General features: G+C 63.1%; 38 protein-coding genes. 30 read left to right on the top strand and 8 right to left on the bottom strand.

All coding sequences use genetic code 11. The features are described from left to right. The 15 genes from VNN55_10135 to VNN55_10205 form a co-directional block, all read left to right on the top strand. Positions 1 to 1,099, top strand: a 1,099-nt coding sequence (locus tag VNN55_10135) for a glutamate mutase L (protein ID HWO57910.1), incomplete at its 5' end; no start/stop codon positions are given. Positions 1,100 to 1,134: 35 nt separating this feature from the next. Further along, on the top strand, positions 1,135 to 2,259 hold the full coding sequence (locus VNN55_10140) for a hypothetical protein (protein HWO57911.1): 1,125 nt from the start codon (positions 1,135 to 1,137) through the stop codon (positions 2,257 to 2,259). Positions 2,260 to 2,450: 191 nt separating this feature from the next. After that, positions 2,451 to 3,689, top strand: a complete 1,239-nt coding sequence (locus VNN55_10145; protein HWO57912.1) for a DUF6754 domain-containing protein — start codon at positions 2,451 to 2,453, stop codon at positions 3,687 to 3,689. Between the two features lie 8 nt (positions 3,690 to 3,697). Next, positions 3,698 to 4,354, top strand: coding sequence for a hypothetical protein (locus VNN55_10150; GenBank protein HWO57913.1), 657 nt, complete (start codon positions 3,698 to 3,700; stop codon positions 4,352 to 4,354). Positions 4,355 to 4,366: 12 nt separating this feature from the next. Further along, the gene (locus VNN55_10155) at positions 4,367 to 5,239 is read left to right on the top strand and encodes a hypothetical protein (protein ID HWO57914.1); all 873 of its coding nucleotides are present in this window, start codon (positions 4,367 to 4,369) and stop codon (positions 5,237 to 5,239) included. Between the two features lie 5 nt (positions 5,240 to 5,244). Continuing rightward, the gene (locus VNN55_10160; protein HWO57915.1) at positions 5,245 to 5,898 is read left to right on the top strand and encodes a hypothetical protein; all 654 of its coding nucleotides are present in this window, start codon (positions 5,245 to 5,247) and stop codon (positions 5,896 to 5,898) included. A gap of 34 nt (positions 5,899 to 5,932) precedes the next feature. Further along, a complete protein-coding gene (locus VNN55_10165; GenBank protein ID HWO57916.1) occupies positions 5,933 to 7,171 on the top strand; it encodes a fibronectin type III domain-containing protein in 1,239 nt (412 codons plus the stop codon). 13 nt (positions 7,172 to 7,184) lie between these two features. Further along, positions 7,185 to 7,973: a hypothetical protein gene (locus tag VNN55_10170; protein HWO57917.1), complete on the top strand. Its 789-nt coding sequence runs from the start codon at positions 7,185 to 7,187 to the stop codon at positions 7,971 to 7,973. Between the two features lie 3 nt (positions 7,974 to 7,976). Next, a complete protein-coding gene (locus tag VNN55_10175; protein HWO57918.1) occupies positions 7,977 to 8,864 on the top strand; it encodes a hypothetical protein in 888 nt (295 codons plus the stop codon). Further along, positions 8,864 to 9,607, top strand: coding sequence for a hypothetical protein (locus VNN55_10180; protein ID HWO57919.1), 744 nt, complete (start codon positions 8,864 to 8,866; stop codon positions 9,605 to 9,607). The genes VNN55_10175 and VNN55_10180 overlap by 1 nt, the downstream gene beginning before the upstream one ends. Positions 9,608 to 9,720: 113 nt before the next feature. Further along, the gene (locus VNN55_10185) at positions 9,721 to 11,088 is read left to right on the top strand and encodes a DUF6754 domain-containing protein (GenBank protein HWO57920.1); all 1,368 of its coding nucleotides are present in this window, start codon (positions 9,721 to 9,723) and stop codon (positions 11,086 to 11,088) included. A 21-nt stretch (positions 11,089 to 11,109) separates the two neighbouring features. Next, positions 11,110 to 11,733, top strand: a complete 624-nt coding sequence (locus tag VNN55_10190) for a hypothetical protein (GenBank protein HWO57921.1) — start codon at positions 11,110 to 11,112, stop codon at positions 11,731 to 11,733. 13 nt (positions 11,734 to 11,746) lie between these two features. Then, the gene (locus VNN55_10195) at positions 11,747 to 12,595 is read left to right on the top strand and encodes a hypothetical protein (protein ID HWO57922.1); all 849 of its coding nucleotides are present in this window, start codon (positions 11,747 to 11,749) and stop codon (positions 12,593 to 12,595) included. 20 nt (positions 12,596 to 12,615) lie between these two features. Continuing rightward, on the top strand, positions 12,616 to 13,257 hold the full coding sequence (locus tag VNN55_10200; protein ID HWO57923.1) for a hypothetical protein: 642 nt from the start codon (positions 12,616 to 12,618) through the stop codon (positions 13,255 to 13,257). A gap of 17 nt (positions 13,258 to 13,274) precedes the next feature. After that, positions 13,275 to 13,994, top strand: a complete 720-nt coding sequence (locus VNN55_10205) for a DUF2238 domain-containing protein (GenBank protein HWO57924.1) — start codon at positions 13,275 to 13,277, stop codon at positions 13,992 to 13,994. 16 nt (positions 13,995 to 14,010) lie between these two features. Here the strand turns inward: VNN55_10205 and VNN55_10210 are convergent, their stop codons facing one another. The 4 genes from VNN55_10210 to VNN55_10225 all read right to left on the bottom strand — a co-directional run bounded on the left by VNN55_10210 (position 14,011) and on the right by VNN55_10225 (position 18,153). Further along, positions 14,011 to 14,979, bottom strand: a complete 969-nt coding sequence (locus tag VNN55_10210; protein ID HWO57925.1) for a DUF4350 domain-containing protein — start codon at positions 14,977 to 14,979, stop codon at positions 14,011 to 14,013. 177 nt (positions 14,980 to 15,156) lie between these two features. After that, positions 15,157 to 15,870, bottom strand: a complete 714-nt coding sequence (locus tag VNN55_10215; GenBank protein HWO57926.1) for an ERCC4 domain-containing protein — start codon at positions 15,868 to 15,870, stop codon at positions 15,157 to 15,159. Between the two features lie 339 nt (positions 15,871 to 16,209). After that, the gene (locus tag VNN55_10220; protein ID HWO57927.1) at positions 16,210 to 17,394 is read right to left on the bottom strand and encodes an asparagine synthetase B; all 1,185 of its coding nucleotides are present in this window, start codon (positions 17,392 to 17,394) and stop codon (positions 16,210 to 16,212) included. 210 nt (positions 17,395 to 17,604) lie between these two features. Further along, positions 17,605 to 18,153, bottom strand: a complete 549-nt coding sequence (locus VNN55_10225) for a hypothetical protein (GenBank protein ID HWO57928.1) — start codon at positions 18,151 to 18,153, stop codon at positions 17,605 to 17,607. 155 nt (positions 18,154 to 18,308) lie between these two features. Here VNN55_10225 and VNN55_10230 point away from each other — a divergent pair, with 155 nt between their 5' ends. The 9 genes from VNN55_10230 (at position 18,309) to VNN55_10270 (ending at position 29,566) form a co-directional block, all read left to right on the top strand. Further along, entirely contained in the window at positions 18,309 to 19,079 is a 771-nt protein-coding gene (locus tag VNN55_10230; protein HWO57929.1) for an NAD-dependent deacylase, read from the top strand. A gap of 8 nt (positions 19,080 to 19,087) precedes the next feature. Continuing rightward, on the top strand, positions 19,088 to 21,850 hold the full coding sequence (locus VNN55_10235) for a tetratricopeptide repeat protein (GenBank protein HWO57930.1): 2,763 nt from the start codon (positions 19,088 to 19,090) through the stop codon (positions 21,848 to 21,850). Continuing rightward, positions 21,847 to 22,659 (top strand): dihydroorotate dehydrogenase electron transfer subunit, encoded by an 813-nt coding sequence (locus VNN55_10240; GenBank protein HWO57931.1) that lies wholly within the window; start codon positions 21,847 to 21,849, stop codon positions 22,657 to 22,659. The genes VNN55_10235 and VNN55_10240 overlap by 4 nt, the downstream gene beginning before the upstream one ends. Next, complete coding sequence (locus VNN55_10245; protein ID HWO57932.1) at positions 22,659 to 23,594, top strand: dihydroorotate dehydrogenase; 936 nt, start codon at positions 22,659 to 22,661, stop codon at positions 23,592 to 23,594. Before VNN55_10240 ends, VNN55_10245 begins: the two co-directional genes overlap by 1 nt. 122 nt (positions 23,595 to 23,716) lie before the next feature. Next, positions 23,717 to 24,814, top strand: coding sequence for an efflux RND transporter periplasmic adaptor subunit (locus VNN55_10250; GenBank protein HWO57933.1), 1,098 nt, complete (start codon positions 23,717 to 23,719; stop codon positions 24,812 to 24,814). A 31-nt stretch (positions 24,815 to 24,845) separates the two neighbouring features. After that, positions 24,846 to 26,078 (top strand): ABC transporter permease, encoded by a 1,233-nt coding sequence (locus VNN55_10255; GenBank protein HWO57934.1) that lies wholly within the window; start codon positions 24,846 to 24,848, stop codon positions 26,076 to 26,078. A gap of 13 nt (positions 26,079 to 26,091) precedes the next feature. Next, positions 26,092 to 27,342 (top strand): ABC transporter permease, encoded by a 1,251-nt coding sequence (locus tag VNN55_10260; protein ID HWO57935.1) that lies wholly within the window; start codon positions 26,092 to 26,094, stop codon positions 27,340 to 27,342. A gap of 34 nt (positions 27,343 to 27,376) precedes the next feature. After that, the gene (locus VNN55_10265) at positions 27,377 to 28,054 is read left to right on the top strand and encodes an ABC transporter ATP-binding protein (protein HWO57936.1); all 678 of its coding nucleotides are present in this window, start codon (positions 27,377 to 27,379) and stop codon (positions 28,052 to 28,054) included. 120 nt (positions 28,055 to 28,174) lie between these two features. Beyond that, a complete protein-coding gene (locus VNN55_10270; GenBank protein HWO57937.1) occupies positions 28,175 to 29,566 on the top strand; it encodes an MmgE/PrpD family protein in 1,392 nt (463 codons plus the stop codon). 96 nt (positions 29,567 to 29,662) lie between these two features. Here VNN55_10270 and VNN55_10275 read toward each other — a convergent pair whose 3' ends face one another. From VNN55_10275 to VNN55_10285, 3 genes are all read right to left on the bottom strand, one after another. Further along, entirely contained in the window at positions 29,663 to 30,451 is a 789-nt protein-coding gene (locus tag VNN55_10275; GenBank protein HWO57938.1) for a choice-of-anchor V domain-containing protein, read from the bottom strand. A gap of 141 nt (positions 30,452 to 30,592) precedes the next feature. After that, positions 30,593 to 32,866 (bottom strand): M48 family metalloprotease, encoded by a 2,274-nt coding sequence (locus tag VNN55_10280; protein HWO57939.1) that lies wholly within the window; start codon positions 32,864 to 32,866, stop codon positions 30,593 to 30,595. Between the two features lie 106 nt (positions 32,867 to 32,972). After that, a complete protein-coding gene (locus tag VNN55_10285) occupies positions 32,973 to 33,161 on the bottom strand; it encodes a hypothetical protein (GenBank protein HWO57940.1) in 189 nt (62 codons plus the stop codon). Between the two features lie 278 nt (positions 33,162 to 33,439). Between VNN55_10285 and hisS the strand changes: the two genes are divergently transcribed. Beyond that, entirely contained in the window at positions 33,440 to 34,720 is a 1,281-nt protein-coding gene (gene hisS / locus VNN55_10290) for a histidine--tRNA ligase (GenBank protein HWO57941.1), read from the top strand. 16 nt (positions 34,721 to 34,736) lie between these two features. After that, complete coding sequence (aspS, locus tag VNN55_10295) at positions 34,737 to 36,554, top strand: aspartate--tRNA ligase (GenBank protein ID HWO57942.1); 1,818 nt, start codon at positions 34,737 to 34,739, stop codon at positions 36,552 to 36,554. Positions 36,555 to 36,653: 99 nt separating this feature from the next. On the opposite strand, the gene VNN55_10300 is transcribed toward aspS, so the two are convergent. Beyond that, on the bottom strand, positions 36,654 to 37,082 hold the full coding sequence (locus VNN55_10300) for a response regulator (GenBank protein ID HWO57943.1): 429 nt from the start codon (positions 37,080 to 37,082) through the stop codon (positions 36,654 to 36,656). A gap of 358 nt (positions 37,083 to 37,440) precedes the next feature. On the opposite strand from VNN55_10300, the gene VNN55_10305 reads away from it, so the two are divergent. The 4 genes from VNN55_10305 to VNN55_10320 all read left to right on the top strand — a co-directional run. Next, complete coding sequence (locus VNN55_10305) at positions 37,441 to 38,463, top strand: PhoH family protein (GenBank protein ID HWO57944.1); 1,023 nt, start codon at positions 37,441 to 37,443, stop codon at positions 38,461 to 38,463. Positions 38,464 to 38,472: 9 nt separating this feature from the next. Beyond that, positions 38,473 to 40,782 carry an HDIG domain-containing protein gene (locus tag VNN55_10310; protein HWO57945.1) on the top strand — a complete coding sequence of 770 codons (2,310 nt, stop codon included), beginning with the start codon at positions 38,473 to 38,475 and terminating at the stop codon, positions 40,780 to 40,782. A gap of 7 nt (positions 40,783 to 40,789) precedes the next feature. Beyond that, entirely contained in the window at positions 40,790 to 41,323 is a 534-nt protein-coding gene (ybeY, locus tag VNN55_10315) for an rRNA maturation RNase YbeY (GenBank protein HWO57946.1), read from the top strand. After that, a partial coding sequence (locus VNN55_10320) for a hypothetical protein (protein ID HWO57947.1) occupies positions 41,316 to 41,973 on the top strand: 658 nt, incomplete at its 3' end. The genes ybeY and VNN55_10320, both read left to right, overlap by 8 nt.

The following is a 41,973-nucleotide window of genomic DNA, read 5'->3' on the forward strand; positions in this document are numbered from 1 at the left end:
GCCGGGGTACCGCAAGCTGATGGAGTGGGCCGATGCCCCGATCATGCCGACCCCGGGCGCGGTGGGCTCGATCATCAAGCGCGTCGCGGAGATGGAAGGCATCGAGGTGGTCGGCGTCGACATCGGCGGGGCGACCACCGACGTGTTCTCGGTCTTCCAAGGCGTGTTCAACCGCACCGTGTCGGCCAACCTCGGCATGTCGTATTCGATCTCGAATGTGTTCGCCGAGGCTGGGTTGCCGAACGTGATGCGCTGGGTCCCCTTCCACATGGACGAGCGCGATTTGCGCAATCGCGTCAAAAACAAGATGATCCGTCCGACCACCATTCCGCAGACGATGGAGGAGTTGATCTTCGAGCAGGCAATCGCCAAGGAGGCGTTGCGCCTGGCCTTCATCCAGCACAAGTCGTTTGCGACGGTGCTCAAGGGCGTCCAGCAGCAGCGCACGATCGCCGACGCCTTCGAGCAGTCGGCTTCCGGGCAGACGTTGGTCAACATGATGACGCTGGACATGCTGATCGGGTCGGGCGGAGTGCTCTCGCACGCGCCGCGTCGTCAACAGTCGGCGTTGATGTTGATCGACGCCTTCCTGCCGGAGGGGATCACGCGGCTGGCGGTCGACTCGATCTTCATGATGCCGCAACTGGGGGTGCTGGCCGAAGTGCATCCCAGGGCGGCCACCGAAGTGTTCAACAAGGACTGCCTGATTCACCTGGGCACCTGCATCGCGCCGGTCGGCGAGGCCAAGGGCGGCAAGGGGCCGGTGATGGATTACCACATCGAGTTTCCCGATGGCCGTGTCGAGAAGGGCACATTGGAATTCGGCACGATGAAACTGTTCAAACTGGGCATGGACGAGAAGACCAGTCTGCCGGCGGTGGCCAAGGCGGTCTTCGAGCCGCAGCGCGCGTTCGATGTGGGCGCGGGCAAGGGCGTGAAAGTGGAGCGTAAGATTTCCGGCGGCGTGGTCGGGATCATCCTCGACGGCCGCGGACGGCCGTTTGCGGTGCCCACCGATGACGCCACCCGTGTGGCGAAACTGCGCGAGTGGATGCTGGAACTGGACATCTATCCGCGCGCGGCGTTGGAGCGGGCGTAGGGATTGGGCCGATCATCTCAGACGGTTAGGATCACATGGCACACGCATACACCCCGGGATTAAAGGTTACCGACGAGATTCGCGTCGTGAAGGAACGCATCCTCCCCCTCAAGGGCGAGGTGCTGGTCAAGAAAGGCGACAAGGTCGAGCCCGACACGGTCGTGGCGCAGACCCATCTGCCCGGGCCGGTCGAGCCGGTCAACGTCGCCAATTTGCTGGGCGTGCCGCCGGAGGATGTGCCGGAGTGCATGTTGCGCAAGGAAGGCGAGCCGGTCACAGCCGGCGAGGTGATCGCGCGCTCATCGTCGTTTTTCGGCCTGTTCAAGTCGGAAGTGAAATCGAAGATCGACGGCACGGTGGAAAGCGTTTCCAGCGTCACCGGACAAGTGCTTCTGCGCGGCAAGCCGGTCCCGGTCCAGGTAAAGGCCTATCTGAAGGGCGAAGTGATCGACGTCCACCCGGCCGAAGGCGTCACGGTGGCGTGTGTGGGATCGTTTGTGCAGGGCATCTTCGGAATCGGCGGGGAGACCCACGGCCCGATCAAGATTCTCTCGCCCGATCACACCGCCGTTCTCGATGAGAAGGACATCACGCCGGGGTGCAAGGGGCAGGTGCTGGTGGGCGGATCGCTGGTGACGGCCGCGGCGCTGAAGAAGGCGATCGCGGTGGGGGCGGTGGGGATCGTGGTCGGCGGCTTCGACGACCGCGATTTGCGCGACTTCCTCGGCAAGGACCTCGGCGTCGCGATCACCGGCAGCGAGGATCTGGGCATCACGCTGGTGGTGACCGAGGGCTTCGGCCGGATTGCGATGGCCGAGAAAACATTCCAACTGCTCAAGCGCCATGCCGGCCAGATGGCGTGCATTAATGGGGCCACGCAGATCCGCGCCGGCGTGATTCGTCCCGAAGTGGTCATCCCCAAGGCCACCTCTTCGGTCCAGGCAGCCAAGACCGCCGAAATCGCCGGACTGGCCATCGGTTCGCCGGTGCGCGTGATCCGTCAACCCTACTTTGGCCGTCTGGGCATAGTGACCGACCTGCCGGCGCCGCTTCAGGTGCTGGAGTCGGAGTCGCACGCGCGCGTGTTGGAAGTCGAGTTCGAAGACAAGACCCGCGCAGTGGTCCCGCGGGCCAATGTGGAGATGATCGAGGAAGTCTGATCGCGAGAATCGCTTGACACCGGATTGACCAGCCGGTTACATAGTCAGGGTCGTGCTCCGTCGTGGCGGAGCGGAATCCATTGACATCACAACCCCGCGGCCTCACCAGCATAAGCGGCGATTTGTCGGAACGGGTCAACATAGGAAGAAAGCCAACAGGCACCCTCCTCCGGCAGGGACTGTTTGTCCTGTTGATCGTCCTTTTCGTCCACGGCCCGGCCTTTACCCAGTCTCCTCCCAGCGACAGCATGGCGGCGATCGCGCCGACCGTCGCGGAGCCGCCGGCGCCGCACCCGCCCACCGGTGTGCGCGGGTCGGATGCCCCCAACGATAACGGCGAGGCGATCATTGTCAGCTGGAACCTCTCGCCGGATGACGGCGCCGGTCTGGACAATGTGGAGTCGTACCTGATTCTGCGCGGGACATCCCCGGACGGGCCCTTCGACACCGTGGGCGCGGCCGCGGCGGGGCAGACCTCCTTCACCGACGCCACGGTTCACTCCGGCACCATTTATCACTACATCGTCTCGGCGGTGGCGCTGGCGCCGGTGCCGGGCGGCGAGCCCAAACCGGTGTACATTCAGTCGGAGCCGTCGGCGGCGGTGCAGGGAGTGGCGCAGTGGTTCCATTCGCGCCGTCTCAATGCGCTGATCGCCGTGATCATCCTTTGCTCGGCCATCCTGTACTTCATCAACGCCGCCCGGTCGGGCAAGTCGGTCTACATTCGCAAGATTGGCGGCCTCGAAGCGGTTGACGAGGCGGTCGGGCGCGCCACCGAAATGGGCAAGAAGATCTTCTACATTCCCGGCACCCAGGACATGGACGAGGTCCAGACGCTGGCCGGGATCACCATTCTCGGCCGGGTCGCCAAGGTGGCCGCCGACTACGAGGCCAAGCTGGAAGTGCCGGTGTCGCGGTCGCTGGTCATGGTCACCTGCCGCGAAGTCGTCAAGGAAGCGTTTCTCAACGCCGGCCGTCCGGATGCCTACCGCGAGGAGAGTGTCTACTACCTCACCGACGACCAATTCGGGTATGCGGCCGGCATCGACGGCCTGGTGATGCGCGACAAGCCCGCGACGATGTTCTACATGGGCGCTTTCTACGCCGAATCGCTGATTCTGGCGGAAACCGGCAACTCGATCGGGGCGATCCAGATCGCCGGGACCGCGATGCCGGCGCAGCTGCCTTTCTTTGTCGCCGCCTGCGACTACACGCTCATCGGCGAGGAACTGTTCGCCGCGTCGGCGTACCTCTCGAAGGAACCGAAACTGTTGGGCAGTCTGAAGGGGCAGGATGTCGGCAAGGGGATCATCCTGGTGACGATCCTGGTCGGGATCATCCTGACGTCGATCGGGGCGATCACGCTGAAGACCAGCGACCCCGAGAAACTCGGTCCCTATAACATCGGACAGTATTTCGAGGTCGAGTAGGCCGGGCCATGCGTCGCGAAATCCCCACTTTCATCGCGCTGTTTGTCGGCGTGGTCTGCATCGTGCAGTTCTTCATTCCGCACCGGCCCTTCGGCACGTTGGTCGACACGTTTTCCGACTGGTTTGGCATCCTGCAGGCCTTTGCGATCTGGCTTGGGGCGCTGAATCTGCTGCGGGTGAGCACGCAACGGACGCTGGCCAAGAAGAGCCATGACCGCTGGTACGGCATCGTTGTGATTCTGTCGTTCCTGCTGATTGCGATCATCGGGCTTTTCTTCTCGGGCGGACGCGGGTTCCAGTTGGCGGGGACGCGTTTCGACTATCTGTACGTCAACGTCTACACGCCGCTGTCCTCGACGATGTTCGCGATCCTGGCATTCTTCGTTGCCTCTGCCTCCTACCGCGCCTTCCGCGCGCGCAGTTGGGAGGCGACGTTGCTCTTGCTGGCGGCGTTTTTGGTGATGTTGGGTCGGGTGCCGGTTGGCGACACGCTGACCGGTTTCCTGCCGGAGGGGTATCGTTTGTCGGACGTGGCCAGTTGGATTATGACCTATCCGCAGGTGGCGGGCCAGCGCGCGATCATGATCGGCATCGCGCTCGGCGTGGCCTCGGCCTCGCTACGGCTCATTCTGGGACTGGAGCGCTCGTACCTGGGCGGCGAATAGCCGGACTTCGACATGTCAGCCACCGAGCCCACCATGACGCGCGCGCCCTTCCTGGAGCGGATGATGCGGATCGACCGCCGCGTCATCTTCATCCTCATCGGCGTGGCGCTGATCTTCCCATTGTTTTTCGATATTACGCAGAAATTGCCGGTGTCGCGCGAGGTGCAGATGGCCGCCGATGCGTTGGAGGCGGTCCCCGACGGCGCGTTGGTGCTCTATTCCATGGACTACGATCCGCCGTCGGCGCCGGAGTTGCAGCCGATGGCGGTCACGGCGTTGAAGGTCGGGCTGCGCAAGAAGTGGCGGATGGTGATCATCGGCCTGTGGCCGCAGGGCCCGCAGCAGGCCAATCTGGCGCTGCGTTCCGCGCTGGCCGACGAGGAGTTCAAAGACGTCCGACTGACCGAGGGCGTTGACTATGTCAACCTCGGGTTCCAGTCCGGCAACGAAGCGGTGATCCAGAAGATGGGATCGGATATTCCGTCGACTTTCCCGCGCGATTACCGCGGCATCCCGGTCGGGGAGATCCCGATCATGCGCGGCATCAAGAATCTCGGCAACTTCGATTTTGTCGTGAATGTGTCGTCGGGCTATCCCGGCACGCGTGAATGGGTGCAATTCGGGGTGGACCGCTTCGGGGTGCGGATGATTTCGGCCAGCACCGCGGTGCAGACCACCGAGATGTTTCCGTATGTCGGGCGTCAGTTGGCCGGGCTGGTTGGCGGGATGCGCGGCGCGGCCGAATTCGAGCAGATCACCAGCACCCCGGGCCGCGCGCTGAAGTTCATGGTGGGGCAGTCGGTGGCGCATGTGGTGGTCATCCTCTTCATTGTGATTGGCAACGTCGCCTACTTCGCCACGCGGAAGAGCCGGAGGGACAAGTAGCGCCTATGTGGATGGATCATCCCGGCTGGGTCCTGTTTGGCACGTGGGTCGGCGCGCTGCTCACGCTCGGCATCATGTCGTTCCTGTACAAGGACAACCCGGTCTACAAGTTCTGCGAGGCGCTCTTTGTCGGGATCTCCGCCGGGTACTGGTTTGTCAGCTATTTCTGGTCGAACCTCCTGCCGAAGTTGGGCGACCCGCTTATGCAGGGCGACCTTCTGGTCCTGATCCCCGGGGTGCTGGGCATCATGATGCTCCTGCGCCTGGTGCCCAGCATCGGCTGGATTTCGCGCTGGCCGCTGGCGTTTGTGGTGGGCTTCACCGCCGGGTTGCGCCTGATCACCTACCTGCAATCGAACGCGATGACGCAGCTGCAGAACTCAGTGCAGCCGGTGATCAGTTACAGCGCGACCGGCGCCTTCCAATTCTGGCCCTCGTTCAACATGCTGTTGGTCACCTTGGGGACCTTTGCCGGACTGCTTTACTTCTTCTTCTCCAAGGAGCACAAGGGCGCCTTTGGCACCATCTCCCGGATCGGGACCTGGTTTCTGATGGTGACTTTCGGGGCGGCGTTCGGATATACTGTGATGGGACGCATGTCGCTGCTGATCGGACGGATTGACTTTCTGCTGGCCGACTGGCTGCATCTGATCAATTGAGCCGGCGCGCCGGCCGCCGGGCCAGACCAACGTCATGAATCGCGCTGACCGTCTCTCATCCCTGCTCGTTGCACTGTCTCCGGCGATTCTGATCCTGGCGCTCTTCCCTGCCTTTGCGATCCCCCAGACAACCGCAGATACGGCGGCGGCCTTGGTCGGTCCGCCGCAGAATGTCCGTGTGAGCGACACCAAAGGGGACGAAGGCGGATCGATCACGGTCACTTGGGATTTGTCCCCCGACGATCATGGCGGGGCCGACACCGCGACCGCGATCATCGGCTACGAGATTCTGCGTTCGGAGTCAGCGGCGGGACCGTTCCAATCGGTCGGGTTTGCGCCGAAGGGCGCGACCCGGTTCGCCGACGCCTCGACCCATGACGGCGTGGGCTACTACTATCAGGTCGTTGCCAGCACGGCGCAGGGCGGCGCGGCCGCCGCGCCGGTGGGCCCGGTGATGTCCAGCGCGCAGTGGTTTAACACCAACCGGACCAATGTGCTGGTCATTGGACTTCTGCTGTCCGGCTCCATCATCTACTACATCGCTTCGGCCCGCCGGGGCAAGAAGCTGTTCATCCGCCGGATTGCGGGACTGGAAGCGGTGCAGGAGGCAATCGGCCGTGCCACCGAAATGGGACGTCCGATTCTGTACATCCCCGGCATTCAGGACATGGACGATGTGCAGACGGTGGCCGGGGTGACGATTCTCGGCTATGTCGCGCGCACGATCGCCGAATACGACACCAAGATCGAAGTGCCGACCTCGCGGTCGATTGTGATGTCCACGGCGCGCGAGACGATCAAGTCGGCCTATATCGCGGCGGGACGTCCCGATGCCTACTCCGACGACGCGGTCCATTATGTGACCGACGAGCAGTTCGGGTATGTGGCGGCGGTCGACGGCATCATGGTGCGCGACAAACCCGCCACCTGCTTCTATATGGGCGCGTTCTTCGCCGAGTCGCTGATCATGGCCGAGACGGGCAACTCGATCGGCGCGATCCAGATCGCCGGGACCGCCATGCCGGCGCAATTGCCGTTTTTTGTCGCCGCTTGCGACTACACCCTCATTGGGGAGGAGCTCTTCGCCGCCTCCGCCTATCTCTCCAACGAGCCGAAGCAGTTGGGCTCGCTGAAGGGGCAGGATGTGGGCAAAAGCATCGCCATGCTGGCGATCGCCTCCGGCGTGATCCTGTTGACCCTGCATCAGGTGACACGGGTCGAGTGGTTCCTGAGGGCGGGCAACTGGGTGAAAGACCTGTTTTTGTTGAACTGAGGACCGGGATTCGATGCGTCGTCAAGTTCCGCTGATCATCACTCTCATCGTGGGCGCGGTGCTCATCATTGCCGCGTTCATTCCGCATCATCCCTTCGGCCGGCTAGGCGAGAACTTCTCGCTGTATTTCGACATCATCGCGGTGTTCGCGTTTCTGTTGGGCGGCGGCAACCTGGTCCGCATTCACGGCGCGCGGTTTCTGCGCGGGGTGCGCACCTCGGTGCAGGAAGCGAAGAAGGGCGGCGGGTTCTGGCCGCTTAAGTTCCTGGTCGAGTTTCCCTTCTTCGCCTTCGGCGGCCTGGAAGACAAGCGCGGGCGCGACTGGTTCTTCTCCCTGATCACGCTGGCGGGGTTCTTCGCGATGCTCTACGCCGGCCTGTTCAAGATCGGCAATCCGGACGGGTGGCAGGGGAACGTGACCCAGCCCGGCGGGTTGTTCCAGGAATTCTACCAGTCGATGTTCAATCCGTTGCAGGCGACAATGTACGCGCTGTTGGCGTTCTTTGTCGCCTCGGCCTCATACCGGGCGTTTCGCGCCAAGACGCTGGAAGCGACGATCCTGCTGGCGACGGCGTTTATCATACTGCTGGGACGGACGCCGGCGGGGACCTACGCCACCGACTGGCTGCCCTCGTGGCTGGACTTCTTCCACATTCCCAATCTCGCCAACTGGATCATGGCGGTGCCGAACCTGGCCGGCCAGCGGGCGATCATGATCGGCATTTCGCTGGGGGTCATCGCGATGTCGCTGCGCGTCATCCTCGGCGTCGAACGGACCTATCTCGGAGCGGACGAGAAGTAAGCCATGGCCAACGGCGAGCGTCCCACGTTCCTGGAACGGGTGCAGGCGATTGACCGCCGCATCATCTTTCTGTTCGTCGCGCTGGCGGTCTCGCTGCCGCTTGTGTTCCATGTCATCTTCCCGGAGAAGATCTCGCCGATTGTGTCCTCGATGTTCGACCGCATCGAGAGCCTGCCCGAGGGATCGCGGGTTTTGATCTCGTTTGACTATTCGCCGTCGACGGTGCCGGAAGTCCAGCCGATGGTCGACGCGGTGGTCCGTCATTGCGCCGCGCGCAAGCAGAAGTTGTACCTGATGGCGTTGTGGGCGACCGGGCAGAACATCACCGATGAGACCATCCACCGCGTGATCGAGAAGGAATTTCCCGAATACCGCTACGGCGAGGACTACCTCAATCTCGGCTACAAGTCGGGCAACCAGGGACTGATCAACGTCATCCTCACCGACATGAAGAAGATGTACACCACCGACGTGCACGGGACGGCGATCGACTCGATTCCGATGATGGCGCAGATCCGCAACCTGCGCAATTTCGACATCATCTTCACCTTCGGCGGCGGATTCCCCGGCACCAAGGAGTGGGTGCTCTTTGCCGGCGACCCGGGGAAGATCCCGGTGGCCAGCGGCGTGACCGCGGTCCAGGCGCCGCTTCTGTACCCGTACTATCCAAGCCAGTTGCTGGGTTTGATGGGGGGCATCAAGGGGGCGGCGGAATACGAATACGAACTGATCCGCCGGTATCCGCGGTTTGCGAATGTCGCGCATCCGGGGATCGACATGATGGGGCCGCAGGCGGTCGCCCATCTGGTGATCATGCTGTTTATCGTGATCGGCAACATCGCCTACTTCGCCGGCCGTCGCCGTGAGGCCAAACGACAGGGGACGCCGTAGTGGAACGCCGCCCGATCTGGTATCTGGTCGGCCTGATTGCCGTGATCCTGGCCTTTGCAGTCTCCACCACCCTGCGCGGCTTCTATATCACGCTGGGCTCGTTCCTGACGCTGTCGATCCTCAGTTTCCTCTATAAGGACAACATTTTCTACAAGGCCGCCGAGCATCTGTTCGTCGGCGTGTCGGCCGGGTACTGGATGGTGATGGGATTCTGGTCGGTGTTGATTCCCAACCTGATCGGCAAGCTCCACCCCCCGCTGGTGCGTCCGTTTGTCCCGGCCATCGCCGACCAGCCGCCGTCGTACTGGTATTTCATCCCGGCGGTGCTGGGGCTGATGCTCCTGTGGCGACTGTCGCCGAAGTGGCCGTGGATTTCGCGCTGGGCGCTGGCGTTCATCGTCGGGACCACCGCCGGCCTGAATTTCATCCGCTACATGGCCTCCGACCTGCTTGGCCAGATCAACTCCACGATGGTGCCCCTGGTGGTCATCGAGGGGGGCGCGCTTGACACGCTGACCTCGATGTCGAACATCGTGATCTTCCTCGGGGTCTTCTGCGGGCTGATCTACTTCTTCTTCTCCAAGGAGCACAAGGGCGCCTTCGGGGTCGGTTCACGGATCGGCATCTGGATCCTGATGGTGACCTTCGGCGCCGGGTTCGGCTACACCGTCATGGCGCGCATTTCGCTCCTGGTGGGCCGCTTCCAATTCCTGCTGGGCGACTGGCTGGGGATTCTCAGCTAATAAGCGGATCGATCGCCCCGTCTCCGAGCCGCGAATTTAGAGGCGGCAACGCGGTTAGTCGTTGCATCGGCCGACGGCACGGTTTAAGTTGGCTTTTGTTGGACCCTGCGACCATGCCGCACACGCCCACCCCTCCATACACTTCGCCGGCGCGACTCCTTGCCTTGGGCATGGTGGTTCTGGCCATGCTGTGGGCCACTCTGACGTTGGCGCAGACGCCGGGCGACACAGCCGCGACGGTAGCGGTCGAGACGGCGCCGGCGCCTCAGCCGCCGCTTCCGGCCACCGGCATCCGCGCCTATGACGCGCCCAACGACGGCGGCCACGCCATCACGGTTGAGTGGACGGCCTCGGGCGATGACGGTCAGGGCCGCAACAATGTGGTCATGTATCGGGTCCTGCGAACGCCGGCCCTGCGCGGCCCGATCAGCCCCGATTCGGTGCCGCCGGGCGATCCCTCCTATCGATTGTTTGACAGCCGGGCGTATGGAACCGCGGCCTGGCGCTTCATCGAGAACCAATGGGACACGCTGGCGGATGTCCCGATGGGCAGCACCCGCTACGAAAACCGCGGCGGGAAACAGCGCGCCTCGAACGACTTCCTCCCCGATCACATCGAATTTCGCTACAAGGTCCTGACGATCAACGACGCCGGCGGAATCGCCGAATCCGAAGTGTCGGCGCCGGCATCGGCGTCCGGGCAGTATCTGCACACCGGCAAGCTGCTCCACATCGGCATTCCGGTGGTCATCTTTTTGGCGCTGGTCCTGTATTTCATCAACGCGGCCAAAAGCGGCAGGGAATTGTATATCCGACCGCTGGCGGGCATCAACGCGGTCGATGAGGCCATCGGACGCGCCACCGAGATGAATCGGCCGATCCTGTATGTCCTGGGGCTGGGCGCGGCCGATGAGATCGCCACGATCGCCTCGCTGACGATCCTCTCGCGCGTGACCAAAAAGGTCGCCGAGCACCGGACCGAACTGCTGGTCCCCTGCTATGACGCGGTGGTGATGTCGATCGCGCAGGAGACGGTCAAGCAGGCCTACCTCGACGCGGGCCGTCCCGACGAGTACAAGGACGACATCGTTTATTTCGTGACGCAGGAGCAATTCGCTTACGTGGCGGCGGTCAACGGCACGATGTTGCGGCGGCAGACGGCGACCAACTTCTACCTTGGCGTCTTCTTTGCCGAGTCGCTGATTCTGGCCGAGACCGGTTCGATCGCCGGGTCGATCCAGATTTCCGGGACCGACCGGACCACGCAGATTCCGTTTTTTGTGGTGGCCTGCGACTACACGCTCATCGGCGAGGAACTCTTCGCCGCCTCGGCGTACCTGAGCCGCGAGCCGAAATTGCTGGGCACGTTGAAGGCCCAGGACTACGCCAAGGCGATCTTCCTCGGCGTGTTGATCGCCGGATGCGTCGGCGCCGCCCTGCAATGGCAGTGGATTGCGCGGACGTTTCACCTGAGTTTTTAGACCCGACGAGCGAACCAGACCATGAAGCGCCAACTGCCACTTGCCATCATCTTTCTGTGCGGCGCCTTCACGCTGTTCCAATACTTCATTCCGCACGAGCAATCGGAGTATCTCTACGAGTTTGTCGCGCTCGACTGGCCGCCGATCATCGGCGTGTTCGCGCTGATGCTGGGCATCTTCTCGCTGATTCGGGTGTCGTGGGGGAAGATCCGGCGCAAATCCGAGAACTGGCCGTATGCGATTGTGACGCTGATCGGGCTGGCGGGGATGATCGCGACCGGGCTTCCCGGCATCGGCGACCACAACGCCCCGGCGGTGCGCTGGCAGTTCAATTATATCGTCTATCCGGTGTCGGCGACGATGTTCTCGATTCTGTCGTTTTTCATCGCCTCGGCCGCTTACCGCGCTTTCCGCGCGCGGTCGTTCTTGGCCACCGTGCTCCTGGTCTCGGCGGTGATCGTGATGATCCGATTCTTCCCGCTGGGGCCGCTGACCGACCCGGTGGGCACCACCGCCGACTGGGTGTTGAATGTGCCGAATCTGGCGGCCAAACGCGCGATCGTGATCGGCGTCGGGCTGGGCATTGTCGCCACGGCGCTCAAGATTGTGCTGGGCATCGAACGGTCCTACATGGGCCGGGATTGACGGGGACCGGGCAATGAACTTCTTCGAGAAAATGTTCGCCATCGACCGGCGTTGGGTCTACCTCACGCTGTTTGTGGCGGTCGTTGTCTCGCTGCTTTTGGATTTCTCCATCCCCGTGCCGATTTCGAAGGAAGCGCGTAACATCTACAACTACATCGAGGGTCTCAACGCGGGCGACGCCATCCATCTGGCGCTGGACTATGACCCGTCGGTCTCGGCGGAGCTGGATCCGATGACGCTGTCAGTCCTGAAGCAGTGCTTCACCAAGGACATCAAGGTCATCATCACCGCGCTGCACCAATTCGGGCCGGCGCTGGCCGCCGAGCGCATCGACACGGCGGTGGCGCGTCACGCGGCGCTCACCGGCGAGAAGAAGATCAACGGCGTCGACTTTGTCTACCTCGGCTACAAGCCCTACCCGGTGCTGATCATCCTCGGCATGGGGCAGAATTACCGGATTCCCTTCCCGCGCGACTACTACGGCGTGTCGTTGGATTCGCTGCCGATGATGGCCAACATCCGCAACTACAGCGACGTGAAGGCCGTGATCAACATCTCCGGAACCTCGGCCACCGACTGGTGGATCTCCTACGGCAACGGGCGTTACGGGGTGCCGCTGGCCATCGGCGTGACCGGCGTCATGGCCACCGAGTACTATCCCTACCTGCAGACCGACCAGATCTTCGGGCTGCTGGGCGGGCTGAAGGGCGCGGCGGAGTACGAGATGCTGGTCAACACTCCGGGCCCGGCGGTCGAGGGGATGAAGGTGCAGATCGTGGCGCACGCCATCATCATTCTGTTCATCGTGATTGGGAATGTCGGATTCTTCGCGATGCGTCGCTCGGAGAAGCGGAAGGCATAGGAGCGGAAACCGGGCACCTTATGGATTGGTCAACGACGATTGGAATCTGGGTTGCGGCGTTTCTGACGCTGGCGATCTTCTCATTCTTGTACAAGGACAACCCCTTCTACAAGTTCGCCGAGCACCTGATGGTCGGCGTATCGGCGGGGTACTGGGTTCTGATCCTGTTCTACACCGCGTTCATGCCCAAGGTGGTGCAGAACCTGCAGGCGGGGAACTGGTGGTACCTGATTCCGACGTTGCTGGGCCTGCTGATGTGGACCCGCCTGTTTAAGGGCTGGTCGTGGGTGTCGCGCTACCCGCTGGCGATCTATATCGGCGTGACCTCGGGAGTGGCGATCACGCTGGAGATGAAGGCCAAGGTGATCGAGCAGTTGTATGGCTCGATCGACCTGGTGACGCAGATGAACAGCGCCAACGCCAGCACCGCCCTGACCGTCAACAACCTGATCATCCTGATCGGCGTCATCACCGCGCTCATCTACTTCTTCTTCTCCAAGGAACACAAGGGCGCGACCGGCTTTCTGGCGCAGATCGGCATCGCCACGCTGATGATCGGGTTCGGCGCCTCCTTCGGCTTTACCGTGATGGCGCGCATTTCGCTTCTCATCCAACGCCTGCAATTCCTGATGTTCGATTGGATCAATCTGCCGCGCGGATAGCGGCGGCTACGCACTGTATGGACATGACGTCTCCCCCGCGCCGGGTGGTCCCGGCGGCGTGCCTCGCTGTCTATGCGGCGGTGTGGGTCTGGATGGCGATTGACCCGGTCTATCCCGCCGACTGGCTTTTGGAGAACGTGCTCGCGCTCCTGGCGGTGGGGTTCTTTGTCTTCACTTACAAGCGCTTTCCGCTGTCGAACCTGTCATATATCCCGCTCACGCTGTTTATGATCCTGCATGCGGTCGGGGCGCATTACACGTACGCCGAAACGCCGATCGGCGACTGGCTGGCCCCGATCTTCGGCTGGCAGCGCAACAACTTCGACCGGGTGGTGCACTTCCTGTTCGGCTTGCTCCTGGCCTATCCGATGCGCGAGTTGTATTACCGAATCATCGGCGCGCGGGGAATCTGGGGCATTGTGCTTCCTGTCGACGTCATGATCTCGCTGTCGGGGATCTATGAGCTGGTCGAGTGGGGCGCGACGGTGGTGGTGGCCCCGGAGGCGGGGGTGGCGTTTCTGGGCGCGCAAGGCGATCCCTGGGACGCGCAGAAGGACATGGCGCTGGCGTCGCTGGGCGCCTGTATCACCATGGCGACCACCTTTGCCGTCATCCTGAAGAGCGATCCCAACTTCTGGAGCGAATGTAAGGAGTCGCTGCGGATCAAGCGACGCCAGCCCCTCGGCGAGCGCAAGTTGGCCGAGTACCGGGCGCAGCGCGCCGACAACGACGATTAGCCGAGCAAACTCTTCCTTACAGATTCCGCGTCAGCCAGCGCATGATGTTGCGCGCAAACTGGCGATTGTCGTAGCCGGGCAGATTCATCCCGAAGGGCACACGATTGTGCACCTGCGCGGTGAGCATCGCCGCCTCACCCAGAACGACCATCCGCCCCATGCCGACAGTCATGGCAAGCCCCTGCGCCACTCCCGCCGACGTCGAGTCGAATTGGCCATCGCGGTCCGATGGGATGTATTCGATTGCCGATTCCGGCAGCCGCAGCAGAACGGCGGCATCATCCGGACCCTCCAACGACTGACCGGTGAAAGTCGCGACACGTGAAATCACGGAGTGCGGGCTGTCGCCGGACAGAATCGGATGCGCGCCGAGTCGGCCGTTGGCGCTTGAAAACTCCAGCGGGTCGGACAATTCACCAGGCACTTCCACGAACCCTTTGTACATCGTGACGCCGAACACCTCCGCCAGGTCCGCGGCGGCGGCGCCAAACGGCGCGTGATCAGCGATCAGCAGAATCGAGCCGCCGCCCGCGACCCATTCGTAGATATGGCAGATTTCATCGCGTGTAAATGCGGAGCGTGCGCGGTCTTCTGATGAACCCTCTCCAAAAGGCAGGTTGATTCCGAACAGTTGGGGTTTGGCGGCCCCGGAGGCGTTGACGATCACCAGCACATCGACGCCGTCCAGATTCTCCGGGGTGAACGCGTCGTTCCCCGAGCGCACATCGTAGCCATCGGCGCGCAACAACCGCGCGAATGGGAAGTAGCGTCCCGTCCAGTCCGCGGCGGAGGCGTTGTGATGCGCCGCATCGACGACCACCACCGGATGCGAGTCCTTGTATGTGGGCTCATCGATTGCGGGCGACCAGCCGTAGTCGGCCCGCTGCGACCATAAGAAGGCTGCGATCGCAAAAGACGCAATCGGGGTCAGTATCAGCAGCGCGCCAATCGTCAACGCAAGTCGCTTCAGGGCCCGTCTTGACATGTCCGCCTCCTGAACGCCGATGTGCGGCGTTTCAGTGTATAGAACGCGCCACTACGAAACGGGTGAACAGCGACCGGGTTGAAGCCAGTCTGGTATGGAGCAGTTTCCGGAGAGTCATCAGCAGCGGCTGACATGGCACAGCTGATGTATCGGAGTGGATCGACGTGTCGGCGTGGCTCAGCGGACTTCGCGACGAGAGAAGAAAGCGGCGATCTTTTTTGCGCGCTTCGGGCCGATGCCGTCAACTTTGGTCAGGTCCTGGGCGTTGGCGGCAAACACGCCGCGCAGGGAGCCAAAGCGCTTCAACATGGCGCGGGCAGTGACCGGCCCGATCTCGGGAATCATACGGACAATTTGCTCAGCGGCGCTGCTGACGTCGGAGGCCCCTGCGCCGCTGCCGTTGCCATTGCCATTGCCGTTATCACTCTCATCGTGCTCGGCCGAATCCTGCGCGGGGACAGTAAGAACCGACGGCGCCGCAGGCACCGTATCGAGCGTCACACCCATGCCGTTTTGCAGTTGATTGACCATGGCATAGATGAGATCGGCCGAGTCCTTGGGGTCGCTGGCGAAGAGGACAGGCACACGGTTGTGAACCGCGACAAAGGCGAGCGCGCCGCGGAGAGCGGCGGTGGAGACGGTGCGTTCGCCGTTTTCGACACCCTCCACGATCAGGACGGGTTCGCTGACGGCGCGCTTCAATTCAGTGATGCGGCGAAAGATGGTCTTGTCGGCGATCCACCGGGTGAATTCGGCGCGAGAGAGATGCTGGATGACGCAGGCGCCGCTGACGGCGTAGGTCCCCGCCGGCAGATTGGCGGGCGTGACCTGAACGCCGCGCTCGCTGAGTTGCTGCGCCACCGGCGATGCGGCCGAGAGGGTCTCGGCCATTATGGAGAGCTGTCTCACGACATACCTCGAACTCTGGCGGATGTGCCCGGAAGACCGTTGAGGAACGGCCTACCTTTACAACGCACGGGACCGCCCAGGGGTTTCCGCTCGTCTTGGCTTTTTTGCTCTCTGCCCGAGCGGCGCCGACCATCGACGCGCCGCGCGGGAGAAAAATCGGGTCACTCAAGCGGTTTGCGCAGGCACCCCCCGGAGCCGGCGCGGCATGTACCTACACCAAAGACAGCGTTCAATGCGCGTACCGTCGATCCTCTTCCTCGTGTTGCATGCGCAATATAATGAATGCGGCGCGAAAATCAAGGGGCATTCTGCCGATCCGCGTCACGTCTTGCGTTCCTTTTTCCGGGCGGCCGGGAAGAGCACATTGTTGAGAATCAGCCGGTAGCCGCCCGAGTTCTTGTGCAGCGCCAGCTCGGTCGGCGGGTCATAAATCAGGTGTTGATAGTCTTCCGGATCATGTCCACCCAGAAAGGTAAAGGTTCCCTTGTCGAGGTTGCCGTGCAGGTAGCGGATCTCGTTTTGTCCTTCCGCTTCGCCCAACAGAGTGACATACTTTTTCACCAGACTCTTTCGGAAGGCGGTCGTTTGTCCCATGAATCCACTGACGGCATCCTGGTGGCATTGCACCAGCATCGTCGGCACGGGGTCGAGCTTGGCGGAGAACTCAAACAGGGTGAAGATGTCCCCCTCCGGGCCCAGACGCGAGGCGATCCGGTCGGGGGAGGTGTCGATGTCGGAGTGCGAGTACTCGAAGGCATCAAGCGACACGGTGAAGTCGGTGAACGCCATGCAGCGTGAATAGTCCAGCCGCTGCTGACAGTCGGGATCCGGCGGGTCGCCGTCGAATTGCTCCGGCACGATGTCGGTTTCGGCGGCCGCCAGGGCGATGTCGAGGGTCTCCGGCGCCGAGCACATGGCAAAGAGAAATCCGCCGCGGGAGACATAGTCCTTGATGGCCAGCGCCACCGCCTTCTTGCAGTCGGAGACCCGGCGGAACCCCAGCCGCTGGGCGGTCTCTTCGCATAGCTGGACGTCCTGACGGTACCACAGTTCGTTGCGATAGGAGCCAAAGAACTTGCCATACTGGCCCGTGAAGTCCTCGTGGTGCAGATGCAGCCAGTCGTAGTGGTCCAGATCGCCGCGCAAGACCTCTTCATCCCAGAGCTTGTCGTAGTCGATCTGGGCGTAGTTGAGCACGAGCGTCACCGCATCATCCCAGGGATCGTTGGTAGGCGGGACATAGATGGCGATCCGCGGCGCCTTCTCGAGGATGACCGATTCCATGTTCTCCTGCTCGATGGTGGCGCGGATGTCGGCTTCCTGGCCGGCATCGATCAGTTGGTAGGTCACGCCGCGCACGTCGCAGGTGTCGAGGATTTCACGGTAGACATTGGCCAGAAACGAGCCGCCGCGGTAGTTGAGCAGCCACTCGACCTTGATCCCGCGGGTCAGGCAATGGAAGGCCACACCGTAGGCCTTGAGGTGGTTGGCCTGGCTGTTGTCCATCGGGATCAACAGCATCTGCGCCGACGCCGACGAGGCGGCGCCCAGCCCGGCAAGGAGCAGGAATAAGACTGGCAGGATCCACCGCACGGGGTGGACTGATCGGCGATGGGCCCGTCGCATCCGGTCTACAGCGCGATTGTCACGCGTCAGTGGTCTTATACGCATAGGTTCGGCAAAAGATGGGCTCGGCTGAGAGGAAACTTTCAGTCATTAAAAAGTGACCGTCAACGCCAGCCGCCAGCCATCGTTGGACTGTCGGTCGCCCCAGAAGTCATCCCCGGCGTCCCGTGTCTCTTCCAGGGTGAGCAGGTACCGGTCGGCATAAGCATCAAACATCGAAACGAAGACGGTGATCCCGGTCAGCCAGTAAAAATAGTTGCGGCGGTCGCTGGCGTGAGTGAAATCGGCCAGGTTGTCGGCATCGCGGGCGCGTTGGCGCCAGATCAGGGCCTTAGTGATCCAATAGCTTTCGATGGCAAAGTAGACCGCCGCCTTCTGCTTTTTGCCGTTGGACCACTGCCCCCAGCCGGGAAAGGCGACCGAGCGGAGCAATGCGCCGGTCGGCGAGGCAAAGAATCCCTGACGCTTGAGACGGCGACGGACCGCCGTGACGGTGGCGGTGTCAACGGCCTGATCACCGCCCAGCCGGAACTGCTCGCCGCCCGGATCGACGGGGCGGTGCAGGGTATCAACGACTGGCGGCGGCGAATCGCTGACCGGAGCGATGGCCTCCTGTGCCAGACCTTCCACTGGCAGCATGGCCAGGGTCATCCCAAGGGCACACCCAATGCAAATCCGTCGCGCCGTTGGCATAGGGGCAATCTCCGAGTTAACGGGCCAACTGTCCACGGGATAGTGAGTCTGGCCCCGGCTTAGCATTGTACCCGGTCGGGAGGGCGGCGTATATTGGCCTGATGTCAGGAATTACTCCCAGTCCGGAATTGGTGGACCGCTTGCGCCGGGCGCGATTGGTCACGGTCGTGACCGGCGCCGGAGCATCGGCCGAAAGCGGCATCCCGACGTTTCGCGGTCCCGGAGGCCTGTGGCGGGAGTTTCGAGCCGAGGATCTGGCCACCGCCGAAGCATTCGAGCGCAACCCCAAGCTGGTGTGGGAGTGGTATATGTGGCGGCGCGAGATTGTCGATCGGGCCTCTCCCAATCCTGGCCATTACGCGTTGGCGGCACTGGAGGCGGCCAGCGACGATTTCACCGTGGTGACCCAGAATGTCGATGGTCTGCACGCCCGGGCCGGAACCCAGAACTTAATCGAGATACACGGCAACATCATGCGCAGCCGCTGTCATGCCTGTGGCGCGCCGGCCGGGAACGCCGGCCTCGACGCCGACGGACAATTGCCGATGTGCGGCTGCGGCGGATTGGTGCGTCCGGCGGTGGTCTGGTTTGGGGAACTTCTTCCACCAGGGGCACTACAACGGGCAGGGCAGACGGCGAGACGCGCGGAAATCTTTTTGTCCGTGGGCACCTCATCCGCCGTCTTCCCGGCTGCCGGACTGGCCGATATCGCACAACAGGCAGGAGCGTATCTGGTGGAGATCAATCCGGAAGCCACGGAGCGGTCCGACGGATTCGACGAAGTCCTCCGCGGCCCTTCGGGAGTAATCCTGCCCTTGATCTGCCGGGCGTTGGGCCTGAACATTGCACCCCCGTGCCCGGTTACGCATTGATGACGCCGATGTCCATTGCCGCCAACCGCCGCTTGATTCTGCGCCTGCTCCTGGTCGTCTGGACAGCGGGCAGCACGCTGGGGCTGTCGGGGTGTGTGTACTGGAACACGATGTACAACGCCAAGAAGCTGTTCAAGAACGCGGAGAAGCAGAACAACCCCCAATTCGGCGGCACCAAGATGACCGCCAACCGCCGCCTCTACGAAGACGCGATCGCCAAGGCGGCGAAGGTGGTGCAGAAACATCCGAAGAGCAAGTACCACGACGATGCCCTCTTCCTCATCGGTGTCTCCTACTTCCGCATCGAGAACATTTCCAAGTCCGAAAGCGCCTTCCGCGAACTGCTGGCGGTGCATCCGAAATCGGAATTTGTCGAGGAGTCGCAGCTGTATCTGGCGCGTTGCCGGATGCAGTTGGGCGACGAGCAAGCGGCCTACCGGACCTTCACGGAGCTGGCATCCAACGCCCGCAAGCCGGAGTGGCGCGCCGAGGCCACCTTCCAGCGGGGGATGTACCTGTCGCAGATCAACTCACATGACTCAGCGGTGGCGGCGTTTCAGTTGATTCTGGATCAGTACCCCCGGTCGGCGCGTGCCAACGAGGCGCGCCTGCTGTCGGCGGCCGAACTGCGCCGGCTGAAGCGACCGCAGGACGCGATGGCCCTCTATGAGCCACTGACCCGCGACGAGGAGATCGCAGTGCGATACCCGGCCCTGATCGGCTTTGGCGAGGCGTGCTACGAGGCCGGGTTGGTCGATTCGGGGATCGCGATCTTCTCCGCCATGGCCGAGGATGACGCCTACGCCGACTCGATCGGCACGATTCGTCTGCTGCTCGGGGACGGCCTCGAACGGCAGGGCGATCTGGAGGGGGCATGGCGTCAGTACGAGCAGGTGGCGGCGGCGCTGGAACGCACGCGGTGGTCGGCCGAGGCGTACTTCAACATGGCCGAGATCAAGCAGTACAAGCACAATGATCTGGGGTCCGCCCAGGCCTACTACGACAAGGTCCGCGAAGAGTACGCCTCCGGCGACCTGTCGGCGCTGGCGCTGACACGCTCGGCCAACATCACCAAACTGGCGCAATTCCGTAAGTCGCTCGGACGCGGCGAATTGACCAGCAGCGCATCGCGGGACAGCGCTCAATCCTATGACCCCGAGAATCTACCGCGCCTGGAGCGGCTGTTGAAATCATCGCCGCTGGAGGCGCGTCCCGTCGACTTTGTCCACTCGCGAGAGCGGCAGAAGTTGATCGACGACTCGCTGGCGGCGTTGGCGTTGTCATCGGCCGACGCCGACTCGGTCTCCGCCTATGGCCCGGCGACGCCGGACGAATTCAAGAATCCATTGGACGATCCCAACCGGTTCGGTCCGCCGACGCCGCCGGAGTTTGTCGGGTCGGGTGCCGCAGACACCGCCATGACGGAAACGGCAAGCCGGGGTGACAGCGCCGGGGCGGTCGCGGCGGCGCCTGAAATCTACGGCCCGGTGGTCGATTCGCTGGAGATGCTGCAAAATCTGCGCGCCGAGGAATTGCTGGCCGTGGCGGTCTGGGAGGACATCGTGGCGGGCGACTCGCTTTATGGCCCTCCGTCTCCGGCCAAACTGTATGACTTCGGGGTCGGCGACGTGCTCGGCCCGGCGACACCGACCGACATCCTGATGGGCCGCTTGGCATCGGCGGTCGCAGACAGCAGCGCCATCCGTGACCGGGAATTGCGCGCGGCGTTGTGCGCCGAGCGCGAAAAGGCCTTCGCCGACATTTCGACGGCGGCGGAAACTCAAATGCAGCTGGCCGAGTTGTATCGGTTCGATCTGGGCTACCCCGATTCGGCGCTGGTGGAGTATTCCGGGATCGTGGAACGTTACCCCGGCACACCGTATGGCGCCCAGGCGCTTTTGGCGGCGGCCGATATCTATGAATCCGAGTTCGCCGACACCGCGGCCGCACGGGTGCGGCTGCGGCGCATCCTGGCAGAGTATCCATACACCGACTATGCCGGCGACGCCATCGCACGGCTGGGTTTGAAGGGAACCGACGCCGACACCGCGCATCCGGCCAAGGCCTACAGCGCCGCCGAAGACTTGTATCTGGTCGAGAACCGTCCGGGGGAGGCCATCGACGCGTTCCGGGAGTTCGTCAAGAAATACCCATACTCCCGGCTGGTGCCGCGCGCCGAGTATGCGATCGCGGTCCTGACCGACCGGTACTTCCCGCGTGAAGACTCCTCCGTCATCTGGGCGTATCAGGAGATCGCCTCGACTTACGCGCAGACGGAATTGGCGGTCGCGGCCACGCAGCGGTTGACGCCGACGGTCCCGCGCCCGCGTCCCCGGTCGGCGCCCGCGCCGAAGCGTGATGAAGCGACCGTACAGAGTGGGGGCACCGCCTCAGCCGCCGACAGTGGCGCAGCGAAGGCCACCGAATTGCCACGGGCGCCCCGTCCCAAATTCGCCGGGCAGGTGGAGTTCCCCTCCGCCGATGTCGGCGTCATCACCCGTGAAGTGGTCGTGGTTTATCGCATCGTGATTGACTATTCGGGGCGGATTTCCGAGTATGAACTGATCCAGAAGTCGCCGTCGGAGGATCTGAACGAGGCGACACGGCGAGCGATCATGCAGACCACATTCGACCCCGATTCGATCCCGGTGGAGTCGTTGAACATTCCGTACCGCTACGAGATGCGTATCACACCCCCGGCGCCCGATCCCAACGAGCTCGACTGGTACAACCGCACCGGAGGACAGCCGCAGATACCCGGCCAACCGTGAAGCACCGACTGACCTCGACGCTTGTCTGGACCCGACGTGTCGGGCCCAACATTTTTCAGCAGCGCTTCCATCAACCAACGATTGCCCGCGCGGCCAAGGCGGGGCAATTTGTCCATATTCTGCCCGCCGATGACCTCCTGTTCCGGCGCGCCTTTTCGATCTACGCCGCCGATCCGAAGGCGGGCACCTACGATGTCCTGCATCAGGTGCTCGGCGTCGGGACACGCTCGCTGGCCAACGATCCGGTGGGGTCCGAACTGGACACGCTGGGGCCGTTGGGGAATCGCTTCACGCCACCGCCACCGGGACACACGGCGGTCCTCGTGGGCGGCGGACTGGGTATGGCGCCCCTGCGCCTGTGGGCGTTGGAGCAACTGCGGCAATCATCACGGCGAAGATCCGCGCCCCTCCCGGTGATGATTCTGGGCGTGCGCACCAAAGCACAGGCGGTTGCGCCCTATCAATTGGCGCAACATGGCTTGCGACCAGTCTGGGCCAGCGACGACGGAAGCAAGGGATTTCACGGCACGGCGGTCGCGCTGTTCGATCACCTCGTGCAGAGCGGAAAACTGAACGGATCCCGTATCGCGGTATACGGCTGCGGACCGGAGCCGATGATGAGCGCGTTGGCGAAGGTGTGTGCCGCACACGGGACCTTCTGCGAAGTCTCGCTCGAACGTTCGATGCCGTGCGGGTACGGCGTGTGTATGGGATGTGTGGTGCAGGGTCGGGATCGGTCCGGATACGAGACGTTTCTTCGGGTCTGCCGGGATGGGCCGGTCTTCGACGCCTCGACGATTGTCTTCTGATGAAACCGAAAGCGACCAAGGCGCCCGCGGTTGATCTGTCTGTCGAGATCGCCGGGTTGCGTTTTGCCACGCCGATCTGGACCGCCTCCGGCACCGCCGGCGTGGGCGAAGAGGTGGCGGAGTGGTGCGACACGGCGCGTCTGGGAGCGATGGTGACCAAGTCGGTGTCGCTGGAGCCGCGGTCGGGACATCCCTATCCCCGCACCTGCGAGACGGCCGGCGGGATGCTTAATGCGATTGGCCTGCAGAACAAAGGCGTCGAGGATTTCATCCGCGACGAACTGCCGCGGCTGCGCGCGATGGCGACGCGCGTGGTGGTCAACATCGTCGGGCACACGCAGGAGGATTACGTCGGCATGGCGCGTCGCCTGGCGCGGGAGCGCGGGATCGACATGCTTGAGCTCAATCTCTCCTGCCCGAATGTCGCGCGGGGCATCGACAACGGCTCCGATCCGGCCTGGGTCGAGGAGTGCGTGGGCAAAGTGCGCGCCGCCACTCGCGCGCCGCTGGTGGTGAAACTGACGCCGAATACCAACGACATCGCATCGCTGGCGCGCGCGGCCGAGCGGGGCGGGGCCGACGCCATCTCGGCCATCAACACGCTGGTCGGCATGTCGGTCAACTACCACACATTCAAGCCGCGGTTGTCGAATGTCACCGGGGGACTTTCCGGCCCGGCGATCAAGCCCGTGGCGCTGGCCTGTGTCCACAAGATCGTGCGCGCGGTGAAGATTCCGGTCATCGGCATCGGCGGGATTGCCTCGGGCACCGACGCCGCCGAATTCCTGATTGTCGGCGCGCGCGCGGTGCAGGTGGGCACCGCCAATTTCCGCATGCCCGATGCGCCGATCCGCGTGGCCGACGAGCTGGCCGCCTATCTGGCCGCCAAGGGCATCGGGCGGGCGACCGACCTGATCGGCCGCCTGTCGCTTTGACCCGCTTCGGCTCTGTCTGCTGCTGAAACCTTTCGCAGGCCCCCCCGTAGTAGTCTGGATGTCAGCCCGCGGCGCCACGGCGGCCGTGGTTACACCGGACAAATGCACTCGGGGAGTCACCCATGGTCAAGAAGATCGGATTGGGCGTAATCGGAATCGTTGTCGTCGCCGGCCTCCTCTTCATCATTCAGAACCGCTCCGGACACACCGACGCATCCTTCAAACTGGTCAAAGTGGATCGCGGCACGATCATCGACAAGGCGCTGGCCATCGGGCGCATCGAGCCGGACAACGAGATCGCGATCAAATCAAAGATCTCCGGCTTGGTCAAAAAGCTGCACGTCGAGATCGGCGACTCGGTCGATGTCGGTGACCCGTTGATCGAGGTGGCGCCCGACCCGACGCCGCTGGAGTATGCCGAGGCCAAGCGCAATGTCGAGCTGGCCGCGGTCGAATACGACAACGCGCTGCGTGAGTACAACCGCGCGCAGGAGATGCTGGCGCAGAAGCACATCTCCGATCAGGAATATGAAAGGGCGCGTCAACGCCGCGACGAGGCCGATTTGCGCCGCAAGCTGGCCGAGGAGCGGCTCTCCCTCATCGAATCGGGCAAGGTCCAGATCGCCGGCAAGGCGGTCGAATCGACGATCCGTTCGCCCGTCGCCGGCACGGTGCTCGCCCGTCATGTCAACCAGGGCGATCCGGTGGTGCCGTTGACCTCGTTCCAGGAGGGCACCGAACTGCTGACCCTGGCTTCAATGGAACGTCTGCTGTTCAAGGGCACGGTCGATGAGATCGACGTCGGCAAGCTGTCGATCGGCATGCCGGTGGAGATTAAGATCGGGGCGTTGCCGGAATCAAAGGTCAAAGGCGAGCTCTACAAGATTTCCCCCAAGGCGCGCAAGGAAGACAACGCCGTCATCTTCGATGTCGAAATCCAGTTGACCGAGGTGGGCGATGGGACGCAACTGCGCGCCGGCTACTCGGCCAACGCCGAGATTGTGATCAATCGCAAGGACTCGGTGCTGGTGCTGCCGGAGCGTCTGGTGACCTTTCGCGCCGATTCCGCCTATGTGGAAGTCCCCAGCACCGAGAAGCCCAACGAGGCCAGGGAGATTCCGATCAAGACCGGATTGTCCGACGGCCTGCAGGTGGAGATTCTGGCGGGGCTGGAACAGGGCGCGGAAGTGATCGAGCGTCCACCCAAACAGATTCAATAGCGCGCGACACCGACCGGCGGCAGAAGACATCATGGCCATCCGCGTATTCCTGACTGCGCTTTTGCGCGACATCCGTTCGCAGAAGATGCGCACCGCGCTCACGGTGTTCGGCATCCTCTGGGGGACGGCGTCGGTGGTGCTGTTGCTGGCCTTCGGCCAGGGCATTCACGCGCGCCAGCAGCAGGCGGTGCGCGGCATGGGCGAATACATCGTGATCATGTGGCCGGGGCGCACCTCAAGGGTGTATCAGGGCCTGCCCAAGAACCGCATCATCCGGCTCCGCGAGGAGGATGCCGCGCTGCTGAAGGCCAACGTGCCGAATATCGGCGAAGTCTCCCCGGAGTTCGGCCGCGGCGATATCAAGGTCCGGGTCGGGAAGATCGAGAAGCTGGTGCGCGTGGTCGGGTGCTGGCCCGAGTACGGCGCGATGCGCAACATCATCCCGCAGGCCGGATCCCGCTGGATCAACGACCAGGACTTGCACAACAAGCGACGCGTCATCTTCATCGGACCCGAGCTCAAACGCGACCTCTTCGGGGAGGATGAGGCGGTCGGGCGGATCATCCTGGTCAATGGGACGCCCTTCACCGTCATCGGCGTCATGATCGAGAAGCAGCAGGACTCGTCGTACCAGGGACGCGATGTCCGGATGGCCTTCATCCCCACCACGACGTTCCGGGCGATGTACGGCGTGGAATACGTCAACGACATTGTCTTCCGCGCCGATGATCCGCGCAACACCGAGAAGGTCATCGCCGGCGTGTACCGCGTGCTGGGGTCAAAATACAAATTCGATCCCGAGGACCGCGAGGCGCTGGCGATGTGGGACACCACGGAGAACGAGAAGTTCTTCTCGGCCTTCTTCATCGCCTTCCGCACGTTCCTCGGCGTGATTGGCGCCTTCACGCTGATCGTGGGCGGCATTTCGATTTCGAACATCATGAACGTGGTGGTGGAAGAGCGCGTTAAGGAGATCGGCATCAAGATGGCGCTCGGCGCCAAGCCGCGCTTCATCATGGGCCAGTTCGTGTTTGAGACCCTCTTCCTCACCGGGATCGGCGGGCTTCTCGGATTCGCGTTGGCGTCCGGCGTCGTTGCGCTGGTGCCCAGTTTCCACGTGGAGGACTACATCGGCACCCCGACGATTTCCTTGTCAGTGGGTCTGGTGACGATTCTGGTGCTGGGCTTCATCGGGCTGGTCGCGGGATTTTTCCCGGCGCGACGGGCGGCGCAATGCAATCCCATTGAGGCGCTGCGGTTGTAGGCGGGCGGATGGCATGAACCTGGTGGGCTTCCTCAAGTACTTCTGGGCGGATTTCCGCAAGCAGAAGAAGCGCGCGGCGCTGACGGTGGCGGCGATCGTCTGGGGGACGATGTCGATCCTCCTGCTGTTGGCCTTTGGCGAGGGGCTGAAGACGCAACTGGACCGCAATCAACGCGGGCTGGGCGAAAATATCATGATTGTCTGGGGCGGACAGTCCTCGGTGCCCTTCCAGGGGCTGCCGCGGGGACGCCGGATCCGCTTCCTCCCCGAAGACCTCGATCTGATCAAGCAGAGCATCCCCGAAGTCGAGGAGGTCGGCGCCGAGTACTCTACTTGGGGCATCGACTTGGTCTATGGCCGCAAGGTTGTCTCCGAGCACATCTGCGGGGAGTACCCGTCGTACCAGCGCATCCGCGCCCATTACCCGGAAAGCGGCGGCCGCTACATCAATCAGACCGACATGGAGCACAAGCGCCGCGTCATCTTTCTCGGCCACAACCTCGCCAAACGGCTTTTTGACGATGAGGATCCGATCGGCAGGCAGATTCAGGTCTCCGGCATGCCGTTTACGGTGATCGGCGTCGGCACGGACAAGCAGCAGATGGGGATGTATGGCGGCCCCGATGTCGAAAAGGCCTCGATCCCCGCCACCACCTTCCACGCCATCTTCGGCCACAAGTATCTGAGCAACCTGGTGATCATGCCGCGCTCCGATCAGTTGAACAAGGTGGTCGAGGGGCGGCTCTATGAAGTGCTGGGCGCCAAGTACAAGTTCGATCCGGCCGACAAGCAGGCGCTGTCGATCTGGGATACGATCGAGGGGCGTCAGGAAATGATGAAGATGATGATCGGCATGCAGATCTTCATGGGGATCATCGGCGCGATGACGCTTCTGATCGCCGGGGTGGGCGTGGCGAACATCATGTATGTGGTGATCAAGGAGCGGACCAAGGAGATCGGGATCAAGATGGCGCTGGGCGCCAAGCCGCGGCTCATCCACAACACCATTCTGCTGGAAGCGCTCTTGATCTGCTTTGCCGGCGGGGCCATCGGCATCTTCGTCTCCCAGTTGATCTGCGACCTGCTGTCGCTGATCCCGCGTGACACGGAGTCGACCATGTCGTGGCTGGGGAATCCGACCATCTCGCTGCCGATCGGACTGATCACCGTTTCGATCATCGCAATGATCGGCATCATCTCCGGCTATTTCCCAGCGCGCAAGGCCGCGGCGCTCAACCCCGCCGAAACACTGCGCTACGAGTGAGGCAACCGTCATGAACGCAAACGGCAACGGCAACATCATCGAGCTGCATGGCGTCTGGAAAATCTATGACACCGGCAAGGTGAAGGTGGAGGCGCTGCGCGGGGTCGATCTGAAGGTCCGCAAAGGCGAGTTTCTCACGCTGGTCGGACCGTCGGGCTCGGGCAAATCGACGATGATGAACATTCTCGGTTGCCTCGATGTGCCCAGCCAGGGCACGTATCTGTTCGGCAACGAGGAAGTCAACCGGCTGTCGGTGAATCGTCTGGCGGAAATCCGCAATCAGCACATCGGTTTTGTCTTCCAAAACTTCAACCTGCTCCCCTACCTCACCGCGCTGGAGAATGTCGAGTTGCCGATGGTCTTCCGCGGGGTGGGAACCTCGGAACGCCGCAAGCGCGCCGCCGAGGTGCTGACCCGTGTCGGCCTGAGCGACCGGCTGCATCACAAGCCGACCGAGCTGTCCGGCGGGCAGATGCAGCGTGTGGCCATTGCGCGGGCGCTGGTCAATAATCCGTCGCTGCTTTTGGCCGATGAGCCCACCGGCAATCTCGATTCGGCGTCGGGCCGCGAGATTGTCGACCTGTTCGAGGAGTTGTGGAAGGCCGGGCACACGATCATGATCATCACCCACGATCCGAATCTGCCGATGCGTTCGGAACGGATTCTGCATATGCGCGATGGCCTCTTGGGCAACGGCAACGGCGCCCACTAAGCCCCTCTGCCCCATCGCCTTATCCGACCGCCGGAGGATTCCGGTCTGGCTTGATTCCCGCCGCGTTTTCCCACATACTCGCCGTCCACCTTGTCAGCAGGGAGCGGACGGAGCAACGGTATGGCCGAACAGAAAAAGAGCATCGCGCGCACATGGGCGGAATTCGCCGCGCAACTGAAGTTCGAACAGATTGACCCGGAATCGGTGGTGCACGCCAAGCGATTCCTGCTGGATTCGTGCGGTTGCGCCCTCGGCGGCTTCCATCACGAAGACATCGAGATCATGCGCAAGACGCTCGGAGAGTTCGGCGGCAGCCCCGAGGCGACGGTCTGGTCTTCGGGCGAGAAGACCAACGCCTACTTCGTCACGCTGCTCAATTCGCTGGCCATACGAGTGATGGATTACAACGACATTTACTGGGAGGCCGATCCTTCGCATCCCTCCGATTTGATCCCGGCGGCCACCTCGCTGGGCGAACAGTACCGCAGATCGGGGCAGGATGTGATCGCCGGGATTGTCCTGGCCTATGAACTGGAGATGCGCCTGTGCGAGTTCGGCATCCCCGGCATCCGTGAACGCGGCTGGCATCATGCCTCGCTGACGCAGATTGCCTCGCCGGTGGTGGCCGGGTTCATGATGGGGCTGTCGGTCGATCAGATCGTCAACGCGATCGGCATCTCAACCTGTCACAACATGACCATGGGGGCGGTGGCGGCCGGCAAGTTGACGATGATGAAGAACACGGTCGACCCGATGGCGACGGCCTCGGGCGTGTTCGCCGCGCGTCTGGCGCGTCACGGCTACATCGGCACCGAATTGATCATCGAAGGCAAAGAGGGATTCTGCCAGGTGCTCGGACCGGATTGGGACATGGGACGTTTGACCGACGGCCTCGGCAAAGGCTGGCGCATCGGGCGCTGCGCCTACAAGGCCTTCCCGACCGAGGCGCTCACGCACTCGCCGATCTCGGCGGCGCTCGATCTGGTCAAGACGCATGACATCAAGCCCGAGCAGGTCGCGCATGTCAAGGTGCGCACCATTGCCCGCGCCAAAGACATTCTTGCCGATCCAACCAAGTACCATCCTGAGACCAAGGAGACCGCCGACCACTCGCTGCCGTATGTGATCGGCGCCGCGATCATGGACCGTATGATCACGCCGCTGCAGTTTACCCACCAGCGCATTCACGATCCGAAGCTTCAGGCGCTGTTGCAGAAGATTGAAGTGGTCGCCGACCCGGGCTACGAAAAACAGTTCCCGGCCAAGAAACTCTCCGGGGTATCGATCACCACCGCCGATGGCAAGACAGTCGAAAAGGAAGTCGAATTCCCCAAGGGGTACCCGGCCAACCCGATGACCAACGCCGACCTCGAGGAGAAATTCCGCGCGCTGACCTCCGAGGTGATGGACAAGGCGGCACAGGACCGTGTGATCGAGGCGGTCGGCAATCTCGACCGGGCGCCGAATCTCGACGCCTTCCTCAAGGCCATGACGGTGAAATCCAACGCGTAGAAGCGGCTCTTGAGCCGCGAAAGCCCGCAATAGGACGCCGGAGTCGCAGATCAGCGACTCCGGCGTTGTGCGTTTTTGTTGTATGGCTTCTGCCCATTACGGACAGGGCGCGCAGAACTCGGCGGCGGGATTTGCCCCGCGGAAGGCGACGTTGACCACGCGGACAACATCGATCACGTTGCTGGCCCCGGAGCAATCGAGGTCGACACGGTCATAGGGGCAGGCGTTGTCGCGCACCGCCGCGGCGCCGCGAAAGGCGACCGCGACGACGGTGACGACGTCCTGCACGTTGGCGATTATGCCATCGCAGGCGGGGTCGCCGGCGCAGGGGCAGTCGCAAGGGGGCTGCACAGCGCGCTCGGCGGTGTAGATGAAATCGCCGTTGAGCGTGCCATCGTTGTCGGCGGCGTTGCCGGCGGCATAGATGGTGATCGCTCCGACCGGCGCGGCCGGGGCGATCCAGCCGAAGTACCAGCCGGGGGCGTTGTCGGCGACGCCCGGATCGGTGCCGGTGGCGGTGTGCTTGATGTACTGCCGCCCGTTGGCGGCGGTCGACAATTGGGTGCGGGGCGTATCGAGCACGAGGATCGCGCCGACCGCCTGCGCCAGTGAGTCGAGCACGGTCGCCTCAAATCCCCAGCGGCTCTGTCCCGACTGGGACAGGCCGACGCCAATTGTCACGGTGTCTCCGGGCGTGTATTGCGCGGGGGCAGTCAGCGTCAGGGCGCCCTCGCCGACGTCGAGATTGTCGTGGCAGGTGGCGCAGGTGCTCTCGCCGGGGGCGCCGGTGCGGGCATTCGGCGGCCCCCCAGAGGAGGCGACAGCCAATGCGGCCATGCCGAAGACGGCAAGTACCGCGAAACTGAGTCGACGTTGCGTGGTCATGAGGTTGTATCCCGTGCCGGACGACGTATGTTCGTCGCCATGCTTGAGGAATATAACGGATTTACGCGAGATTTCGGACGGAGCAGACGGAAGCACGCCGGCGCCCTGTGCAGAGCTCCGGCGCGCAATTAACCGCAGCAGTTATTCCACCCAATCCGCGATGAAGATGTTCGTCTCCCCCGGCTTGGACTGGTTGCGGTTGGAGGCGAAGACCAGCCTGGTGCCATCGCGGTTGAACATCGGGAAGCCATCAAAGGTGGGCTCGAAGGTGATCTGCTCCAGCCCGGTGCCGTCGATGTTGATCATGAACAGATCGAAGTTGCGCTTCCTGGGATCGTTCATGCACGATGAGAATATGAGCCGCTTGCCGTCGGGATGGAAGTACGGGCAGAAGTTGGCCGATCCATTGTTGGTCACCTGCCGTTTGCCGGTGCCGTCGGCGTTCATCACCCAGAGTTCGAGCCTGCTGGGACGGATCAGCCCCTGCGCGAGCAGGTTTTTGTAATCGGCGATGTCGGCCGAGTCGGTCGGGTGGCTGCCGCGGTAACAGATCATCTTGCCGTCGGGTGAGAAGAATGCGCCGCCATCGTAGCCAAGCTCATGGGTCAACTGGACCGGATTGCTCCCATCGGGATTCATCACATACAGATCGAGATCGCCGTTGCGCACCGAGGTGAAGAGGATCCTGGTGCCGTCGGGGGAATAGACCGCCTCGGCGTCGTAGCCGGGAGTGTCGGTCAAACGCCTGAGGTCGGAGCCATCGGGTTTGGCGGAAAAGACATCGTAGCCGGGATAGAGGGCCCAGACATACCCCTGCGACATCGACGGCTTCGGCGGGCAGGAATCGCCGGCCAGATGGGTGGAGCAGAAGATTATGCGCTCGCCATCGGGCGCGAAGAACGAACAGGTGGTGACACCGGTGCCGGTGGAAACCATGCGCAGATCGGAGCCATCGATGTTCATCGTATAGATGCGGTCGCAGGGGTAACCATCGCGGGTCGATTGGAAGATCAGTTTCCGGCCATCGGCGGAGAAGTAGGCCTCGGCGTTCTCGCCGCCGAAACTGAGTTGGCGGATGTTTTTGAAGTGTTTCTCGCCGGGGACAATCAGGGCGGAATCGGTCGTGGCCGCCGGGGCGGCGGCGGCGACCGCCTCGCTGCCGGCAAACTGCCAGGACCGGGCGAAAGTGACCCGTTCGGCCAGGGTCGGGTGGTCATACAGCCAGATCTTGATGAAAGTCGACGGATCGGGGTTGGAGAGATTGGTCGCCGCCAACTTCTCAAAGGCGCCGACCGCCGCCTCGGTATCGGCGGTTTTTTGCAGGCCGAAGACGTCGGCCTGGTGTTCGAAGTGTCGCCAGATTCCGTTTTGCAACGGCGAAAAAAGAAAACCGATCACCGAAAACGAGAGCGCCAGAAGCGGCATGCTGGCGAAACTGGAGAGCCGTTCAAATCCAAACCGGTGCCGGTATTTTCGAATCAACGCGTTCATCGCCAGATGCGACAGCCAGGCGGCGATGAAGATGAAGGCGACGGCGATCCCCAGTCCGATCCAGATGTGCTGGAGCAAGTAGTGCCCCATCTCGTGGCCGACGACGAAGAGGACTTCCGCGGGCTCCATGGTGGCGATCAGGTTGTCGTAGAGGACGATTCGTTTGGTCTTTCCCAGTCCGGTGACGTAGGCGTTCAGCTTCTTGGTGTCCTTCGATGCGTCCATGACAAAGACGCGCGAATCGGGAATGCCCGACTGCGCGGCCAGATGGAGAATCTGCGCGCGCAGCGGGGTGTCATCCATGGGCTTGGTCTCATAGAAGATCGGCGTGATGACGATCGGCCCGATGATCACGAAGAAGATGACCAGCGGCACCGAGACCACGCCCAGCCATGCCCACCAGGAGCGCGGATTGCGGCGGATGATCGCGTAGACGATCACCGCCAGCAACGCCAAGATCACCAGCGCCACGCCCAGTCCCTTGAGCAGGTCGAATGTCCAGGCGCCAAACGACTGGTTCGAGAGGCCGTATTGGTGCTCGAGGTGGAAACCGGAATAGTAATCCAGCGGCAACGAGGCGACCTGGACGATGGCAATCAGCGCAACGAGATAGAGGAACAGCGTCAGCAGGCGTCGCTTACCGATCCGTTCGGCCCACGCCAGCATCCTGGCGGAAAAGCCGGTGAAGAGCAGGACCAGCCAGATGGCCAGGCCATAGAAGAATTCGACGAAATACAGCAGGTTGGTGGTGTTGGAGTACTCGATGGCTTGCGCGCGACGCTCGGGAGTCATCTCCCCCCAGCCGGGTTCGTCGGAGGCGGGCGGCGTTGCGGATTGCGCAAATGCCGCCAGGGGGGACATCGCGGCGACAAGCGCCAGCAGGAGCAGCAGAGGCACAAGCAGTCGAGGCACGGTCGGACGCATACGCTTCCCTCCCAGTGGTCGCGGTCAATTTAGACCGGTCGGGAGGCGGTCGCAATCGCAATCGGCCAGGAACAGGCCCGAAGGATGTCAAAGGCGATGCGGCGTCTCATGCCGGACCGCCGGGGGCGTTCTCCGGCGGCTCGGGGATCGCCGATGCGCCTTTCAGCGTATCGTGCAGCAAGGTGATGCGTCCGGACAGGATCGCGTTGACCACCCGCGTGAACTCGTTGACCGAAAGCGACTGAAGCGACAGCGGATGCCAGATCAGTTTGGGTTGTCGGGCGGACCGTTTCATGCGCACCTCTCCCTCTGGGCGGGATACCCGGTCAGACGGCTCTGAACGTTTTCAGACGCTAAAGGTGTCGCAAGGCTGGATAGGCAGTGATCCCCTCGTCCTGCATTCAATACGCGACCAAATTTGTGTTTGTAAGCAAAAAGGTGGGACGGGAGCGGGCGGGCCATCACTTTTCCGAATTGACTTGGATGGTGCGGACGGGTGAAATTGATGGACTGTCGTGGTGCCGGGGCGTCGTCTGGAAGGATACCCCGGCGGCTTTTTTTGGGTTTTCTGCGATGACGAGCAAATCCACCGAGACCGCTGTCCGCCGCCTGGCGGGCATGGCCGATCTGCTTCCGGAGGAGACGGCGCAGTGGGTGCGCGCCGAGGAGATTGTCCGGACGGTGATGCGCCGCTTCGGCTTCGGCGAGATACGCTGCCCGGTGATGGAACCGACCGAACTTTTCGAGCGCGGCACCGGGGAATCGACCGACATCGTGCAGAAGGAGATGTACACCTTCGTCGACCGGGGGGAGCGATCGGTGACGCTGCGCCCGGAGGGCACTCCGTCGGTGGTGCGCGCCTATCTGGAGGAATCGCTGGGGGTCAAACGGCCCAGTTGGAAGTTCTTCTACATCGGGCCGATGTTCCGGGCGGAGCGTCCCCAGGCGGGGCGTCTGCGGCAGTTCCACCAGTTCGGCGCCGAATTGATCGGGCCGGCCGGACCGGAGGCCGATGTCGAGACCATCGCGCTGGCCGACGCGATCCTGCGCGAGTTGGGCGTTCGGGAGTTTGCGCTGGTGATCAATTCGATCGGCGGGCCGCAGGCGCGTGTCGAGTTGAACGCCGCCCTGCGGGCTTTTCTGACCGATCCCGATGTGTTCGCGGCGATCTGCGCGGACTGCAAGCGGCGCGCCACCACCAATCCCCTGCGCATCTTCGACTGCAAGGTTGAGAAGTGCCAGGCGATCTACCGGAATGCGCCGTCGATCGATCGTTTCCTGACCGACGATGACCGGCGGCACTTCGAGGCGGTCAAGCACGGGCTCGATCAACTGGGGCTGCCCTTCCGGATCGACCTGCGGCTGGTGCGCGGGCTGGATTATTACACACGCACGACCTACGAGTTCAAGTCGACGCGGCTGGGGGCGCAGGATGCGCTCTGCGGCGGCGGGCGGTACGATGGTCTGGTCGAGATTCTCGGCGGGCCGCCGACGCCGGCGGTCGGATTTGCCGCCGGCTTTGAGCGTGTCTTGGCGGCGCTGCCGGAAGACGCGCGGTCCACGGCAGCGCGGTTGGACGTGTTTGTCTGCGCGCTGGGCGAGGCGGCCGCGGAGCGGGCCACCGCGGCGGTGGCGCGTCTGCGCGCGCTCGGACTGGCGGCCGATCGGGATTTCCTCGGACGGGGCCTGAAGGCGCAGATGAAGGAAGCCGACCGTCTGCGCGCCCGCTATGTCATTCTCATCGGCGACGATGAGATTTCCAAGGGACGGTATCAGTTGCGCGTCATGGACAAGGCCGAACAAACCGAAATCACCGCGGACCCCGGCGACTGGACGGTCGCCCTGTTTGCCTGAGAACGGATACGACACGATGCTGATCATTGAATCGATCAAACGCACCCACACCTGCGGCGAATTGCGCGTCACGCACGCCGGCCAGACGGTGCGTCTCAACGGCTGGGTGGCGCACTGGCGCGACCTCGGTGGGCTGTTCTTCATCGACCTGCGCGACCGCTACGGGATCACGCAGATTGTCTTTCACCCCGAATCCCTCGATGCCGAGACGATGCAGACCGCGGCGGCGTTGCGGGCCGAGACGGTAATCGGGATCGAGGGCGCGGTGCAGAAGCGTCCGGAGGGGACGGTCAACCCGAAGCTGGCCACCGGCGAAATCGAAGTGTCGGTGTCGCGTCTGGTGGTGCTCAACCGATCGAAGACCCCGCCGTTTGAGATCGAGGAACACACCAACGCCTCGGAAGACCTGCGCCTGAAGTATCGCTACCTCGATTTGCGCCGTCCGCCGCTGCAGCAGAAACTGCGCATCCGCCATCAGGCGTCGATCGCCGTGCGCAACTACCTCAACAACCAGGGATTCTATGAGATCGAGACGCCGCTTTTGATGCGCTCGACCCCGGAGGGCGCGCGCGACTATGTGGTGCCGTCGCGGATTCACAAGGGGCGTTTCTATGCCCTGCCGCAGTCGCCGCAATTGATGAAGCAGATCCTGATGATTGCGGGGTTTGATCGCTACTTCCAGTTGGCGCGCTGTCTGCGAGATGAGGACCTGCGCGCCGACCGCCAGCCGGAACACACCCAGATCGACATGGAAATGACCTTCGTCACTCCGGATGACATCTTCGCGGTGGTCGAGGGGATGATGAAGCACCTCTTCAAGGAGGTGCTGGGCGTCAACATCATCGCCCCGTTCCAGCGCCTGACCTACCGCCAGGCGATGGACACCTACGGGTCGGACAAACCCGACCTGCGCTATGATCTGCCGATCGTGAACATTGCCGAAGCGGTGCGTCAGTGCGGTTTCAAGGTCTTCGAGGACACGGTGGCGCGGGGCGGGCGTGTGTCGGCGCTGCGCGCGCCGGGTCTGGCCACGCTGTCGCGCAGCCAGATCGCCGAGCTGGAAAAGATCGCCAAGGATCAGGGCGCGGCGGGGCTGGCCTATATCCTGTATGCCGAGGATGGCGTCAAATCGCCCATCGCCAAGTTTCTCGCTCCGGAGGCGCTCGACCGGATCACCGGGGCCTCCGAGGCGCGGGTCGGCGACGCGGTGTTGATCGTGGCCGGCGACACCAAGATCTGCTGGGCGGCCATGGGCAAACTGCGCAGCGAGATCGCCGGGCGTCTCAACCTTGTCAACACCGGCAAGTTCGCCTTCGCCTGGGTGACCGAGTTTCCGCTGTTTGAGTACAACGCCGACGCCGGACGTTACGACGCGATGCACAACATCGTTACCCACCCCTATGACGAGGACCTGCCGAAACTCGAAGCCGGATTCACCACCGCCGCCGCGCCGGGCACGCCGGAGCATCCATGGGAATTCATCCGCGCCTATCAATATGACCTGGTGCTCAACGGCACCGAGATCGCCTCGGGCGGAATCCGCAATCACCGGCCGGAAATCCAACGGCGGGTGCTCAATGCGCTGGGGATCGACGATGAACGGGCCAAGCGGATGTTTGGTTTCCTCCTGGAGGCGCTCGAATACGGCGCGCCGCCCCACGGCGGGATCGCCCCCGGCTTCGACCGGATCGTGGCGATCATGACCAATTCCGAATCGTTGCGCGACGTCATCGCCTTCCCAAAGACCACTCAGGCGCAGTCGTTGATGGACTCCTGCCCGTCGGAGATCGAGCAGCATCAGTTGGATGAGTTGGGAATTCAGATCAAGTCGTAGATACACGCGACAGTGCCCAACGACAAGAGGGACGGGTCGATGCCGACTCGTCCCTTTTCTTTGCCGTGTGGTCCTGATTGTTCAGCCGGGCGGCGAGACTCAGACCACCGGAAGCACAATCTTGCCGGTGGCGGCCATGCGCGATTGCAGGCGATTGAGGGTCGCCTCGAACAACGACTTCTGCAGCGGCTTTTGGAAGACTCCCTCGATGTGCAGCTCACGCATGGCGGACGGGGAGACATCGTACGGCGCGCCGGTCAATAGTACGATGGGTACGAAGGGATGAGTGACGCGGATGAGCGCGGACGATTCGAGGCCATCCATGCGCGGCATGCGGATGTCCATGATGACCAAATCGATCTTTCGCTGCTTGAGACAGGAGAGCGCTTCGCGTCCGGAAGCGACCGCCTGCGCACGATGCCCCCAGGTGGTCAAAAGCTGACAAACGCCAGCGCGCGCGTCCGGTTCATCATCCACAAACAGAATGTCGGCCGGCTGCGGAGCGAGTTCGGGCGCGCTCTCCATCATAGCGGTATCCTCCCTGATTGTTGGTCCCCATTCGGATATCGGCGTGTTGGCGCGAAACGTCGAGCCCTTTGGCGGCATCGGCGGGGCAGCCGCCAACCCCACCAAGACTATCCTATTGCGTCTAAATAACTTAGATTGGCTTTCCGGATTGCGGCGAAGAATGCCAAAGCGGACGGTTCTGCGGTGCGTATATTTGGTCCATCTTTGGTCGATGTATCAAAGGCGACCCGTGTGGTCGCTGTTTGGGGCCGATTGGTGTTTGGGCGATGACGAGGCACACTTTGAATCCGCCTTCTGGCGCAGACGGTAGTCCCCAAGAGGGGGACCGGAGCCGGACGCTGTCCTGCGCGCATCCGCTTTGAGTAGACCCTCCCAGCGCATCATCTCGATCGAAGGAACCGATCCGCGGGTTCTCTTTGGGCGGCACGGCGTGTTTCTGTCGCTGATTGAGGCCCGTTTGGACATCACGTTGACGGCGCGCGGCGACGAGGTGATCGCGGTGGGCCAACCGGAGCGTTTGGACGCGGCCTCGCGGCTGTTCGTCGACCTGCTATCGCACATTGAGAAGACCGGGGAATTGTCGGAGCGCTACTTGAATTACGCCATCACGGTGGTACAGGACGGCGGCGAAGGCCCCTCGGCGCAATTGGAAGCGTCGGGCGCGCCGGGGTCGCGTCAGAAGATCACGCCCAAGACACTCGGCCAGAAGGAATATCTCGAGACGATCGAGAACTACGATATCACGGTTTGCGTCGGCCCTGCCGGCACCGGCAAAACCTACCTGGCGGTCGCCATGGCGGTGGCCGAACTCAAGGCTAAGCTGGTCAGCCGGATCATCCTGGCGCGGCCGGCGGTCGAGGCGGGCGAATCGCTCGGCTTCCTCCCCGGCGACATCCGCGCCAAGGTCGATCCCTACCTGCGGCCGGTCTACGATGCGCTCTACGACATGATGCCGATGGACAAGATGCATCGGTTGATGGAGACCGGGACGATCGAGATCGTGCCGCTGGCGTTCATGCGCGGGCGGACGCTCAACAACGCCTTTGTCATCCTCGATGAGGCGCAGAACACCACCGTCGGGCAGATGAAGATGTTTCTGACCCGTCTGGGCGAGCGCTCCAAGGCGGTGGTCACCGGCGATCTTACGCAGATCGACCTGGCGCACCCCACCACGTCCGGACTGACGCTGGCCTGCCAGATTCTCAAAGGGATCAAAGGGATCGGAATGGTGTATCTGACGGAGAAGGATGTGGTGCGTCACCGGCTGGTGAGCGCCATCATCCGGGCGTTTGAGCGCCATGAGGGGCGCGACGAAGGCGCGCGCCGCAACCATCAACTGCAATCGCCCACGGACGCCTCCGCAAGCGACGGGGAGGCCTGACGGCCGGGTATGTTCCACGTCCTGCTCAGAGCCAAGCGCGCCATCGCCGCGCGGATCCGCACGCGTCTGGAAGACGTGAGCGACACGCGCCGTTACCGGCGCGTGCAGACGGCGACGCACATCGCGCTGGGCCTGCTGGTCGTGGCCGGCTCGATTGTCTTTTTCCCGCGGCCGGAGTTGTTTGTCCCACCCGATTTCCCCCGCGAAGGAGACATCGCCACCGCCGAGATCATCGCGCCGTTTGATTTTCCGGTCATGAAGTCGCCGGAGGAGATTCGCGCCGAGGAGGATGAAATCCGGCGTGAGACACCTCCCATCCTGAAGTATGACCGGGTGATTGCCGACTCGATTCAGCGCACGCTGGGCCATTTCTTCAACCGCGCCGAGCGGCTGGCGGCCTCACCGATCAGCCCGAATCTGCGCAAGGAGCGGTTGGCGCAGGAGTTTCCGTGGTGGGACCTGGACACGCTGACCCCGCCGCGTGCGGGCGGCGGCTGGCTGGCCCTGCGTTTCACCGCCGAGGATGCGGTGCGGCGGCTCTATACCACCGGCATCTTCCCCGACACGCGCTTCCTGCCGACGACGGAAAGCCCGTTTGTCATGGTGGACCGTCCCGGAGTGGGGGAAATGCCGCTCAAGCGCGATCAGATTCTCGACCGGTCGGCGGCGCGGGCGCGCATCGAAGTCGAACTGGCGGAGATTCCGGGGGTCGACGAGTCCGAACGCCAGCGGCTGGTGGCGGTGATCAGCGATTTGCTCACGCCCAATCTGGTGTACGATCACGAATCAACCGAGCAACGCCGCCAGGCGCTTCTGGATGAACTCCAGCCGTACAAGGTGCGCATCTACCGCGGCGAGCGGATCGTGGCGAAGAATGAGCGGGTGACGGCGGCGCACGCCGAGCGATTGGCAGCGCTGGCGCAATTGCGCGCCGAGCGGCGCGATTCGGACAGCCTGCTCGGATATCTGCTGCCGATCGGCGGACGGGCGCTGTTCGCGCTGTTTTGCGTGGCGGGCATGGCGGCGCACTTCTACTATTTCCGCCGCCGCTACCTGCGACGCTCGGCGGTGATCCTCCTCACCGCGCTGCTGTGGCTGTTTACGCTGGCGGCGGCACGCGTGGCGTTGGCCTTTGGCTGGCCCTTTCTCTACCTCATACCGATCCCGTTTACCGCCATCCTGATCACCGTGCTGGTGGATCTGGGCACGGCGCTGGTGTCAACGGTCTTTCTCTCGTTCCTGGTCGGCGTGGTGACCGGCTTCAGTTTCCCGGTGACGGTGGTCGGCGTGGCGGTCGGCATGGTGTCGGCCTACAGCGTGCGGACGGTGCGCCGCCGCTACGACTTCTACCGCCCGGCGCTCTACGGATCGCTGACCTTCCTCCTGGTGATTGTCGTGATTGAGTCGCTGCGTTACACCGAAACCGAGGGCATCCTGCAGGCGGCCGGGTACGGCATGGTGAATTCGATTGTCGCGGCGATCCTGGCGGTCGGCGTGTTACCGGTGTTCGAATCGCTGTTCGGGTTCACCACCGATCTGACGCTGTTGGAACTATCCAATCTCAATCATCCGCTGCTGAAGCGTCTGTCGCTGGAGGCGCCGGGGACCTACCATCACTCGATCGTGATCGGCAACCTCTCCGAGGCGGCTGCCGAGGCAATCGGCGCCAACGCGCTGTTGGCGCGCGTGGGGGCCTACTACCACGACATCGGCAAGATGGAAAAGCCGGAGTACTTTGTCGAGAACATGCGCCACACCAAAAGCAAGCACGACAAACTCTCGCCATCGATGAGCGCGCTCATCCTCGAACGGCATGTCAAGGGCGGCAAGGAGCTGGCCCTCGAGCACAATCTGCCCGACGCGGTGATCGATTTCATCGAGCAGCATCATGGCACCACGGTCATGAGCTTCTTCTACCAGAAGGCCCTGAAGCAGTCGCCGGACGAAGGGGTGGTCGAAGAGGAATACCGCTACCCCGGCCCGAAGCCGCAGACGCGCGAGACCGCGATCCTGATGCTGGCCGATTCGGTCGAAGCGGTGACGCGCACGCTCGACGACCCCAAGCCGGGGCGGGTGCAGGCGGTGGTCCAGAAAGTGATCGCCGACAAATTCCTCGCCGGCCAATTGGAGGAGTGCAATCTCACGTTGCGCGACTTGCATCGGATCGAACAGGCGTTCCTTAAGATCCTGCTGGGAGTGTTCCACCAGCGGATCGACTACCCCTCGGCGGCGGATTCGCTGGAGGACGAGGCGGACAACAGCGACGTTGCGCCCACGCGCGACGCACTGCAAACCCGGCCGACGGGCCGCCCCTCGTAGAACTGGCATGGCGTCTCCCTCGGCCAACCCCACCGCCACCCGTCGCGCCCGGAAGACGTCCGGGCGGACCGTTCGTGTGCATCTGGTGCGGGACTTCCACGGGGCGCGTTTGCCGGTGGCGCGAATGCGCGCGGCGCTGGAGTCCATCATCCGTCGCGAGCATGGCGGGGGCACGGTGCAGGTGATCGTGGTCGATGATACGGTCATGCGCCGGCTTAACCGCCGGTTCCGGGGCAGGGACCAGACGACCGACGTGCTCTCCTTCCCGCTCGGCGGCCGGATGCCTGGTATGGACGGTGACCATCTGATCGGTGAGATCTACTGCAATTACGCGCACTGCCGGCGCTGGGCCGCGGAGCACGGCGGCACGATCGCCGATGAGGTTCTGCGACTGGCGGTGCACGGCTGCCTGCATCTGTTCGGCTACGATCACCATACACCGGCGGACAACGCGCGCATGCGCCGAGCCGAAGACCGGTGCCTGCTCGCTGTCGGGCTGATCGGCGCACGGACAGCGGGAGAGAGTGGGCGCGATGCTTGAACTGCTGATCACCCTGGTGGTCTCGCTTCTGCTGCTGGTCATGATCTATCTGACCAACGCCGGCGCGCAGCAATTGTCGGCGCTGGTGGATCTCGCCACGGAACGTGCCGAGGACGACGATGAGGCATCGGGGCGCTGGGAATTATTGGCGCGTTCGTCGCGCGATGTCCTGCTGGCGGCAGACCTGCTCAAGTCGCTGGCGTTCGGGATCATGATTGTGCTCGCACTGTGGGCCGTGCCGCGCTTCTGCGCGTCGATGGCCTGGTCGTCGCTGCCCTGTCTGGTGGTCGCGCTGCCGTTGGTGTGGCTGGTCCATGTCCTGGCCGGCGATGTCCTCCCGCGGCGGGCGGCGCGGGCCGAACCGGCGCCGCGGCTCCTGTCGATGCGTCTGGCCGCGCTGTCATTGACCTGGCAGATGTTCCGTCCCGTGCTGTCGCTGGCCCACTGGGTTTCGACCCTGCACCGCCCTTCGACACGTTTGGCCGAGCGCGAGGAGATCGTTGAACGCGCGTTCGATTCGCTGGCCGAATCGGTCGGGATGGATGAACCGGTGATCGAGCCGGATGAGCGCGAGATGATCCGCGGCGTGATCGGGCTGGAGGACACCGAGGTGCGGGAGGTGATGGTCCCGCGCATCGACATTGTGGCGG

It is taken from the genome of bacterium, assembly GCA_035559435.1.
Classification (GTDB): domain Bacteria; phylum Zixibacteria; class MSB-5A5; order WJJR01; family WJJR01; genus JACQFV01.

Excerpts from the sequence above, each read along its gene's own strand:
- VNN55_10140 (HWO57911.1), top strand. The coding sequence starts at position 1,135 with ATGGCACACGCATACACCCCGGGATTAAAGGTTACCGACGAGATTCGC.
- VNN55_10150 (HWO57913.1), top strand. The coding sequence starts at position 3,698 with ATGCGTCGCGAAATCCCCACTTTCATCGCGCTGTTTGTCGGCGTGGTC.
- VNN55_10155 (HWO57914.1), top strand. The coding sequence starts at position 4,367 with ATGTCAGCCACCGAGCCCACCATGACGCGCGCGCCCTTCCTGGAGCGG.
- VNN55_10160 (HWO57915.1), top strand. The coding sequence starts at position 5,245 with ATGTGGATGGATCATCCCGGCTGGGTCCTGTTTGGCACGTGGGTCGGC.
- VNN55_10165 (HWO57916.1), top strand. The coding sequence starts at position 5,933 with ATGAATCGCGCTGACCGTCTCTCATCCCTGCTCGTTGCACTGTCTCCG.
- VNN55_10170 (HWO57917.1), top strand. The coding sequence starts at position 7,185 with ATGCGTCGTCAAGTTCCGCTGATCATCACTCTCATCGTGGGCGCGGTG.
- VNN55_10175 (HWO57918.1), top strand. The coding sequence starts at position 7,977 with ATGGCCAACGGCGAGCGTCCCACGTTCCTGGAACGGGTGCAGGCGATT.
- VNN55_10185 (HWO57920.1), top strand. The coding sequence starts at position 9,721 with ATGCCGCACACGCCCACCCCTCCATACACTTCGCCGGCGCGACTCCTT.
- VNN55_10190 (HWO57921.1), top strand. The coding sequence starts at position 11,110 with ATGAAGCGCCAACTGCCACTTGCCATCATCTTTCTGTGCGGCGCCTTC.
- VNN55_10195 (HWO57922.1), top strand. The coding sequence starts at position 11,747 with ATGAACTTCTTCGAGAAAATGTTCGCCATCGACCGGCGTTGGGTCTAC.
- VNN55_10200 (HWO57923.1), top strand. The coding sequence starts at position 12,616 with ATGGATTGGTCAACGACGATTGGAATCTGGGTTGCGGCGTTTCTGACG.
- VNN55_10205 (HWO57924.1), top strand. The coding sequence starts at position 13,275 with ATGGACATGACGTCTCCCCCGCGCCGGGTGGTCCCGGCGGCGTGCCTC.
- VNN55_10210 (HWO57925.1), bottom strand. The coding sequence starts at position 14,979 with ATGTCAAGACGGGCCCTGAAGCGACTTGCGTTGACGATTGGCGCGCTG.
- VNN55_10215 (HWO57926.1), bottom strand. The coding sequence starts at position 15,870 with ATGGCCGAGACCCTCTCGGCCGCATCGCCGGTGGCGCAGCAACTCAGC.
- VNN55_10220 (HWO57927.1), bottom strand. The coding sequence starts at position 17,394 with ATGGACAACAGCCAGGCCAACCACCTCAAGGCCTACGGTGTGGCCTTC.
- VNN55_10225 (HWO57928.1), bottom strand. The coding sequence starts at position 18,153 with ATGCTGCCAGTGGAAGGTCTGGCACAGGAGGCCATCGCTCCGGTCAGC.
- VNN55_10230 (HWO57929.1), top strand. The coding sequence starts at position 18,309 with ATGTCAGGAATTACTCCCAGTCCGGAATTGGTGGACCGCTTGCGCCGG.
- VNN55_10235 (HWO57930.1), top strand. The coding sequence starts at position 19,088 with ATGTCCATTGCCGCCAACCGCCGCTTGATTCTGCGCCTGCTCCTGGTC.
- VNN55_10245 (HWO57932.1), top strand. The coding sequence starts at position 22,659 with ATGAAACCGAAAGCGACCAAGGCGCCCGCGGTTGATCTGTCTGTCGAG.
- VNN55_10250 (HWO57933.1), top strand. The coding sequence starts at position 23,717 with ATGGTCAAGAAGATCGGATTGGGCGTAATCGGAATCGTTGTCGTCGCC.
- VNN55_10255 (HWO57934.1), top strand. The coding sequence starts at position 24,846 with ATGGCCATCCGCGTATTCCTGACTGCGCTTTTGCGCGACATCCGTTCG.
- VNN55_10260 (HWO57935.1), top strand. The coding sequence starts at position 26,092 with ATGAACCTGGTGGGCTTCCTCAAGTACTTCTGGGCGGATTTCCGCAAG.
- VNN55_10270 (HWO57937.1), top strand. The coding sequence starts at position 28,175 with ATGGCCGAACAGAAAAAGAGCATCGCGCGCACATGGGCGGAATTCGCC.
- VNN55_10275 (HWO57938.1), bottom strand. The coding sequence starts at position 30,451 with ATGACCACGCAACGTCGACTCAGTTTCGCGGTACTTGCCGTCTTCGGC.
- VNN55_10280 (HWO57939.1), bottom strand. The coding sequence starts at position 32,866 with ATGCGTCCGACCGTGCCTCGACTGCTTGTGCCTCTGCTGCTCCTGCTG.
- VNN55_10285 (HWO57940.1), bottom strand. The coding sequence starts at position 33,161 with ATGAAACGGTCCGCCCGACAACCCAAACTGATCTGGCATCCGCTGTCG.
- hisS (HWO57941.1), top strand. The coding sequence starts at position 33,440 with ATGACGAGCAAATCCACCGAGACCGCTGTCCGCCGCCTGGCGGGCATG.
- aspS (HWO57942.1), top strand. The coding sequence starts at position 34,737 with ATGCTGATCATTGAATCGATCAAACGCACCCACACCTGCGGCGAATTG.
- VNN55_10300 (HWO57943.1), bottom strand. The coding sequence starts at position 37,082 with ATGATGGAGAGCGCGCCCGAACTCGCTCCGCAGCCGGCCGACATTCTG.
- VNN55_10310 (HWO57945.1), top strand. The coding sequence starts at position 38,473 with ATGTTCCACGTCCTGCTCAGAGCCAAGCGCGCCATCGCCGCGCGGATC.
- ybeY (HWO57946.1), top strand. The coding sequence starts at position 40,790 with ATGGCGTCTCCCTCGGCCAACCCCACCGCCACCCGTCGCGCCCGGAAG.